The organism is Streptomyces sp. NPDC038707, from assembly GCF_040636485.1.
Taxonomy (GTDB): domain Bacteria; phylum Actinomycetota; class Actinomycetes; order Streptomycetales; family Streptomycetaceae; genus Streptomyces.
Genome location: NZ_JBEZUP010000008.1, coordinates 1 through 57671, shown reverse-complemented (window position 1 = coordinate 57671; position 57671 = coordinate 1). Strand labels below are relative to the sequence as shown.

The 57671-nt window shown below is 73.9% G+C and carries 46 protein-coding genes (1 of these 46 running past the window's edge); 26 read left to right on the top strand and 20 right to left on the bottom strand.

The genetic code is table 11. The features are described from left to right. From AB0E62_RS13405 to AB0E62_RS13395, 3 genes are all read left to right on the top strand, one after another. Positions 1–363, top strand: the 3' portion of a protein-coding gene (locus AB0E62_RS13405) for a PH domain-containing protein (RefSeq protein ID WP_362191885.1). 99 nt of this gene lie to the left of the window's left edge; 363 of the gene's 462 nt are visible here — the last part of the coding sequence; its start codon lies off the left edge, out of view; it ends in the stop codon at positions 361–363. Positions 364–527: 164 nt separating this feature from the next. Continuing rightward, complete coding sequence (locus AB0E62_RS13400) at positions 528–1862, top strand: hemolysin family protein (RefSeq protein ID WP_362191883.1); 1335 nt, start codon at positions 528–530, stop codon at positions 1860–1862. Continuing rightward, entirely contained in the window at positions 1859–2932 is a 1074-nt protein-coding gene (locus tag AB0E62_RS13395; RefSeq protein ID WP_362191881.1) for a hemolysin family protein, read from the top strand. Before AB0E62_RS13400 ends, AB0E62_RS13395 begins: the two co-directional genes overlap by 4 nt. 73 nt (positions 2933–3005) lie before the next feature. Here AB0E62_RS13395 and AB0E62_RS13390 read toward each other — a convergent pair whose 3' ends face one another. Both AB0E62_RS13390 and AB0E62_RS13385 read right to left on the bottom strand, forming a co-directional pair. After that, positions 3006–4874 (bottom strand): AAA family ATPase, encoded by a 1869-nt coding sequence (locus AB0E62_RS13390; protein WP_362191879.1) that lies wholly within the window; start codon positions 4872–4874, stop codon positions 3006–3008. Positions 4875–5303: 429 nt separating this feature from the next. Then, the gene (locus AB0E62_RS13385) at positions 5304–5924 is read right to left on the bottom strand and encodes a hypothetical protein (protein WP_362192251.1); all 621 of its coding nucleotides are present in this window, start codon (positions 5922–5924) and stop codon (positions 5304–5306) included. A gap of 325 nt (positions 5925–6249) precedes the next feature. Here AB0E62_RS13385 and AB0E62_RS13380 point away from each other — a divergent pair, with 325 nt between their 5' ends. The 4 genes from AB0E62_RS13380 (at position 6250) to AB0E62_RS13365 (ending at position 10685) form a co-directional block, all read left to right on the top strand. Then, positions 6250–7206, top strand: coding sequence for a hypothetical protein (locus AB0E62_RS13380; protein ID WP_362191877.1), 957 nt, complete (start codon positions 6250–6252; stop codon positions 7204–7206). A gap of 124 nt (positions 7207–7330) precedes the next feature. Beyond that, positions 7331–8857, top strand: a complete 1527-nt coding sequence (locus tag AB0E62_RS13375; protein WP_362191875.1) for an amino acid permease — start codon at positions 7331–7333, stop codon at positions 8855–8857. A gap of 205 nt (positions 8858–9062) precedes the next feature. Beyond that, complete coding sequence (locus tag AB0E62_RS13370) at positions 9063–10433, top strand: peptidase C39 family protein (RefSeq protein ID WP_362191873.1); 1371 nt, start codon at positions 9063–9065, stop codon at positions 10431–10433. A gap of 111 nt (positions 10434–10544) precedes the next feature. Beyond that, positions 10545–10685 carry an SCO1431 family membrane protein gene (locus AB0E62_RS13365; RefSeq protein ID WP_362191871.1) on the top strand — a complete coding sequence of 47 codons (141 nt, stop codon included), beginning with the start codon at positions 10545–10547 and terminating at the stop codon, positions 10683–10685. Between the two features lie 135 nt (positions 10686–10820). Here the strand turns inward: AB0E62_RS13365 and AB0E62_RS13360 are convergent, their stop codons facing one another. Beyond that, positions 10821–12053 carry a glycoside hydrolase family 18 protein gene (locus AB0E62_RS13360; protein ID WP_362191869.1) on the bottom strand — a complete coding sequence of 411 codons (1233 nt, stop codon included), beginning with the start codon at positions 12051–12053 and terminating at the stop codon, positions 10821–10823. Between the two features lie 325 nt (positions 12054–12378). Here AB0E62_RS13360 and AB0E62_RS13355 point away from each other — a divergent pair, with 325 nt between their 5' ends. Continuing rightward, the gene (locus AB0E62_RS13355) at positions 12379–13551 is read left to right on the top strand and encodes an acyl-CoA dehydrogenase family protein (protein WP_362191867.1); all 1173 of its coding nucleotides are present in this window, start codon (positions 12379–12381) and stop codon (positions 13549–13551) included. Between the two features lie 430 nt (positions 13552–13981). Here the strand turns inward: AB0E62_RS13355 and AB0E62_RS13350 are convergent, their stop codons facing one another. Then, positions 13982–14416 carry a hypothetical protein gene (locus AB0E62_RS13350; protein WP_362191865.1) on the bottom strand — a complete coding sequence of 145 codons (435 nt, stop codon included), beginning with the start codon at positions 14414–14416 and terminating at the stop codon, positions 13982–13984. A gap of 235 nt (positions 14417–14651) precedes the next feature. On the opposite strand from AB0E62_RS13350, the gene AB0E62_RS13345 reads away from it, so the two are divergent. The 4 genes from AB0E62_RS13345 (at position 14652) to fxsA (ending at position 19003) form a co-directional block, all read left to right on the top strand. After that, a complete protein-coding gene (locus AB0E62_RS13345; RefSeq protein WP_362192249.1) occupies positions 14652–15092 on the top strand; it encodes an Lrp/AsnC family transcriptional regulator in 441 nt (146 codons plus the stop codon). A gap of 89 nt (positions 15093–15181) precedes the next feature. After that, entirely contained in the window at positions 15182–16789 is a 1608-nt protein-coding gene (locus tag AB0E62_RS13340; protein WP_362191863.1) for an amidohydrolase, read from the top strand. A gap of 556 nt (positions 16790–17345) precedes the next feature. After that, on the top strand, positions 17346–18137 hold the full coding sequence (locus AB0E62_RS13335) for a polyprenol monophosphomannose synthase (RefSeq protein ID WP_362191861.1): 792 nt from the start codon (positions 17346–17348) through the stop codon (positions 18135–18137). A gap of 308 nt (positions 18138–18445) precedes the next feature. Then, positions 18446–19003: an FxsA family membrane protein gene (gene fxsA, locus AB0E62_RS13330; protein ID WP_362191859.1), complete on the top strand. Its 558-nt coding sequence runs from the start codon at positions 18446–18448 to the stop codon at positions 19001–19003. Between the two features lie 136 nt (positions 19004–19139). On the opposite strand, the gene AB0E62_RS13325 is transcribed toward fxsA, so the two are convergent. The 3 genes from AB0E62_RS13325 to AB0E62_RS13315 all read right to left on the bottom strand — a co-directional run bounded on the left by AB0E62_RS13325 (position 19140) and on the right by AB0E62_RS13315 (position 21305). After that, positions 19140–19514, bottom strand: a complete 375-nt coding sequence (locus AB0E62_RS13325) for an RNA polymerase-binding protein RbpA (RefSeq protein WP_003977404.1) — start codon at positions 19512–19514, stop codon at positions 19140–19142. Positions 19515–19839: 325 nt separating this feature from the next. Continuing rightward, a complete protein-coding gene (locus tag AB0E62_RS13320) occupies positions 19840–20616 on the bottom strand; it encodes a glycerophosphodiester phosphodiesterase (RefSeq protein ID WP_362191857.1) in 777 nt (258 codons plus the stop codon). Beyond that, complete coding sequence (locus tag AB0E62_RS13315) at positions 20613–21305, bottom strand: hypothetical protein (protein WP_362191855.1); 693 nt, start codon at positions 21303–21305, stop codon at positions 20613–20615. Before AB0E62_RS13315 ends, AB0E62_RS13320 begins: the two co-directional genes overlap by 4 nt. A gap of 103 nt (positions 21306–21408) precedes the next feature. Here AB0E62_RS13315 and AB0E62_RS13310 point away from each other — a divergent pair, with 103 nt between their 5' ends. Continuing rightward, positions 21409–22917: a PLP-dependent aminotransferase family protein gene (locus AB0E62_RS13310; RefSeq protein ID WP_362191853.1), complete on the top strand. Its 1509-nt coding sequence runs from the start codon at positions 21409–21411 to the stop codon at positions 22915–22917. A gap of 196 nt (positions 22918–23113) precedes the next feature. On the opposite strand, the gene AB0E62_RS13305 is transcribed toward AB0E62_RS13310, so the two are convergent. Both AB0E62_RS13305 and AB0E62_RS13300 read right to left on the bottom strand, forming a co-directional pair. Next, positions 23114–24724, bottom strand: a complete 1611-nt coding sequence (locus tag AB0E62_RS13305) for a hypothetical protein (RefSeq protein ID WP_362191851.1) — start codon at positions 24722–24724, stop codon at positions 23114–23116. A 40-nt stretch (positions 24725–24764) separates the two neighbouring features. After that, complete coding sequence (locus AB0E62_RS13300; protein WP_362191849.1) at positions 24765–24959, bottom strand: hypothetical protein; 195 nt, start codon at positions 24957–24959, stop codon at positions 24765–24767. 302 nt (positions 24960–25261) lie between these two features. Between AB0E62_RS13300 and AB0E62_RS13295 the strand changes: the two genes are divergently transcribed. Then, positions 25262–25654: an ankyrin repeat domain-containing protein gene (locus AB0E62_RS13295; RefSeq protein WP_362191847.1), complete on the top strand. Its 393-nt coding sequence runs from the start codon at positions 25262–25264 to the stop codon at positions 25652–25654. Positions 25655–25954: 300 nt separating this feature from the next. Further along, positions 25955–27373, top strand: a complete 1419-nt coding sequence (locus AB0E62_RS13290) for a HEAT repeat domain-containing protein (protein ID WP_362191845.1) — start codon at positions 25955–25957, stop codon at positions 27371–27373. 252 nt (positions 27374–27625) lie between these two features. On the opposite strand, the gene AB0E62_RS13285 is transcribed toward AB0E62_RS13290, so the two are convergent. The 5 genes from AB0E62_RS13285 to AB0E62_RS13265 form a co-directional block, all read right to left on the bottom strand. Beyond that, on the bottom strand, positions 27626–27793 hold the full coding sequence (locus AB0E62_RS13285) for a hypothetical protein (protein ID WP_362191843.1): 168 nt from the start codon (positions 27791–27793) through the stop codon (positions 27626–27628). Between the two features lie 101 nt (positions 27794–27894). Further along, a complete protein-coding gene (locus tag AB0E62_RS13280) occupies positions 27895–28764 on the bottom strand; it encodes a biotin-dependent carboxyltransferase family protein (RefSeq protein ID WP_362191841.1) in 870 nt (289 codons plus the stop codon). A 163-nt stretch (positions 28765–28927) separates the two neighbouring features. After that, complete coding sequence (locus AB0E62_RS13275) at positions 28928–29545, bottom strand: allophanate hydrolase subunit 1 (protein ID WP_362191839.1); 618 nt, start codon at positions 29543–29545, stop codon at positions 28928–28930. Continuing rightward, positions 29542–30300 (bottom strand): 5-oxoprolinase subunit PxpA, encoded by a 759-nt coding sequence (locus tag AB0E62_RS13270; RefSeq protein ID WP_362191837.1) that lies wholly within the window; start codon positions 30298–30300, stop codon positions 29542–29544. The genes AB0E62_RS13275 and AB0E62_RS13270 overlap by 4 nt, the downstream gene beginning before the upstream one ends. Before the next feature lie 97 nt (positions 30301–30397). After that, positions 30398–31720 (bottom strand): MFS transporter, encoded by a 1323-nt coding sequence (locus tag AB0E62_RS13265; RefSeq protein WP_362191835.1) that lies wholly within the window; start codon positions 31718–31720, stop codon positions 30398–30400. A 123-nt stretch (positions 31721–31843) separates the two neighbouring features. On the opposite strand from AB0E62_RS13265, the gene AB0E62_RS13260 reads away from it, so the two are divergent. From AB0E62_RS13260 to AB0E62_RS13245, 4 genes are all read left to right on the top strand, one after another. Beyond that, positions 31844–32551 (top strand): GntR family transcriptional regulator, encoded by a 708-nt coding sequence (locus tag AB0E62_RS13260; RefSeq protein ID WP_362191833.1) that lies wholly within the window; start codon positions 31844–31846, stop codon positions 32549–32551. 207 nt (positions 32552–32758) lie between these two features. Continuing rightward, on the top strand, positions 32759–34288 hold the full coding sequence (locus AB0E62_RS13255) for a hypothetical protein (protein WP_362191831.1): 1530 nt from the start codon (positions 32759–32761) through the stop codon (positions 34286–34288). A 31-nt stretch (positions 34289–34319) separates the two neighbouring features. Next, entirely contained in the window at positions 34320–35198 is an 879-nt protein-coding gene (locus tag AB0E62_RS13250; protein WP_362191829.1) for a hypothetical protein, read from the top strand. A gap of 86 nt (positions 35199–35284) precedes the next feature. Beyond that, positions 35285–39925, top strand: coding sequence for a hypothetical protein (locus AB0E62_RS13245; RefSeq protein ID WP_362191827.1), 4641 nt, complete (start codon positions 35285–35287; stop codon positions 39923–39925). 147 nt (positions 39926–40072) lie between these two features. Here AB0E62_RS13245 and AB0E62_RS13240 read toward each other — a convergent pair whose 3' ends face one another. Beyond that, positions 40073–40816 (bottom strand): IclR family transcriptional regulator, encoded by a 744-nt coding sequence (locus AB0E62_RS13240; protein ID WP_362192247.1) that lies wholly within the window; start codon positions 40814–40816, stop codon positions 40073–40075. Between the two features lie 176 nt (positions 40817–40992). Then, entirely contained in the window at positions 40993–41520 is a 528-nt protein-coding gene (locus AB0E62_RS13235; RefSeq protein ID WP_362191825.1) for a hypothetical protein, read from the bottom strand. A gap of 402 nt (positions 41521–41922) precedes the next feature. Between AB0E62_RS13235 and AB0E62_RS13230 the strand changes: the two genes are divergently transcribed. The 4 genes from AB0E62_RS13230 to AB0E62_RS13215 all read left to right on the top strand — a co-directional run bounded on the left by AB0E62_RS13230 (position 41923) and on the right by AB0E62_RS13215 (position 46382). Then, positions 41923–44718 (top strand): nitrate- and nitrite sensing domain-containing protein, encoded by a 2796-nt coding sequence (locus AB0E62_RS13230; protein ID WP_362191823.1) that lies wholly within the window; start codon positions 41923–41925, stop codon positions 44716–44718. Beyond that, complete coding sequence (locus tag AB0E62_RS13225) at positions 44715–45149, top strand: roadblock/LC7 domain-containing protein (protein ID WP_362191821.1); 435 nt, start codon at positions 44715–44717, stop codon at positions 45147–45149. Before AB0E62_RS13230 ends, AB0E62_RS13225 begins: the two co-directional genes overlap by 4 nt. Positions 45150–45158: 9 nt before the next feature. Next, on the top strand, positions 45159–45554 hold the full coding sequence (locus AB0E62_RS13220; RefSeq protein WP_362191819.1) for a DUF742 domain-containing protein: 396 nt from the start codon (positions 45159–45161) through the stop codon (positions 45552–45554). 222 nt (positions 45555–45776) lie between these two features. After that, the gene (locus AB0E62_RS13215) at positions 45777–46382 is read left to right on the top strand and encodes an ATP/GTP-binding protein (protein ID WP_362191817.1); all 606 of its coding nucleotides are present in this window, start codon (positions 45777–45779) and stop codon (positions 46380–46382) included. 312 nt (positions 46383–46694) lie between these two features. On the opposite strand, the gene AB0E62_RS13210 is transcribed toward AB0E62_RS13215, so the two are convergent. Next, complete coding sequence (locus tag AB0E62_RS13210; protein ID WP_362191815.1) at positions 46695–48344, bottom strand: GGDEF domain-containing protein; 1650 nt, start codon at positions 48342–48344, stop codon at positions 46695–46697. A 325-nt stretch (positions 48345–48669) separates the two neighbouring features. Here AB0E62_RS13210 and AB0E62_RS13205 point away from each other — a divergent pair, with 325 nt between their 5' ends. Next, the gene (locus AB0E62_RS13205) at positions 48670–49206 is read left to right on the top strand and encodes an NUDIX domain-containing protein (protein WP_362191814.1); all 537 of its coding nucleotides are present in this window, start codon (positions 48670–48672) and stop codon (positions 49204–49206) included. A gap of 10 nt (positions 49207–49216) precedes the next feature. Here AB0E62_RS13205 and AB0E62_RS13200 read toward each other — a convergent pair whose 3' ends face one another. Continuing rightward, a complete protein-coding gene (locus tag AB0E62_RS13200) occupies positions 49217–51577 on the bottom strand; it encodes a glycoside hydrolase family 31 protein (protein WP_362191813.1) in 2361 nt (786 codons plus the stop codon). A 213-nt stretch (positions 51578–51790) separates the two neighbouring features. Between AB0E62_RS13200 and AB0E62_RS13195 the strand changes: the two genes are divergently transcribed. Both AB0E62_RS13195 and AB0E62_RS13190 read left to right on the top strand, forming a co-directional pair. Further along, positions 51791–53767 carry an acetoacetate--CoA ligase gene (locus AB0E62_RS13195; protein WP_362191812.1) on the top strand — a complete coding sequence of 659 codons (1977 nt, stop codon included), beginning with the start codon at positions 51791–51793 and terminating at the stop codon, positions 53765–53767. A gap of 199 nt (positions 53768–53966) precedes the next feature. After that, the gene (locus AB0E62_RS13190; protein WP_362191810.1) at positions 53967–54860 is read left to right on the top strand and encodes a hypothetical protein; all 894 of its coding nucleotides are present in this window, start codon (positions 53967–53969) and stop codon (positions 54858–54860) included. A gap of 88 nt (positions 54861–54948) precedes the next feature. On the opposite strand, the gene ptsP is transcribed toward AB0E62_RS13190, so the two are convergent. Continuing rightward, positions 54949–56619 carry a phosphoenolpyruvate--protein phosphotransferase gene (ptsP, locus tag AB0E62_RS13185; protein WP_362191808.1) on the bottom strand — a complete coding sequence of 557 codons (1671 nt, stop codon included), beginning with the start codon at positions 56617–56619 and terminating at the stop codon, positions 54949–54951. Between the two features lie 78 nt (positions 56620–56697). Next, positions 56698–57147, bottom strand: a complete 450-nt coding sequence (locus AB0E62_RS13180; RefSeq protein ID WP_362191806.1) for a PTS glucose transporter subunit IIA — start codon at positions 57145–57147, stop codon at positions 56698–56700. Between the last annotated feature and the right edge of the window lie 524 nt (positions 57148–57671).

Below are 57671 nucleotides of genomic sequence, written 5' to 3'. Positions count from 1 at the left end.
ATCGCGCTGCTGCTGGAGAACCTCGGCCCGGGCTCCCGGCTGAGCTTCATCCTCACCGGGGCGCTCTGCCTCTGGGTGCTCGCCCAGCTGGCCCGGGTGAAGGTGGTCGCCGACGACTCCGGCGTCACCGTCGTCAACATCGCGAGCAAGCGGCGCCTGGCCTGGGCGGAGATCCTCCGGGTGAACCTCCGGCCGGGCGACCCCTGGGTGTTCCTCGACCTCAGCGACGGCACCAGCCTGCCCGCGCTCGGCATCCAGCCGGGCATCGCCAAGCGGCAGGCCATCGCCGACGCCCGGACCCTCCGGGAACTCGCCGAGGCACGCTCCGGCTCGCCCGCCCTGCCGCACGAGCCCAGAACTTGATTAATCTGGTGGGCGGAGACCGGACCGCCGCGCCTCCGCCCCTGCGCACCACCCGGTGCACAGGGGTTCCTGCTACCCGAGGAGTGACCCCCTCCGGCGATGGACGGATCGTCCTGTAGTACCCGCGCCACCCCTGCCCGACATAGCGGCGAGGCGGTGGCCGCGTGACCATCCCCCTGTTGCTGCTCGCCGCGGCCTTGCTGCTGATCCTCGCCAACGGATTCTTCGTGGCGGCCGAGTTCGGCCTCGTGACGGTCGAGCGCCCGGACGCCGAGAAGGCCGCCGCCGACGGCGACCCGCGCGCCCGTACGGTCGTGGAGTCGCTGAAGGAGCTGTCTTTCCAGCTCTCCGGCACCCAGCTCGGCATCACCATCACCTCCCTGGTCGTCGGCATGCTCGCCGAACCCGCGCTGGCCGAGCTGCTGCGCGGCCCGTTCACGGCGCTCGGCATCCCCGACGGGGCGGCCGGCGGTGTCGCGGTCGTCGTCGGCATGCTGCTGGCCTCCGCGATCCAGATGGTGATCGGCGAACTCGTGCCCAAGAACTGGGCGGTGTCCCGGCCGTTGCAGGTCGCCCGCTTCGTGGCCGGCCCGCAGCACCGCTTCGCCCTGCTGTTCCGCCCGGTGATCTCCGCGCTGAACACGGTCGCCAACCGGCTGGTCCGCGCCCTCGGTGTGGAACCCGCCGAGGAACTGGCCTCCGCCCGCACCCCCGGCGAACTCGTCTCCCTGGCCCGGCACTCCGCCCTGGCCGGCGCCCTGGAACAGGACACGGCCGACCTGTTCGTGCGCACCCTGTCCCTGGGCGAGCTGACCGCACAGCACGTGATGACCCCGCGGGTGAAGGTCAGCGCGTTGCAGGACTCGGCCACCGCCGAGGACGTCGTCAACCTCACCCGGGCCACCGGCCTGTCCCGCTTCCCCGTCTACCGGGAGAAGATCGACGAGGTCGTGGGCATGGCCCACCTCAAGGACGCGCTGGCCGTCCCGGCCCACGACCGGCTGCGCACCCCGGTGGGCCGCATCGCCCGCAAGGCGCTGCTGGTCCCCGAGACCCTGCCCGTACAGCCCCTGCTGGCCCGGCTGCGCAGCGAGCAGCCCATCGCGGTCGTCGTGGACGAGTACGGCGGCACGGCCGGCGTCGTCACCCTGGAGGACATCGTCGAGGAACTGGTCGGCGAGGTCCGCGACGAGCACGACGCCAAGGACATGCCCGAGCTGGCCCCCGCCCCGCCCGAGGACGGCCGGCCCGCCTGGGACGTGGACGGCGGCTGCCGCGTCGACATCCTGACGCGCATAGGCCTCGAGGTGCCCGAGGGGCCGTACGAGACCGTGGCCGGACTGGTCGCCGATCTGCTCGGCCGGATCCCGGCCCCCGGCGACCGGGCCGAACTGCCCGGCTGGCGGCTCTCGGTCCGCCAGGTCGGCCACTACCGCGCCGAACGGGTCCGCCTGGTCAGGACGGCCCCGGCGACGAGCGCCACGGAGGCCGCCCGATGAGCGCCCTGCAACTGGTGTTCGCCGCGCTGCTCGTGCTCGCCAACGGATTCTTCGTCGGCGCCGAGTTCGCGCTCGTCTCCGTCCGCCGCAGCCAGATCGAGCCGCTCGGCACCGCCCGCGCCCGCCAGGTGCTCCACGGCCTGGAACGGCTGCCGCAGATGATGGCCGCCGCCCAGTTCGGCATCACCGTCTGCTCCCTGACCCTCGGCGCGGTCGCCGAGCCGACGGTGGCACACCTGCTGGAGCCGGTGTTCGAGTGGATCCACCTGCCGCACGGCATGATCCACCCCCTCGGCTATGTCATAGCCCTGGTCGCGGTGGTCTTCTTCCACCTGGTCATCGGCGAGATGGTGCCGAAGAACCTGGCCATGGCGGCGCCCGGGAAGGCGGCGCTCTGGCTCGGCCCCGGCCTGGTCTGGTTCGCCCGCCTGTGCAGGCCGGTCACCGTGGCCCTCGGCGCCTGCGCGCAGGGCATCCTGCGGCTGTTCCGGGTGGAGCCGAAGGACGAGGTGGAGGCGGTCGTCACCACCGAGCAGCTCAACCGCCTGCTGGAGGACTCCGGCGAGGCCGGCCTCCTCGACCCCGAGGAGCGCGAGCGGCTGGAGGACGCCCTGGAACTGGGCTCCCGCCCGGTGACGGACGTCCTGCTGCGCCGGGAGTCCCTGGTCACGGTGGAGCCGTCGGTCACCCCCGGGGACATCGTGGAGCTGACCGCCCGCACGGGTTACTCCCGCTTCCCGGTCGCCGCGGCCGGCAAGGGCCCCTTCATGGGGTACGTGCACGTGAAGGACGTCCTCGACCTGGAGGACTCCGACCGGGCCGTCCCCCAGCAGGTCTGGCGGCCCATGGCCACGCTCCGCGCCGAGCTGCCGCTGGACGACGCCCTGACCGTCATGCGCCGGGCGGCCACGCACCTCGCCCAGGTCGCCGACGCGTCCGGCAAGGTGCTGGGCCTGGTGGCCCTGGAGGACGTACTGGAGATGCTGGTGGGCGAGGTCCGGGACCCGGCGCACCGGGAGATGCCGGACCCCAGGGCGAGCGGGGAGCCGGAGGAGGCACTCGCCGGATAGCCCGGTGACGGCGGGACCGTGCGGCCGGCGCCGGGCCGGCCGCACGGTCCCCGCGTCCCTCCGGGGCGCTCGGCTAGTACGCGGACGGATCGTGCGGTCCCCGCCCCGACAGCACCTCGCCGTACGCCTGCATCAGGTCGGGCAGGCGCAGGGTCGCCAGGTCCTCCCGGGACAGGGAACCCGCGTACGACGACAGCCGCAGGTCCCGGTAGGCGCAGCTCTTCTCGTACAGCGTCCGCAGGAACCGCCCGTTGCCCAGCTCGTCGATCCACCCCTGGTCGACCACGTGCCCGGCGATGGACCGCAGCTCCTCCAGCGCCTCCTCGTCCCACTGGTCGCCGTTCTCCGCCGCGAGCACCTTGCCGATCTCGGTGAGTTCCGGCGGCCGGTAGGAGGGGAAGTCCACCCGGGTCGTGAAGCGGGAGGACAGTCCGGGGTTGGCGGCGAGCAGGCGGTCCATGCCCTCCGGGTAGCCCGCCAGGATCACCACCAGGTGGTCCCGGTTGTCCTCGGCCCGCTTCAGCAGCACCTGGAGCGCCTCGTCGCCGTACGCGTCCCCCTTGCCGTAGCCGGAGTTGGACAGCGCGTACGCCTCGTCCACGAACAGCACCCCGCCGATCGCGGAGTCGATCAGCTCATTGGCCTTCACGGCCGTCTGGCCCAGGTACTCGCCGACCAGGTCGGCGCGCTGGGCCTCCACCAGATGGTCGCCGCCGAGCAGGCCCAGGGCGTAGAACACCCGGCCCAGGATGCGGGCGACCGTGGTCTTGCCCGTGCCGGACGGGCCGGAGAAGACGAAGTGCCGCTTGGGCGGCTGCACCGGCAGACCCTGCCCGGCCCGCAGCCGCGCCATGTTCAGCTGCGCGGACAACGCCTTGACCTGGCGCTTGACCGGCTCCAGGCCCACCATGCGCTCCAGTTCGGCGAGCGCCTGCTCGAGTAACGCGGGGTCGGTCGGCCCGGCCGGGACCGGCGGGGCGGACCCCCCGGGGCCCGTCCTGGTCCGCACCGAGGGGCCGGCCACCGCCGGCGGCGGCCCGGCCGGCGGGTCGGGCTCCGGCAGCCGCAGATCACGGCCCTCCGTGCCGAACAGCGGATCGAACCCGTCCGGGCCGTCCACCGTGTCCTGTCCCGCGCCGGTCAGCGTGATCGCGGCGAGGTCGCCCGTCTCGTCGTACCCGTCGCCCTCGGAGATCGCCGCGAGCCGGGCCGAGGTGTCCATGAAGGCCGGGTCGACCCGGTGCACCGCCCGGTACAGGGGGAGCGCGGCGGCCGACCGTCCCGTGCCCTCGTGCGCCCGCGCCAGCCAGTAGCGCAGCTCCTTGCGCTGCGGCTGCTCGCTGCGGCACCGCATCAGCGCGGCGGACAGCAGCGGCTCCGCCTGGCCGTACATCTCCAGCCGGACCCGCGCCATGCCGCCGAACAGCCCGGCCTCGATGCCGAGCAGGGGATCGTCCAGCAGCGGATCGGTGTGCCGGACCAGCTGGTCCCAGTCCTTGACCAGATAGGCGCGGCAGGCGTGCAGGAAGCGGACCTGCGGGTCGGTGTCGACCGGGGGCAGCCCGGCCAGGGCGCGGTCCAGCTCGGGCACGTGCCGGCCGTCCAGCCAGTGGGAGGCGTGGGCCAGCAGCAGATCACGCGGGCTCTCCAGCACGGGCTGCACCCACCAGCCGAGCCAGTACCAGGAGTTGAGGGAGCGGCGGTGCCGGGCGCGCTGTTCGCCGAAGCGGTCGCGGTGCCGGAACATGCGCAGCAGCGCGGTGGTGGTGTCGATCCGGAGCGCGTGCAGTCCGAGCCAGGCGTCCGCCATGCCCGGGTCCAGCCGCACCGCGGTGCGGAACTCCTCCTCCGCCTGCGGGTAGGCGCCCATCGTGCAGGCGTCCACCCCCCGCAGCCAGGCGAGGTCGGCCGGAGCCTCGGGGCCCTGCGTGCCGAAGTCCATCCGTCCCCCCACAGACCATGCCCCCGTGATTCACCACCGGGCAGTCGCCCGGTGGCCACCGCGGTCGAACCGCCGTACCGCGGACCGGAGTTGCAGGTGCGCGAGGCTGCCGCTCGAAGGTCGCACCGAGGGCATCGTACCCGCGGTGCGGGTACCTGCCGAAGGGTGCCGCACAGGGCGTTCGGCGAGGTGGGGGCGGATGGGGCGCGCGGTGTTTCGTGACCCAGGGTGAGAGAGCCGGTGCGCCGACGCGTGGAAACCGGGCCGCGCGGGCAGAACGAAGCCCCCGGTCACGGGGGAACAACCGGGGGCTTCGTGTCGGCGGGCGGCTCCGAAAGCCGCACATTGAGAACGTAAGTCCTGTACGGGCCCTCGGTCAAGCGCAGTTGAGGCACTCGGAGAACTTGTGCCGCAAGAGTCTTCACAACTTCACCACAATGCGGAGGGGTCGTCACGGAGCGTCACACCGGGCCCGGATCCGGGGGCCGCGGCGGGTCCCGGCAGCACCTCGTATCCCCCTCGTCGCTGGAGCACCAGGAGATCGGCGTGCGGGCGTGAGGGATCGGTGACGAAGTGCGCGCGCTCCGCCGCGACCCACCCGTCCCAGAACTCCCGCTGCTCCACCCCGTCCCGCCGCCGGCCCCGCGCCCAGGAGTCCTCCCGGGGCACCTCCATCCACAGCAGCCGGGCCAGGTGCGGCCGCAGCGCCCGGCGGCCGGCGCCGACGCCCTCGACGAGCACCACGGGCGCGGCCGGCAGCGGACTCGGGGCGCCGAAGGCGCGGGCCCGCCAGTCGTAGGGGGTGACGTACCCGCTCTCGCCGCGGCCCAGCGGCTCGATCACCTGGGTCATCAGCCGGCCGGTCCAGGCGAACAGCCGATCGTGGCTGGCGAAGTCGTCGAGGTGGACCACCGGCGCCCCGCCCAGCGCCCGCGCCAGCCGCCCGGCGAAGGTCGACTTCCCGGACCCGGCGTGCCCGTCGACGCCGATCAGCCGGACCGGCCCCAGGGACGGGGGGAGTCCGCGCAGCCGGGCGGCGAGGTCGTGAATGGCGGTTCCCGAGGTGTGGTGCGGTGCGGGCGGTTTTCCGCGGAACAGTCTAGTGGCGGCGCGCCTGCCGGGGCCGCCGGGAGCCGGGGGCGCCGGGAGCCGGTGGGGGCGCCGCGCCGCCGTCCGGGCCGCCGTACCACCCGGCCGGGCGCGGGGCCGGGAAAAGTCCGGCGTTGAATCATCGGCCGCCGGCCGGCCGAAGGCGTCGATAAACAATCCGAATTCGCTGACCGATATGTCGAATTCGGCGTTCCGGGTGTGCCCCACGCTGAGTAAGGTGCCTCCTGCGCAACGTGATGCGTCGCACGGTGACGGGCAGGGGGACATGGCCGCGGACTTATTCGAAGGGCACTACGTGTGGCATCCGGCGGCCGACGACCGGGTGCTGGCGAGCGTGTGCGTCGACGTGCGCGCCGGCCGGTACCGGTCCGCCGACGAGGCCCTCGCCGAGACCCGTACCGACTTCGGCCTGCGCGCCCACCGCTCGCTCGTGCTCGCCTCCGAGGCGGCCGACACCGATCTGGTGGAGCGCTGGCTGGCCGAGGAGCCGACCCCCGAGGCCGCGCTGATGTGGGCGCGGGTGGCCGTGCAGCGCGCCCTGCGGGCCGCCGACGCGCGCGACGACCGCGCCGAGGCACTGGAGCGGATAGCGCTGGCCGCCTGCGACCGGGCCGCCGAGGCGGCCCCCGCCGACCCCACGCCCTGGGTCGCCCGGCTCGCCATGGCCCGGCTGCACCGGCTGCGCGACCCGGCCCCGAAGGGCCTGCTCACCTCGCCGCCCGGCCCCTGGCGGCTGTTCGCGCACATCCTGTCCCTGGACCCCTGGCACCGCGAGGCCCACCACCGCTTCCTGTCCTGCTTCTTCACCCGGCACGGCGGCTCGGTCACCGCCGCCTGGGACGTGGCCGCCTTCCTCAGCCAGCGGGCACCCGCCGACTCCCCCCTGCGGCTGCTGCCCCTGGTGGCCCTGGTGGAGAGCTACAACCCCACCCAGCTGCTCGCCGACCGGGTCTGGGAACAGCCCCAGTGGCGCTCCACCGCGCTGGCGATCTACCAGAACTGGCTGCCGGCGGTGGCCGGTTACCGCTTCACCCCGGTGCTCGACCTGGCCTACCTCGCGCACGCGCTGGTGATGGGGCAGCGCGAGTTCGAGGCCCGGGCGGTGTTCGCGGCGATGGGCCCGTACGCCTCCCGCATGCCCTGGAGTGCCTTCGGAGACCCCGTCGAGCAGCTCTCCCGGGCCCGGCGTGCCTGCGGCCTGCCCGTCCCGGGGCCGGGCTGACCCCGCTCGTCCTCCGGGGCCGCTCCGTGCCGTACCTCGTCACCTCCTCCGCCCCTCCTGTTCCCCCAGCACCCCTGTCCCCCCTTGTCTCCCTCCAGAGAAAGGCCGATCCGTGTCGGAACGGATGTCGACTTCCCCGGCGCACGCCCGGGCCGCGGACGCCGTCGTGCTCGACGACGACGCCACGCTGCACGCGATGGGTTATCCACGCAAGCTCACCCGGCGCTTCAAAGCGTTCGACAATTTCGCGATCTCGTTCACCATCATCAATATCCTCTCGGGCATTTTCTCGTCCTTCGGATTCGGTATGAACGCGGGCGGACCGCGGATTCTCGTGTTCGGCTGGATCGGCGTCTCGGTGATGGTCCTGCTCATCGGAGCGGCCATGGCGGAGGTCGCCTCCGCCTATCCCACGAGCGGCGCCCTCTATTTCTCCGCCGGTAAACTCGCCAAGCGGCACAAGGGAGCCTGGTCCTGGTTCACGGGCTGGCTGAACTTCGTGGGCCAGATCGGCGGCACCGCCGCCACCGGATACGCCGCGGCCACCTTCATCCAGGTGTTCGTGGAGCTCCAGTGGCCCTCCTACCACCCGACCGCGCACCAGACGGTGCTGATCACGGCCCTGATCATCGTTCTGCAAGGGCTCGCCAACACCTTCACCGTCCAGCTCGTCGCCATACTGAACCGCATTTCCGTGTGGTGGCTGCTGATCGGACTCGTCGTGATCGTCGGCGCGCTGATCGTGATGCCCGACCACCACCAGTCCGCGTCCTTCGTCACGCATTTCGAGAACAACACCGGCTTCACCAGCGGACTTTACGGCGGCATGCTCGGCCTGCTGGTCACCAGCTGGACCTTCACCGGATTCGACGGCAGCTTCCACATGTCGGAGGAAACCGTCCAGGCGACGGTCAGCGCCCCGAAGGGGATCACCCGCGCCATCGGCTGTTCGGCGATCGCCGGCCTCGTCCTGATGCTGGCACTGGTCTACAGCATCGGCGATTACGCCAAGGTGGCCGGCGCGGCGGCCCCGCCCATCCAGATCCTGATCGACGGCCTCGGGCTGCGGACCGCGAAGGTGCTGCTGCTCATCGTCATCGGCGCGATGCTCTTCTGCGGTCTCGCCAACCTCACCAGCAACACCCGGCAGATCTTCGCGTTCTCCCGGGACGGCGCCATGCCCGGCTCCCGCTGGTGGCACTCGGTCTCGCCGCGCACCCGCACGCCCGTGAAGGCGGTGTGGCTCGCGGTCGGCTGCTCGCTGGCGCTGGTGGTGCCCGGCTGGTGGTCGCACACGGCGTTCACCGCGATCGTCAGCGTCAACGTGGTCGGCCTCTTCCTCGCCTACGCCGTGCCGATCTTCCTGCGGCTGCGGCTCGGTGACGCCTTCCAGCCCGGCCCCTGGCACCTGGGCCGCTGGGGCAGGCCCATCGGCTGGCTGGCGGTGGTGTGGATCCTGCTCAGCAGCGTCCTGTTCATGCTCCCGCAGGCCTCCCCGATCACCGTCGACTCGTTCAACTACGCCCCGATCGCGCTCGCCGTCGTCCTGCTGATCGCCACGGTGTGGTGGTTCGCCACGGCCCGCCGCCGCTTCCAGGGGCCGGTGAGCTACGGACGGCCCGACGAGGTCGCCGCGATGGATCTGGTCTGACCGCTCCCGGGCCCGGGCGACCGCCCGCCCGGGCCCGGAGACAGGCGGACATGCGGACATGCGGATCCCCCGGTGCCGCCGCCAGTGGACGGGACCAATGTTCCTGGCGCGGCATGCGCCGAAGTGCTGGCAGCGCGATCCGGCCTGCTCCATAGTTACCGCACCGGACCAGCCCGACTCGGACACCCTGGGGGTCATCGCGCCCATGAGCAGAGCCGAACAGCCCTCCCGCAGAACCGTCCTGGCGGTGGCCGTCGCCACGGCGGTGACCGGCACCGCGGCCCCCGCCGCCGTCGCCGCACCGCGATCCGCCCTCCGCACGCGCGGCCCCGCCCCGGCGCAGGCCCGCCCGGTCGACTACCACGCCTGGACCACGTACCGCGACTGGCGCTCCGGGACGGCCGAGGGCACCCGGGCCGTCGCCGGACACCGGCCCGGCGTGGTGATCGGCACCCCCGCCGGCCGTACCGACTACACCGACCCGCACACCGGGACCACCGCCACCTGGGAGTACGCCACCTGGACCGGGCCGGAGCACCGGCTCACCGTGCCCGCGACCGAGCTGATCGCCTCCTGGAACGCGCACACCCCCGAGGGCACCTGGCTCCAGGCCGAGCTGCGCGGCACGTACTCCGACGGCACCGGCACGCCCTGGTACGTGATGGGCCGCTGGGCGGCCGGCGACCAGGACATCCGGCGGACCTCGGTGGACGGCCAGCGGGACGGCAGGAGCACCGTCTGGACCGACACCCTCGCCCTCGACGATGCGAGCACCGGCCTGCGCCTGACGTCGTACCGGCTGCGCCTGACCCTGTACCGCAGGCCCGGCACGCGGCTCACGCCGACCGTCTGGCGGCTGGGCGCGATGGGCTCCGACGTCCCCGACCGCTTCACCGTCCCGGCCTCCACGCCCGGCCTCGCCCGGGAACTGGCCGTCCCGCGCTACTCGCAGGAGATCCACAAGGGCCAGTACCCCGAGTACGACAACGGCGGCGAGGCCTGGTGCAGCCCGACCTCCTCGCAGATGATCGTCGAGTACTGGGGCGGCCGGCTCACTCCCGAGCAGCTGTCCTGGGTCGACCCGTCCTACGCCGACCCGCAGGTCTGCCACGCGGCCCGCTCCACCTACGACCACCAGTACGAGGGCTGCGGCAACTGGCCCTTCAACGCCGCCTACGCGGCCACCTTCGAGGGCTTGCAGGGCGTGGTCACCCGGCTCGCCTCCCTCACCGACCTGGAGACGCTGATCGCGGCCGGCATCCCGGCCATAACCTCCCAGTCGTTCCTCAAGAGCGAGCTGACCGGGGCCGGTTACGGCACCGCCGGCCACCTGATGACCGTCATCGGCTTCACGGCCGACGGCGACGTGATCGCCAACGACCCGGCCTCACCGAGCGACGAGGCGGTACGGCGCGTCTACAAACGGCGCGAATGGGAGAACGTCTGGCTGCGCACGAAGCGGTACAACGCCTCCGGCAAGGTCGTCTCCGGCACCGGAGGAGTCTGCTACCTGTACTTCCCGGCCCGTCCGACCCCGCGCCAGCGCAGGGCCCTCGCCGCGGTGGGCGTGCGCTGAGCCGCCGCCCTGTGACCAAGCTCATCGCCGCGAACGCCGTCGCGGGTGGCATGGTGGACGTCAGGGGTGGGGGATTCACGCCGTAGACGTCCGATTTCTGTGAGTGACACCATGACCGCACACCCGGCCACCGCCGCCCGCGCCGTCACCGGCGGCCCCCAGGAAGACGGCCCCGACCTGCTCGAGCACGTCATGGGCTGGGTCCTCGTCGCGGTGTTCGCGATGCTCGTGACCCAGCTCGGACTGCTCTGAACCGGCGCTCCTCCGAACCGGCGCTGCGAAGCGCGCGTTCCGGCCTCGGGACCCGGTCGCCGGCCCGGCCGCAGCCGCCGCCCGCCCGCCGGGACGACTGACGGGCGGGCGGGCGGGCGGCCGGGGGTGTCCGGGCTAGTTGATCGCCTTGATCAGCTCACCGTTCGCGGTGTCGCCGCTCAGCTCCCAGAAGAAGGTGCCGCCGAGGCCCTGCTGGTTCTTGTACGTCATCTTGGTGGCGATGGTCGCCGGGGTGTCGTAACTCCACCAGTCGCTGCCGCACTTGGCGTAGGCCGTGCCGGCCACCGTGCCGGTCGCCGGGCACTTGGTCTTGAGCACCTTGTAGTCGTCGATGCCCTGCTCGTACGTGCCGGCCGCCGGCCCCGTGGCCGTGCCGCCGGGCGCCGTCTGGGTGACACCGGTCCAGCCGCGCCCGTAGAAGCCGAGGCCCAGCAGCAGTTTCGAGGCGGGGATGCCGAGGCCCCGGAGCTTGGCGATCGTCGCCGAGGTGTAGTAGTCCGCCTTCGGGATGCCCGAGTAGGAGTTCAGCGGGGAGTGCGGGGCGGTCGGGCCCTTCGCGTCCCAGGCGCCGAAGTAGTCGTACGTCATCGGGTTGTACCAGTCGACGTACGGGGCGGCACCGGCGTAGTCAGCCGCGTCGATCTTGCCGCCGCCGGTGGCGTCCGCGGTGATCGCCGCGGTGACCAGGTTCCCGGAGCCGAACTTCGCGCGGACCGCCGCCATGAGGGTGCGGAACGCGTCCCGGCCGCTGGTGTCGCAGGTGTTGCCGCAGGCGTTCGGGTACTCCCAGTCGATGTCGATGCCGTCGAAGACGCCCGCCCACTTGGAGTTCTTCACCAGGTCGTAGCAGGACTGGGCGAAGGCGGCCGGGTTCTTCGCGGCCTCGCCGAAGCCGCTCGACCAGGTCCAGCCGCCGAAGGACCACAGGACCTTCAGGCCCGGGTGCTTCTTCTTCAGCTTCAGCAGCTGGTTGAAGTTGCCGCGCAGCGGCTGGTCCCAGGTGTCGGCGACGCCGTCCACGGACTCGGCCGCGGTGTAGGCGCGGTCGGTCGCCGCGTAGGAGTCGCCCATGGCGCACTTGCCGCCGGTGACGTTGCCGAAGGCGTAGTTGATGTGGGTCAGCTTGGCCGCGGAGCCCGAGGTCTCGATGTTCTTGACGTAGTACTTGCGGTCGTAGGTGCCCCATTCGGTGAAGTAGCCGACGACCTTGGAGCCGGCCGTGACCTGCGGGGCGCTCGGGGCCGCCGCGGTGGCGGTGCCCGTCCCGGCCAGCAGGCCGGCGCCGAGGGCGGCGGTACACGCCGCCGAGACGAGCGTCCGGACGAGCGAGCGGTGGGGAGTGTGCATCGGTGTGTCTCCTCGTGGGGGAGGGGAACGCGCGCCGATTGGCATGAACGCGGTAAGGCGTGGCCTGCACAGTAGGAGGACTAGACCAGTAGGTCAATGGTTCGAACCAATTCCACCCCCGCGTGAAGCCCGCGCGAGAATCCTGAAGTAAGCGGTCGTTAACTGGTGACGGGAGGTCGGCGATCGGGCATACTCACAGCGCATGCCGCTGGTCAGCACCTTCCGAGACCCGGAAGCGGGCGCCTCGGCACAGCGGAACGATCAGGCGGAGCCGCCCCACCACGGGCCGTGCCGCCGGTGTCCGAACAGGGAGGAGCCCGACGCCATGTCCGACCGCGACCCGCAGCCGGTGGAGCGTCAACTGCCCACGGAAGAGGCGAGGGACCTCCTCGCCCTCGTCCGGGAGATCGCCCAGCGCGAGATCGCGCCGAAGGCCGCGGAGGAGGAGGACGCCGGACGCTTCCCGCGCGAGGTCTTCACCCTGCTCTCCGAGTCCGGCCTGCTGGGCCTGCCGTACCCCGCCGAGTACGGCGGCGGCGACCAGCCGTACGAGGTCTACCTCCAGGTGCTGGAGGAACTGGCCGCGGCCCGGCTCACCGTCGGCATCGGCGTCAGCGTGCACACGCTCGCCTCCTACGCCCTCGCCACCTACGGCAGCAAGCAGCAGCAGGTCGAGCACCTGCCCGCGATGCTGGGCGGCGGCCTCCTCGGCGCCTACTGCCTGTCCGAGCCGTCCTCCGGCTCCGACGCCGCCTCCCTGCGCACCAAGGCCGTCCGCGAAGGCGGCACATGGGTGATCGACGGGACCAAGGCCTGGACCACCCACGGCGGCATCGCCGACTTCTACACCGTGATGGCCCGCACCGGCGAGGACGGCCCGCGCGGGATCACCGCCTTCCTCGTCCCCGCTGACGCGCCCGGCCTGAGCGGCGCGGCACCCGAACGGAAGATGGGCCTGAAGGGCTCGCCCACCGCCCAGGTGCACCTCGACGGCGTCCGGGTCCCGGACAGCCGGCGCATCGGCGAGGAGGGCCAGGGCTTCTCCATCGCCCTGTCGGCGCTCGACTCCGGCCGGCTCGGCATCGCCGCCTGCGCCATCGGCCTCGCCCAGGCCGCCCTGGACGAGGCGGTGCGGTACGCCACCGAGCGCCGCCAGTTCGGCCGGCCCATCGCCGACTTCCAGGGCCTGCGCTTCATGCTCGCCGACATGGCCACCCAGATCGAGGCGGGCCGCGCGCTCTACCTCGCCGCCGCCCGGCTGCGGGACGCGGGCCGGCCGTTCGCCAAGCAGGCCGCCATGGCCAAGCTGCACTGCACCGACACGGCCATGAAGGTCACCACGGACGCGGTGCAGATCCTGGGCGGCTACGGCTACACCGCCGACTTCCCGGCCGAGCGCTACCTGCGCGAGGCCAAGGTCCTGCAGATCGTCGAGGGCACCAACCAGATCCAGCGGATGGTCATCGCCCGTCATGTGGCGGGCCCAGAAGGTCGCTGAACTGGCCCGGGAGGACCGTCGGGGCCGCCAGCCTGGCCCACTCCGGGTCATGACGGCCCGGCAGGGTGCGGCCCCGGTCCGCCCAGGCCCGCAGCAGTTCCCGGTAGATCGGCGGGTCCTGGGCCGGGGGCGGCACGCGCGTGTCCGCCGGCCGGGGGACGAAGGTACGACGCTGACGCCCGGTCGCCGGGTACGTGGGGGTCATACCCGGGCAACGCGCCGACGGCCGGACAGGTCACCCGCCGGCGGAATCGAGCGTCAGTCCACGCGCGTCCGGCCCCACGCCGAGCACGGGCACCCGTCCGGCCGGCCCCCTGGGCATGAACCGTGCGCCGGCGAAGCCGCCGCCCACGGACGCGGGCACGCCGGTCCCGCACCATGACAGCCTGCCGCCATGGCGCGGGGCGGGTACGGGGAAGGGTGAGCCGGCTCAGGCGGCCTGGTCGCGCAGCACCGGCACGCGCATCGGGCGCGAGCCCGGGCCGCCGACGTGCGAGAAGGGCTGGGTCCGCCAGTTCAGACCCTGGGGAAGCGTGAGCAGCAGGGCGGTGTCCTGCTCCTGCGGCGCGGCGGACTCGTCCGCGGGGCGGGCGTCGGCCGCCGGACGGCCCGTACCCGCGCACACCGTGAGCCCGAACGGGTTCCACGGCGAGGCGCACAGCGCGTGCTCCGGCAGGATCTCCTCGTCCGCCAGCAGCGCGATCGGCTGCGCGCAGTCCGGGCAGATCACCCGGTACATCTCGAAGGTGTCGTAGGCGTCCAGCTCGTCGTCGTAGGCGTCGGGTTCGACGCCCTCCGGCTCGGGCTCGGCGACCTGCCGCGGCCGTGCGGACGTAGATCGACCAGGGCGATGGGTACTCTGCATGGGTTTCTCCCCCTAAGGCTGGGCCGTGAAAGGCACTGCGGCCTCGACCACAGCAAGCACTTCCCGTCCGTCGTCTGCGGTAATCACGAGAACATCACGGAGCCCGCCGCAGTCGTGTGGCGTTCGTCACACAGCGTGCGCGGATGCCCGTCCCGGGGCTTTTTCCGGGGTATGGCGCATGACCTGTCGCTCCGAGGTATCCGTGGAGATCAAGCGCACTGTAGGTTTTGGCGGCATGGAGGAGCTGGACCGTCAGATCGTGCAGCTGCTCGTCGAGGACGGGCGGATGAGCTACACAGACCTGGGCAAGGCCACGGGCCTGTCCACGTCGGCCGTGCACCAGCGGGTGCGCCGGCTCGAACAGCGTGGCGTCATCCGCGGCTATGCCGCGGTGGTCGACCCGGAGGCCGTCGGGCTGCCGCTGACCGCGTTCATCTCGGTGAAACCGTTCGACCCCAGCGCCCCCGACGACATCGCGGACCGCCTCGCCGGCGTCCCCGAGATCGAGGCCTGCCACAGCGTCGCCGGCGACGAGAACTACATCCTCAAGGTACGCGTGGCCACCCCGCACGAGCTGGAGGAACTCCTGGCCCGGCTGCGGTCGCTGGCGGGAGTGTCGACCCGTACGACGGTGGTCCTGTCCACCCCGTACGAGGCCCGCCCGCCGAAGATCTGACCCCGCCCGGCCCGGCGGACCGCCACCGGGTGCCGCCCGGACGTGCCCCCGGCGCGGCCCGGCCGCGGCGCCGGGAGAAACTGTCGGCTATGAGCAACCGCACCGCCGAGCCCCCCAAGACCGTCCTGCTCCGCCGTGGCGAGGTGCACAGCCCCGCCGACCCCTTCGCGACGGCGATGGTCGTCGAGGCGGGCCACGTCGCCTGGGTCGGCTCCGAGGGCGCCGCCGACGCCTTCGCCGACGGCGTCGACGAGGTGGTCGACCTCGACGGCGCCCTGGTCACCCCGGCCTTCACCGACGCCCATGTGCACACCACCGCCACCGGTCTCGCCCTGACCGGCCTCGACCTGTCCGGCGTCCCCTCCCTGGAGGCGGCCCTCGCGCGGATCCGCGAGTTCGCCGCCGCCCGCCCCGGCGACCGGGTACTGCTGGGCCACGGCTGGGACGCCGCCCGCTGGCCCGGCGGCCGCCCGCCGGCCCGCGCGGAGCTCGACGAGGCCACCGGCGGACGCCCCCTGTACCTGTCCCGCATCGACGTGCACTCGGCGGTCGTCAGCACCGCCCTGCTGGACCTGCTCCCCGCCGGTGTGTCCCGCGACGACGCCCCGCTGACCGGGGACGCCCATCACGACGTACGCGAGGCCGCGCTCGCCGCCATCACCCCCGCCCAGCGCGAAGAGGCCCAGCGCGCCGCGCTGGCGCACGCCGCCTCGCTCGGCATCGGCACCGTGCACGAGTGCGGGGGCCCGAAGATCTCCTCCGAGGACGACTTCACCGCCCTGCTGCGGCTGGCCGCCGAGCTGCCCGGCCCCCGTGTGGTCGGCTACTGGGCCGAGCAGGACACCGGCAAGGCCCGTGAGCTGGGCGCGGCCGGGGCCGCCGGCGATCTGTTCGCCGACGGCGCCCTCGGCTCGCACACCGCCTGCCTGCACGAGCCGTACGCCGACGCCGGCCACTCCGGTACCGCCTACCTGGACGCCGACGCCGTCGCCGCCCACGTGGTGGCCTGCACCGAGGCGGGCCTCCAGGCCGGCTTCCACGCCATCGGCGACGCCGCCGTCACCGCCGTGGTCGAGGGCGTGCGGGCCGCCGCCGACAAGATCGGTCTGGCCCGGGTCCGCGCCGCCCGGCACCGCGTCGAGCACGCCGAGATGCTCACCCCCGAGACCGTCGCCGGCTTCGCCGAACTGGGCCTGATCGCATCCGTCCAGCCCGCCTTCGACGCGCTGTGGGGCGGGGAGGACGGCATGTACGCCCGGCGGCTGGGCGCCGGGCGGGCCCGCACCCTCAACCCCTTCGCCGCGCTGCTGCGGGCCGGTGTGCCGCTGGCGTTCGGCTCGGACAGCCCGGTCACCCCGCTCGACCCGTGGGGCACCGTCCGGGCCGCCGCCTTCCACCGCACGCCCGAGCACCGGATCTCGGTCCGGGCCGCGTTCACCGCGCACACCCGCGGCGGCTGGCGGGCCGTCGGCCGGGACGACGCGGGCGTCCTGGTCCCCGGCGCCCCCGCCGACTACGCCGTCTGGCGCACGGACCGGCTGGTCGTGCAGGCCCCCGACGACCGGGTGGCCCGCTGGTCCACCGACCCGCGCTCCGGCACCCCCGGCCTGCCCGACCTCACCCCGGGCCGCGACCTGCCGGTCTGCCTGCGCACCGTGGTGGGCGGACGGACGGTGTTCGTACGGCCGGGCGAGTGATCTCCCGGGGCGGCGCGGCGCTCACCGGTCGCCGCGCCACCGCCGCCCCACCTGCGCATCCTCCCCGCCGCCCGCGCAACCGGCCCTGTCGCCCCAGCTCAGAGGCTGTTGACAGGCGGCGGCCGAGGGCCGGTAGGTTCGGCCGCGTCCACCACCGGACGCCCGACCGAGGGCTGTTCGCACGGCTCGTCGCAGCGCCGCTGGGTCAGGGACGGTGCCCCGCACCGGGGCCCCGTCACTGGGATCCAGGCCCAGCGCCCGCGCCGGCGAGGGAACGCCCCGGGCGGTCGGCCGGTGCGACCCGGGTGGGGCCCGGGCGCTCCCTAGACAACGGCTCTCGGTAGATCCGCAGCCAGCGGGTCCCAGGTCGGCCCGAAGGGCGCCGGGCCCCCATCCGCCGTGGCGCGTTCCGGCCGTCGCGCGGCGGGAAGACGCCGAAAATCATCACTTCTACCCCGTTCTCGGGGAATCGACACCACCAGATGCCCGCGCCCTCGCGTCTTCCCAGGCGGCGGCCACTATGGTGGACCCCTGCGTACGACATGAAGGGGCAGCATTGAACGACGGCGACGGGACCCTCGCGGCCAAGGCCCAGGGAAGGCAGTTCGGTCCGCTCGGCACGGCCTTGGTGATCATCCCGACCTACAACGAGGCGGAGAACATCAAGACCATCGTCGGCCGGGTACGCGGAGCCGTTCCCGAGGCGCACGTACTGGTCGCGGACGACAACAGCCCCGACGGCACCGGCAAGCTCGCCGACGAACTGGCCGCCGGCGACGAGCACGTCCACGTGCTGCACCGCAAGGGCAAGGAGGGCCTCGGCGCCGCCTACCTCGCGGGCTTCCGCTGGGGCCTGGAGCGGGACTACGGCGTGCTGGTGGAGATGGACGCCGACGGCTCCCACCAGCCGGAGGAGCTGCCCCGGCTGCTCACCGCCCTCAAGGGTGCCGACCTGGTGCTCGGCTCCCGCTGGGTGCCCGGCGGCCGGGTGGTGAACTGGCCGAAGTCCCGTGAGTTCCTCTCGCGGGGCGGCTCCACCTACTCGCGCCTCATGCTCGACGTGCCGATCCGGGACGTGACGGGCGGCTTCCGGGCCTTCCGCCGCGAGACCCTGGAGGGCCTCGGCCTGGGCGAGGTCGACTCGCAGGGCTACTGCTTCCAGGTCGACCTGGCCCGCCGGGCGGTGAAGGCCGGCTATCACGTCGTAGAGGTCCCGATCACCTTCGTCGAGCGCGAGCTGGGCGATTCCAAGATGAGCCGGGACATCGTGGTCGAGGCGCTGTGGCGGGTCACCTCCTGGGGCCTGGGGGACCGCATCGGCCGGTTCACCGGCAAGGGGCACGCCTAGGCCCTGTCGTCAAACTCCCGCCTGCCGCGCGACGCCATGCACGCTCCCCCCGAGTTCTTCGAGCAGGGGGTGCCCCGACTCGCCGCACCGGGCCCAGACCCAAGTACGCCCAGTACGAGGGTCAGGACCCGGCACGCCCCCAGCCTCCGGCCGGGGGGACCCCCAGAGCACGCACCTGACGCCGCGCGGCCCGCCCTTCGGGCGGACGGCGGGAGCTGACGACAGGACCTGGCACACGACACCGGGCACGGCCGCGCCCGGTCGCTCCCCTTATCCGGTGCTGAGCCTCGACCGGGCACACTGGGAGCATGACGACTGGCGCTCCGACCTCCCCGTATCCCGCCCGCCGCCGGCGCTCACGGCTGCGCAGGTATCTGCCGCTGGGCATCGCCGCCTGGCTGGTGCTGGAGATCTGGCTGCTGACCCTGGTCGCGGGCGCGGCGGGCGGCCTCACGGTGTTCCTGCTGCTCGTCGCGGGCCTCGTGGCCGGTTCCGTGGTCATCAAGCGGGCCGGCCGCCGCGCCTTCGCGAGCCTGAACGAGGCCGTGCGCCAGGGAGGTTCGCCCGCGCGTGGCGGCGGCAACGGCCTGATGATGCTCGGCGGTCTGCTGCTGATGATCCCGGGGCTCGTCTCGGACGCGGCGGGCCTGCTCCTGCTTCTGCCGCCCGTCCAGCGGGCGGTGAGCCGCCTCGCGGAGAACGCCCTGGAGCGGAGCCTGCGCCGGGTCGCCCCGGGCAGCCTGGGGGACGTGTTCCAGCAGGCCCGCATGCACCGGCCCGACGGCAAGGTGGTGCCCGGCGAGGTCATCCGGGACGACGGGCCGCACGGGAACCCGCAGGGGCCCCGCCCGCCGCTGACCCGCTGAGGCGGCTCCTGCCGCGGGGCGCTCGTCCCGCACAAGGACCGCGCGCACCTATGACGGCGGGCGCCGTACATGGAGACCATGTACGGCGCCCGCCGTCATATATGTCGTGCTGTGTACCGGCCGAGCCCCGCGGGGACTAGGCGCTCTTGCGGCTGTCCCGGGGGTGCACCGCGATGTTCATCGCGCCCGAACGCAGCACCGCCAGACGCTCCTCGAGGACCTCTTCGAGTTCCTCGCGGGTGCGCCGCTCCATCAGCATGTCCCAATGGGTGCGCGCGGGCTTGGCCTTCTTCTCCTCGGGGCCGTCACCGTCCACCAGGAGTGCCTGGGCACCGCAGACCTTGCACTCCCACTCCGGCGGGATCTCCGCCTCCACAGAGAAGGGCATCTCGAAGCGGTGCCCCTTCTCACATGCGTACTCCACGGCCTGGCGCGGGGCCAGGTCGATGCCGCGGTCCGTCTCGTAGCTGGTCACCACGAGGCGCGTACCGCGAAGAGCTCGCTCACTCATGAATCGTGCCTCCCGGGCTTGTCGCCCACAGGACAGGTGTCGCTGTCGTCGTCATCCGGTCAACGTCCGGTCGGCGGTAAAGATTCCCGTTCCGGGTCATGCGTCGCCGTCGTAGCCGCCCCTTGTTCTACCCACAGGCGCCCGGTTTGTCACATCTGCAAGCAGATGTCACCCAGCGTTTCGGCATCTTTGACGCGCAGTAACGGTACGCCTGGCAGGCCAAACGCGTACACTACCGCCCTTTCACGCCGAGTGTGAAATCGCTTCCGGGGCCACCGGGCACCGGCTCCCGTCGCGAAGGCCCGGACGGAGGCGTTCCGGGCGGTCAGACCCAGACGCCGCGCTCCTCCAGGACCTCGCGCAAGGTGCCGATGTGATCCGTCATGATGCCATCGACGCCGAGGTCCAGGAGCCGGTGCATCCGCTCCGGCTCGTTGACGGTCCACACATGCACCTGGAGTCCGCGCGCATGGGCGGCGCGGACGAAGCGGTGGTCGGCCACGGGCACGCCCGACTGGACCTCGGGCACCTGTGCGGCCACCGCCGACCGGCGCACCGCGGCCGGCAGCCCCCAGGAGCGCAGCCGCAGGTTCAGCACCCCGCGCGTGCCCAGCGAGGTGGCGAGCCGGGGCCCGGCCAGCCGCCGCGCGCGCAGCACCCGCGCCTCGGAGAAGGAGCCCACGCAGACCCGGTCCCAGGCGTCGGCGCGCCCGACCAGCTCCAGCAGGGGACGCAGCGCCGGCTCCGCCTTGACGTCGACGTTCCAGCGCACCCCGGGAAACGTCTCCAGCAGCTCCTCGAACAGCGGCACCGGTTCCCGGCCCGCCACGCGCGCGTGCCGCACCTCCGCCCACGGCAGCTCGGCGATCCGGCCCGCGCCGTCGGTGACCCGGTCCAGCGTCGCGTCGTGGAAGGCGACCAGCCGGCCGTCCGCCGTGGCGTGCACATCGGTCTCGATGTACCGGTAGCCCAGTTCCACCGCCCGCCGGAACTGCGCCGCGGTGTTCTCCAGCCCGTCGGCCGCGCCGCCCCGGTGGGCGAAGGCGATCGGCCCCGGGTGGTCCAGATACGGGTGGCACGGGGCCGGCGGGGTCAAAGTCACGGACGCAGTATCACCCGCTCGGGTGTCCCACCGGCAACGATCCCGCTGCCCGCCGGTGCCGACGGGACGGCGAACATCCGCAGGAACACCTGCGCCAGCGGGCCGATGGACGCGGCGTAGAGCACGGTGCCCACCCCGATGGTGCCGCCCAGGGCGAACCCGGTCACCACCACCGCCACCTCCACCGCCGTCCGCATCAGCCGGATCGACCGGCCGGTACGCCGGTGCAGCCCGGTCATCAGCCCGTCGCGCGGGCCCGGACCGAAGCGCGCCGCGATGTACAGACCGGTCGCCATGCCGTTGAGCACGATGCCGGCCAGGAGCAGGGGCACCCGCAGGGCGAGGGGGCGGACGTCCGGGAGCAGTGCGAGGGTGCCGTCCATCGCCAGGCCGACCACGAAGACGTTGGAGACCGTGCCGAGCCCGGGCCGCTGCCGCAGCGGGACCCACAGCAGCAGCACCGCCGCGCCCACGATGATCGACAGGACGCCGATGCTCAGCCCGGTCAGCTCGGCCAGCCCCTGGTGGAGCACGTTCCACGGCTCCAGGCCCAGCCCGGCCGCCACCAGCAGCGCGGAACTGGCGCCGTAGAGCGCGAGCCCCGCGTACAGCTGGACCAGCCGGCGGCCGAGCCGCCGGCCGGGCGCCGAGGTGGTGCGAGTGGACACCGAAGTGACGCCAGTGGACATGGAAATACCCCCCTGGGTGGTGGCAGTGGCCTGACGCATGCCACTCTGTGGCTTGTCGGCAATCGCCATCCATGGCCAATCTGGGGAAGGTGGACTGATCTTCATGGCGCAGTGGACCTCGGCGGTGGGGGCGGCGCAGCTCGCCCGGCTCCTCACCTCCCAGCAGGACCGTCCGGCCGGCCCCGGCACCCGCCGTCCCCCCGCCTACCGCGCCCTCGCCGACGGCATCCGGCTCCTGGTCCTGGAGGGCCGCGTCCCGGTGGCCGCGCGCCTGCCCGCCGAACGCGAGCTGGCCCTCGCCCTCGCCGTCAGCCGCACCACCGTCGCGGCGGCCTACGAGGCACTGCGCGGCGAGGGCTTCCTGGAGTCCCGGCGCGGCGCGGGCAGCTGGACCGCCGTACCGGCCGGCAACCCGATCCCGGCGCGCGGCCTGGAGCCGCTGCCCCCGGAGGCCCTCGGCTCGATGATCGACCTGGGCTGCGCCTCGCTCCCGGCGCCCGAGCCGTGGCTCACCCGGGCCGTGCGGGGAGCCCTGGAGGAACTGCCGCCGTACGCCCACACGCACGGCGACTACCCGGCCGGGCTGCCCGCGCTGCGGTCGATGATCGCCGAGCGCTACACCGCGCGCGGGATCCCCACCATGCCGGAGCAGATCATGGTGACGACCGGCGCGATGGGCGCCATCGACGCCATCTGTCATCTCTTCGGCGGCCGTGGCGAGCGCATCGCCGTCGAGTCGCCGTCCTACGCCAACATCCTCCAGCTGATGCGCGAGGCGGGCGCCCGGCTGGTCCCGGTCGCGATGGCCGAGGGGCTGTCCGGCTGGGACCTGGACCGCTGGCGGCAGGTCCTGCGGGAGGCCGCGCCGCGCATCGCCTACGTGGTCGCCGACTTCCACAACCCCACCGGGGCGCTCGCCGACGAGGACCAGCGGCGCCGGCTGGTGGACGCGGCCCGCTCGGCCGGCACGGTGCTCGTCGCCGACGAGACGATGAGCGAGCTGTGGCTCGACGAGGAGGTGCGGGACGGCGGCATGCCCCGGCCGGTGTGCGGCTTCGACCCGGCCGGTTCCACGGTGATCACGGTCGGCTCGGCCAGCAAGGCGTTCTGGGCGGGGATGCGCATCGGCTGGGTCCGCGCGGCGCCGGACGTCGTCCGTAGCCTGGTCGCCGCCCGGGCGTACGCCGACCTGGGCACGCCCGTGCTGGAGCAGCTGGCCGTGAACTGGCTGTTCAGCACCGGCGGCTGGGAACAGGCGGTCGAGCTGCGCCGGGCGCAGGCCCGGGAGAACCGGGACGCCCTGGTGGCGGCGGTGCGCCGGGAGCTGCCCGCCTGGGAGTTCGAGGTGCCGCGCGGCGGGCTGACCCTCTGGGTCCGGGCCGGCGGCCTGTCCGGCTCCCGCCTCGCGGAGGCGGGCGAGCGGACGGGTGTCCGGGTGCCGTCCGGTCCGCGCTTCGGCGTCGACGGCGCCTTCGAGGGCTATCTGCGGCTTCCGTTCACCGTCGGGGGAGCGGTGGCGGACGAGGCGGCGTCCCGGCTGGCCGCGGCGGCCCGCCTGGTCGAGTCGGGCGCGACGGGAGGGACGGAGTCGCCGCGCACGTTCGTGGCGTAGGCCGGCTGGAAGGCTCGGACCTCGGGCGCGGGCACGTGTCCGTGGGCGGGTGAAGGTCCGCGGGACACCTGGCGCGCCGGGTGGTGGCTCGCGCGGTTCCCCGGGCATCTGCGGGGCGCGGGCGCACGGCGTGCGGTGCCTGGTGAGGGCTCCTTGGGGGGTGCCCCCGCGCCTCCCCGGGGCGCCGGGGACCGGGTCAGGACTCCGCTGCCGCCGTCTTCGCCGGTACCGGTGTCCTGGCCGGCGCCGGCTTCGACAGGTCCGCCGGGCCGGGCCCCGCGGCGGCGGACCGGGTGGGCAGCAGCGCCAGTACCGCGTGCCGGTCGGCGTCGCTCGTGGCGTCGTCGTAGGGGTCGGGCGTACGCGGCACCTGGAGCCGGTGCACCGGGCCGGAGCCCAGCCGGGCGTACCCCCGCCCGGGCGGCACCCGGGTCGGCGGTGTGGTGGGCGGCGCCGCCCCGAGCACCGCCTCCACCTGCTGGGGCGCCGTGGCCCCCAGCACGACGCGCGCGCGTGTGTGCTGCCGTACCGCGTCGCCGAGCGTCTCCGCGTTGTCGAACTGCTCCGCCACGACCACCGTCACGTTCGCCGCGCGGCCGTGCCGCAGCGGCACCTGGAGCAGTGCCTGCGGGTCCTCGCGTCCGTCGGCCGCCGCGAGGTGGGTGAAGACGGCGGGCCGGTCCAGCAGGAGCCACAGCGGGCGCCGGGTGTCCTCCGGCGGCGGGTCGCCCGCCTGCCGGGCCAGGTTGATCGCGATGAGCCGCCGCTCGGTCTCCCGCGCGGCCCACTCCAGACTGGCCAGCGCCCCGGCCGGCGCGCACTCCACGGCGAGTACGCCGTCCCGGCCGGTCAGACAGGCGTACTCGCCGGTGCCGCCGCCGTCCACGATCAGCACATCGCCGTGGCGCACGGCTTGCAGGGCGATGGACCGCAGCAGGGTGGACGTGCCGCTGCCGGGATGGCCGACGGCCAGCAGGTGCGGCTCGGTGGAGCGGATGCCGGTGCGCCAGACGACCGGCGGGACGTCGATCCGTTCCTCGCCGTAGGAGAGGGGAAGCGTGCGCTGGACCTCGCTGGGGTCGGTGTAGCCGAGGACGGTCTCGCCGGCCGCGGTGACGAAGGGCTGGGCGGGGATGTCGGCGGGCAGCGGGGCGAGGGCGGTGACGGTGAGCCGGTTGCCCTCCTCGTCCCAGTCGAAGTGGTACTCGCGGCTCCGCCCGGCCTTGGCGGTGAGCAACTGCTCGACCCGCGTGCGGGCCCCGGCCTCGCCGTCCGGGAAGTAGGCGGGGTAGCGGATCACCAGGTGCCCGACGCGTCCGGCGTCGTCGAAGCCGTAGGCGGCGAAGGCCTTCTCCCACTCTCCGCCGTGCGCGTACAGCGGCGCCGGGTCCTCGGGGGCCGAGAAGTGCGGCACCAGGGCGTCGTAGAGCGCCTTGAGGCGTTCGGCCTGGGAGGCGTCGGGCCCCGCGGAGGCCGACGGGGTGCGGTCGCGGCCCTGCCAGGCCGCCGCCGCCATCACGGTGACGACGGCGAGCAGCGGCCCGTACGGCATCAGGGCCACGACCATGACCGCGGAGGCCGCGAGGAACAGCAGCGGCCCGCGTCTGTCCTTGGGCGTGTCCGCCCACCTGCGGCGGCCGGCCGAGGCCAGCACGCGCAGCCCGCGCGTGACCGTGATCAGCGGATGGAGGACATCGGTGGCGCTGTCGGCCGCCGTCCGGGCCAGTTCCCTGCTCCGGGCGAGCTGCGTCCGGGCGATCTGGGCGCTGTCCTTGCTCAGGATGCGGGGGAGAGGGCGCCGGGCCACTGCTGACTCCTGATCGTGCGTGCGGGCGGTACGGGCGGGGTCAGAACTTGATGCCGCCGAGGAGGCTGGCCAGGCTCTCTCCCCCGGCCTTGATGCTCGGGGCGATGCCGGTGGTCGACAGGTAGAAGCCGAACAGGGCCGACACCGTGGCGTGCGAGCCCTTCAGCCCGCCCTTGCGGAAGAACAGGAAGACGACGATGCCCAGCAGCAGCACGCCGGAAAGGGAGAGGATCATTGGGGGCCTCCTGGTGTCGAAGGTGGGGGACAGTCACCATGAGTTCTTCCAGGATCACAGGATGTATCCATACGATTAAAGGTGCAACTGGGTGAAAAGCGGTGGATTTCCCCCACCCGGAGGAAGCGGTCACGGCCCGGACGACCTGTGCTGTTGCCCCCCGCGGGTCCCGTCGGTGATCTTTACCTCGGGCACATCCGGTCATGTGCCCCGAGAGCCAGTACGCTGGCGATTCACTCGTACGAAGCAGTCCCCGCATCAGCGAAGCGGTTCCCCCATCAGCATGGAGAGGCGGTCCGGCCATGAGTGAAGCCCCCGACCCCGAGGTCGTGGAGCTGGCGACCAAGATCTTCGATCTGGCCCGGCAGGGGCAGACCGAGGCGCTCGTGGCGTACGTCGACGCGGGCGTCCCCGCCAGCCTCACCAACGACCGCGGCGACTCCCTGGTGATGCTCGCCGCCTACCACGGCCACGCCGACGCGGTCCGCGCGCTGCTCGCCCGCGGCGCCGCCGCCGACCAGATCAACGACCGGGGCCAGACCCCGCTCGCGGGCGCCGTGTTCAAGGGCGAGACGGACGTGATCAAGGCCCTGCTGGAGGGCGGGGCCGACCCCGCCAAGGGCACGCCGTCGGCCGTCGACACGGCCCGCATGTTCGGCAAGACGGAACTGCTGGAACTGTTCGGCGCGCGCTGAGACGAGTATTCCGACCAGCAACGACACGGAAAACGGGGGAGGCGGTACAGGGCCGCCGGAAATACGGTCGCGGCAGCACACGGCGCGGGTCATCATGACGACGTGATTCACGGACGCGATGGCTGGGCAGGTGTTGCCGCACCGCGCGGGCCGTGATGCGGCCCGCATGGGCCACCGACGAGAGGCAGAGAGAGATGGTCTACAGCAAGCAAGAGACGGCGGGCGCTCCGACGTTGTGTCGCGCGGCCAGGTAACGCGTGTTCACCGGTTGCGTCGACGCTTGATGTGAGGCTGTTTCCCATGTTCGATCCGGTCATAGCGCCCAGCGGTACCCTGCTCGGGCTGCTCCAGCGCGGCCGCGGCGACGGCACGCTGCACGCGCTGACGGCCCCGCGCGCCGAAGCGCTCGCGGCCCTGAACCACTGTGTGCTGCGCGACCCCCGCCACGACTGGCAGGTGGAGAACCGCTCCCTCTACTACGCCCGGCTCTACCTCGACCTGAACGGCGGACTCGACGCCGTCGAGGCGCACCTCTTCGGCCCCGAGGACGTTCTCGACACCGACGAGTGCCGCACCGGTCTGGCCCTGGCCGTCCTCGGCCACCTCGCCTCCTACGGCAGGAGGGACGCCCTCGACCTGTTGCGCAGGTACGCCGCCCACGGCTCCAACTGGGCCTGGGCCCTTGACGAGCTGGCCCTGCGGGACGACGACGCGGGCCTGCGCGCCCTCGCCGCCCCCGTCCTGGCCCGCTTCTCCACCGACCCCGAGGGCGAGGCCGAGCTGGCCGCCGCCGTGCGCGACGCCTTCGAACCACGGCCCTGGCGGCTGTGGGCCGAGGATGCCCGCCCGACGATCGGCGCCCGCGTCCGTGCCGCACAGGAAGCCGGCTGTTTCGACCGCTGGCAGCGGCAGATGCGCCCCACCGGCCCCCGGCCCGGCTGGAGCGTGCGCGCCGTCTTCGAGTGGGCCCAGCAGGGCATGGAACGCGGTGCCGCCCTCCATGTGCCCGCCGCCCGCTGCCTGGTCGCCGTGGCCGGTCCCGAGGACCGGCCCGAGATCCTCCGGGCCGCGAGGAACGGCGACGACGGAGCCCGCTGCACCGCCCTGCGCTACCTCGCCGACAGCGACGACCCCGACGCGCTCGACCTGATCGAGGCCGCCGTCGCCGACGGGACCACGCCCGTCGTGGAGGCCGCCGTCGACGCCTTCGAACGGATGCGCGGCGTCACCGCCGTGGACCGCGCGCGCGGCTGGGCCCGGCGTTCCGACCCGCTCGGCGCCGCCGCCGGCCGCATCCTCGCCTGCCGGGGCGGCACCGGCGACCGCGACCTCGTCCTCGCCGCACTGCGCGAGGCCGTACGCGGCGAGGGACCCGACGCCCCCACGCTGTGGACCCTCGTCGACGGCGCCGGACGCCTCGGCATCGTCTGCGCGGCCCCCGTCCTGCGGCACGTCTACCGCGAGACGGCCTCCTCCCACCTGCGGGGCCGCGCCGCCCGCGCGCTGGCTGCCACCGACCCCTCCTTCGCCGCCGGCTTCGCCGTCGAGTGCCTGTGGGACTGCGAGGAGACCACCCGCGAACTCGCCGCCCGGCACGCCGAGACCGGCGACACCCGGGTCGTGGAGCGCCTGCGCCGCCTGGCCGCCGATCCGGCCGAGGAGGACGAGGTGCAGACCGCCGTACGCAGCCGCTTCGGGCCCGACGCCGCCCTCGGCTGACCCCGCCCGCACCTCCCGGCCGGGGCGGACGACCGTCCGGCGGGTGAACTCCGGGCGACCCGCGGACCAGACCGCCGTGACGGCCGGACGACCTGGGGGTGCGGGTCTCCCGGGAGGGCGGGGCGGTCCGGAGGGGCGGGTCCGGGGGAGGGCCGGTGTGCCGGTCGGCGGGAGGGCCGGGTGGCCTGGGGGTGGGCCGCCGTGACGGCCTGCTGGGCTGCGGGGCGGGTCGGTTTGCCGGCGCCGCCTGTCTCACGCGTGGCGAGCCGCGGTCGGGGCGGCGAGGTGCCGGGCGGTCTGGAGCGCGCAGTGGGCCACGCCGTTTCCGGGGTCGGTGAAGTGCCCGGAGCACGGGGCGTGGTCGTGGGCCACGGACCCAGCCGGGCGCAGCTTGCCGACGTCCTGCCCAGGGCCGGTCATCACCCTGTCCGGCCCGCCGCTGCCCGGCACCGGTGGTCATCGGACCCCAGGGCGCCGTTCCGGTGGTCGGGCCGAAGTCCGGCCCACCGGTGCGCTCAGGATCAGCGGCGCCGTACCGACACGAATCTGACCGGAGTACCCGGCGGGGCCTGTGCGGCGGCCGGCAGGTCGGCGGCGCGCACCACCGCGATCACCGGGTAGCCGCCGGTGGTCGGATGGTCGGCGAGGAACACCACCGGACGCCCGTCCGGCGGCACCTGGACCGCCCCGAGCACCATCCCCTCGCTGGGCAGCTCCCCGGGCCGGGCCCGCTCCAGGGCGGGCCCCTCGGTGCGCAGACCGATGCGGTTGCTCGCCGAGGAGACCCGGTACGCGCGCGCGGTGAGGTCCCGGACCGCGCCCGCCGTGAACCAGTCGTCGCGCGGGCCCAGGGTCACCCGGAGCACCAGCTCGGCGGGCGGACCCGGCTGCGGGGCGCCGTCCACGCGCGCGGGAGGGCCGGCCGGGACGCCCAGCGGCAGGACCGTCCCGTCCACGAGCGGGGCCGGGCCCAGGCCGGACAGCAGATCGGTGGCGCGGCTGCCGAGGACCGGCTCCACGGCGATGCCGCCGGAGACGGCCACATAGCCGCGTACCCCCGCCGTGGCCGTGCCCACCTCCAGCAGCTCGCCCGCCGGCACGGCGACCGGGGCGCCCCACGCGGCCGGACGACCGCCCACCGTCACCGGACTCGGCGCGCCGCCGACCGCGACCGTGACCGGAGTACGCGCGCGCAGCGCACAGCCGTTGAGCGTGGTCTCCAGGACGGCGGCGTCCGGCGGATTGCCGACGAGCCGGTTCACCAGTGCCGCCGCGGGCGGGTCGAGTGCCCCGGAGCGCCCCACGCCGAGATGCGCGTACCCCGGCCGCCCCCGGTCCTGCACGGTCGTCAACGCACCGGCGCGCACCACGACGAGCACCCGGTCGCTCACGCGCCCACCTCCCCGGACGGGACCGCCGGGCCGCCCGCGGCCCTAGCCGGCAGGCCGGCGGCGCGGGTCCGCGTCGTGGTGGCGCGCGCCGGTGCGTCCTGCCGCTCGCCGGTGTCCAGGCGTGCGTGGGCGATGGCTGTCCAGAGCCCCTGTCTCTTCCCCGTCACGTGTCCTCCCGGGGGACGAAGCGCACGCGCGCCCCGGGGGCCAGCAGTGCGGCCGGTACGCGCGTGTGGTCCCACAGCACCGCGTCCGTCGTGCCGATCAGCTGCCAGCCGCCGGGGGAGGAGCGCGGGTACACCCCCGTGTACGGCCCGGCGAGCGCTACGGCGCCCGCTGGGACCGCGGTGCGCGGGGTGGCGCGGCGCGGGACGGCGTAGCGGTCCGGGAGCCCGGTGAGATAGCCGAAGCCCGGGGCGAATCCGCAGAAGGCCACCGTGAACTCGGTACCGGCGTGGATGCGGGCCGCCTCCCGCTCGGTCACCCCCCAGTACCCGGCGACCACCGCGAGGTCCGGGCCGTCGTAGCGCACGGGCAGTTCGATCAGCTCGCGCGCGCGGGGAGGCACTTCCGGTGTCCGCGCGGTGGTCAGCTCCGCCGCCCAGCGGTCCGGGTCGGCCAGCCCGTCGAGCAGGACGGTACGGGCCGCGGGGACGATCTCGCGCACGGTGAGCGTGCCCTCCTCGCGGCGGCGCAGCAGCGACGCGTGCAGGGCCTGCGCCTCCTCGCCGGAGGACACCTCCACGAGCAGCGCGTCGTCGCCGACGGGAAGCACCCTCACGCGAACGCCTCCAGGCGCACGCCCGCCGCCACCAGCCGCTCGCGCACCCGGCGGGCCAGATCCACCGCTCCGGGCGTGTCGCCGTGCAGGCACAGCGACCGGGCGCGCACCGGGATCCGCGCGCCGGAGTGCGCGACGACCGTGCAGGAGCGGGCGAGGCTCAGCGAGCGCTCCACGACCGTGTCCGGGTCGGTCACCACGGCGCCCTCCCGGCCGCGCGGCACCAGTGTGCCCTCGTCGGTGTACGCGCGGTCCGCGAAGGCCTCCGGAACCGCCGGCAGCCCCGCCTCGGCGGCCGCCTCCAGCAGCCGTGAGCCGGGCAGGCCCAGCACCGGCAGCGCGGCGTCCGCGAGCCGTACGCCGTCGATCACCGCGCGGGCCTGCTCCGCGTCACGCACCACCCGGTTGTAGAGCGCGCCGTGCGGCTTGACGTACGCCACGCGCGCCCCCGCCGCCCGCGCGAACACCTCCAGGGCGCCGATCTGGTAGGCCACCTCGGCCGCCAGCTCGGCGGGCGGCACGTCCATCGCGCGCCGCCCGAAACCGGCCAGGTCCCGGTAGGAGACCTGCGCGCCGATCGTCACGCCGCGCTCGGCCGCCAGCTCGCACACCCGGCGCATGGTGGCCGCGTCCCCCGCGTGGAAGCCGCAGGCCACGTTGGCGCTGGTGACGACGGACAGCAGCTGTTCGTCATCGGTCAGCCGCCAGCGCCCGAAGCCCTCGCCGAGGTCGGCGTTCAGATCGATCACGGTCATGGTGTCCTCGTGTCTCCGGTTTCTCCAGGGGAACCGGCTTCTCGAGTGGGCCGGTTTCCAGTGTGAGCCGGTTTCCCGTCCGGCCGCTCCGTGTGCCTCAGGCCAGTTCCCTTCCGCGGGTCTCCGGCAGCCCCAGCAGGGCCAGCGCGGCGATGCCGTAGCCGATCGCGCCGAAGACCAGCGCGCCGCCGACGCCCCAGCTGTCCGCGAGGAAGCCGACCAGGGTCGGGAACACCGCGCCCACCGCGCGGCCCGTGTTGTACGTGAAGCCCTGCCCGGTGCCGCGCACCGCCGTCGGGTACAGCTCGCTCAGGTAGGAGCCGAAGCCGCTGAAGATGGCCGACATGCAGAAGCCGAGCGGGAAGCCGAGCACCAGCAACAGGGTGTCGGCGCCGTGCGGGATGTTCGCGTACGCCAGGATGCACAGCGCCGACAGCAGCGCGAACAGCCAGATGTTGTTCCGCCGGCCCAGCCGGTCGGTCAGCACCCCGCCGGTCAGATAGCCGAGGAAGGCGCCGGTGATCAGGAACGCCAGATAGCCGCCGGTGTTCACCACCGACAGGCCCCGTTCGGACTTCAGGTACGTCGGCACCCAGGTCGCCAGTGTGTAGTAGCCGCCCTGGACGCCCGTCGACAGCAGGCTCGCGAGGAGTGTGGTGCGCAGCAGGCCCGGCGCGCCGTCGCGTCCGGGGCGGAAGACGGCCGCGAACGACCCGCGCGCCGGGTCCTGTTCGCGGGCCGCCGTCGCGGTGGGGGCGTCGTGCACCCGGCGGCGCAGCCACACCACGAGCAGCGCCGGCAGCGCTCCGGTCCAGAACATCACCCGCCAGGCCAGGTCCTCGCCGGCGAAGGAGAACACCAGCGTGTAGACCACCGCCGCCAGACCCCAGCCGGCCGCCCAGGCGCTCTGGACCGCGCCGAGCGTACGGCCCCGGTGGCGCGCGCCCGCGTACTCGGCGACCAGGATCGCGCCGACCGCCCACTCGCCGCCGAAGCCGAGGCCCTGGAGGGCGCGGAAGACCAGCAGCGTCTCGTAGGTGGGCGCGAAGCCGCAGGCGACGGTGAACACGGCGTACGTGGTCACCGTGATCATCAGGGCCCGGACCCGGCCGACCCGGTCCGCGACCACGCCGGCGACGGCGCCGCCGACCGCCGAGACCACGAGCGTCACCGTGGTGAGCAGGCCGGTCTGGCCGCTGTCCAGGCCGAAGTACGCCGCGAGCGCCACCATGCTCAGCGGCAGGGTGAAGTAGTCGTAGGAATCGAGGGCATAGCCGCCGAAAGCTCCGGCGAACGCGCGCCGGCCGCGCGGGCCGAGGGCGCGCAGCCAGCCGAACGCGCCGTCCCCGGCGGCCCGTCCGCCTCGCGCCGGCCGTACACCGGCGGAGGACCCGGACCGGGGCGGTGGGGTCGTGCTCATGGGCACCTCGCAGATGGGGGAGGGTGCTGGAAAGTGAGCCGTGCCGAGCACCGTAGAGGATCGTTCAACGATCCTTCAATACCCATGTTGTCTCGTCGTGGCATCCACGGTTGAATTCCGGGCATGGCAGAGCAGCTGGCGGGACTGGCCGACGACCGTGTCCTCCTCGGACGCACCAGCACCGCGGAACGGGTCGCCGACATCCTCAGGAGCCGTATATCCGAGGGCTACTTCCCGCCCGGCACCCGGCTGTCGGAGGACAGCATCGGCGGGGCCCTGGGGGTCTCCCGCAACACCCTGCGCGAGGCCTTCCGGCTGCTCACCCACGAACGCCTGCTGGTACACGAACTCAACCGCGGCGTGTTCGTACGGGTCCTGACCGTCGAGGACGTGGAGGACATCTACCGCACGCGCACGCTCGTGGAGTGCGCCGTCGTCCGCGGCCTCGGCGCGCCGCCGTACCGGCTCGGCGGGCTGGTCTCGGCGGTCGACGACGGGCACACGGCCGCCGCGAAGAACGACTGGAAAGGCCTGGGCACGGCCAACATCCACTTCCACCGCGAACTGGTCGCCCTCGCCGGCAGCGAACGCACCGACGAACTGATGCGCAGCGTCTTCGCCGAGCTGCGCCTGGCCTTCCACGTGGTGGACGACCCGCGCCGGCTGCACGAGCCCTACCTCGCCCGCAACGACCGTATCCTGCGGGCCCTCCAGGCCGGGGACACCCGAGGCGCGGAACGGCTCCTGGAGACGTACCTCGCCGACTCCCTGGAACGGGTCGTCGAGGTGTACCGGCGGCGCGTGGGCGAGGACCCGGCCGACGCCTCCTGAACCGACGCGGCCGGCCGTGCCGGACCGGTGTGCCGGGCCTGTTCCGGCCGATGGGCGGGGCCTGTTCGGACCGGTGTGCCGGGCCTGTTCGGACCGGCCCGCCCGGCCTGCTCCGGCCGGTGCGGCCGGTCGTCTTCCGCTTCTGTGACGGCCGTCGCTTCTGAGCCGTTTGGGCCGATGTCAGACCCAGGACCTAGTCTGTGCACCGTGACTTCGCCTGCATCGACGGACCGTGTTCCGCCCCAGCTCAGCGCGGGGCCGCGCCCGGCGCAGGGCCCGGCCGCCGACGAGGGGCTGGCGCGCCGGCTGCGCGCGCTCGCCTGCACCGCGCCGCTGCACGACCTGGACGCGCGCAAGGCCAACCTGGCCGGCGAGTACTCGGTGTACGGCATGGCCGAGGTGGCGCTCGCCGCCATCGACCTGGTCACGCTGAACATGGACTTCGACACGGGCGCCGACCACGAGCAGGTCGTGGCCCGGCTGGTCCCGCGCATCGCCGCCCAGGCCCCGCACCGGTCCGCCGCCGAACACGAGCGCGTGGCGCGCTGGGTCCTGGAGAACCTGATCAACGTCGGCAGCGTCGACCGCGGCTTCCGCGCGGTCTACGGCACCTTCGCGCCGGACGGCACGTACGTCCGCCGGGACTACGATTTCAAGCTGATCGAGGAGGTCCCCGGCCCCGGCGGCACGGTCTACCTGCGCACCACGGACGAGGCGGTCAACGTCCTGGTCGGCGCCCTCGACACGGACGTCACCAGCGCCCAGATCGCCGCCGAGGTCAAGCTGGAGGTGCTGATCAGCCGAGGCCGGCTCGCCGACGCCCAGCTCGCCGCCGAACAGGCCCGCTACCGCACGGTGCAGTACTCGGAGACCCTGCGGCGCGCCCTGGAGGCCACCCGGCGCAACGTCCGAGCGGTGGACTGGCTCAACACGGTCCCCGACATGATCGCCGAGGCCCTGGACCACGTGGCCGAGCGCTACCGCCACGAGAACGCCATCCTCACCAACATCCGCAAGGCCCGCGACGAGACCGAGGAGCCCGAGCACAAGCGCCGCGCCGCCGAACTCGTCGACATCGTCAAGGACTGCATCCGGCGCCACACCCAGCTCCAGTCGCGCCTGCTGGAGGCCGGCCCGCTGTTCCGCGCCGAACAGGACCGGCAGGCCTTCGCCACCCCGGCGGCGGCGTCCGGGACAGACCTGTACGGCCATCTCCTGGCCCCCGTACTGCCGTTGCCGCTCCAGCAGGCGATCCGGGTCACCGACGCGTTCTTCGCGCGCGGCACCGGACCGCGCACCCCGGTGTCCGTCCGGGTCGGCGACCTCGTCGACATCCTGCTGACCCCGCCGGTGGAACGGGAGCACCTGGGCGCGGAGATGCCCGAGCCCGACCTGATCGCCACGCCCGACGACAGCCGGTTCAGCGAGGAACAGCTCGCCGAGGCGACGCGGCTGCTGGACCTGCCGCCGGACGCGCCCAGAAGACTGTCCGGACTGCTCGCCGAGGCCCGCCGCACCGGCGACCCCGACCTCGCCTACCTGGTGGCGCTGCTCGCCGTCCACGCGGCCAGCCCCGCCGTCGGCACCGCCTACCGGCAGGGCGAGGAGAAGCTGCTCTTCGCCGTGGACGACGGGACCGAGTTGGACGATCCCGAATTCGGCGGGGCCGACCTCATCGTGGGCACGGCCCTGCTGGACGCCGCCGGGATGGCGGCCGACCGGACGGAAGCAGCATGACCGAGCACCACCGCGACAAGGAGCCCAGCCCGTGACCGAGCACGTCGAGTGGAGCGAGGCGGAGCCACCCGCCCCGCCGGCGTCCACCGCCGTCACCCCCGCCGACGCCGCCGACGCGGCGCGGCTCGTGGCCTTCGGCCTCCAGCCCAAGCTGGCGCCCGCCCGCGACCAGGAGTACACCGACCTGCTGCGCCGCTACCGCGAGGAACCGGCCTTCGCCCGGCTCGCCGACGCCGTCGCCGCCGGACTGGGACTCGTCGTGCTCGAGGTGTCCCCGCGCGCGGGCATGGCCGTCACCGCCGCCGAGGACTCGGTCTTCGCCGTCCGCATGGGCGACTACGCGCGTCGCACCGCTGCCGACTCCGGCGACCGCTTCCTGCACGGACTCGCCCATCTCGCCATCGCCGCGCTGGCGTTCCCGCGCCCCGAGGACCTCGCCGACGACTCCTACATCGGACGGGTCACCGTCAACGGCGTCGACGCCTTCGTCCGGCAGGCCTGCCGCCGGCTGGAGGAGCGCGCCGAGGAGCGCGGCGAGAACACCGACCCGGCGACCGACGCGCCCGGCCTGGAGGCCGCCTGGCGGATCTGGGCGCGGCGCAGCGCCACTGGTGCCACCAAGGACGCGCGCCGCCCCGCCGCCTCCACCACCGGCATCGTCGCCAAGGCCCTGGCCTTCCTCACCGACTCCGGCTTCCTGCAGCGCACCGGCGACGACAGCGGCGGCACCTACCGCACCACCGCCCGCTACCAGCTCCAGGTCCGCGACATGGCCGGCAACGCCGCCCTGGCCGAACTGTCCGAGCTGGGCGTCGTCCCGGTCACCGACGGCACGGCCACCCTGCTGCCCGCCGAGGACACCGACGACCTGGACCTGGTGGCCGACGCCGGGCTGCCGTTCCACTCCTGAACCCCTCCGGCGCAAGCACCCCCGAACCCCGCCACCGCAAGAATCCCGAACCCCCTCCACCGCAAGAACACTGACGAGAGTCCGCCATGTACGAGCTGTCCCGGGTCCGCCTCTACTCCATCGGTCCCGCCGGTGCGCGCTACGCCGACACCGTGCTTGACCTGCGGGGCGTCGGCGAGCCCGTGCCCGACCCGGCGCCCACGCAGGCGGAGTTCTTCGAGGAGGAGCCGTCCGGCCCGCCCCGCCGGCCCGCGCCCGCGGGCGTGCTGTTCCTGGAGAACGGCGGCGGCAAGTCCGTCCTGCTCAAGCTGATCTTCTCGGTGATGCTCCCGGGCCACCGCAACACCCTCGGCGGCGCCAGCTCCGGCGTGCTGCGCAAGTTCCTGCTCGCCGACGACTGCGGCCATGTGGCCCTGGAGTGGCAGCACGTACTGACCGGCGAGTGCGTGGTCGTCGGCAAGGTCAGCGAATGGCGCGGACGGCAGGTCTCCAACGACCCGCGCAAGTTCGCCGAGGCCTGGTACTCCTTCCGCCCCGGACCCGGCCTCAGCCTGGACAACCTGCCCGTCGCCGAGGCCACCGCCGTACGGCCGCCCGCCGAGGGCACCTCCGGCGCGCACGGCCGCCGCCGCACCATGAAGGGCTTCCGCGACGCCCTCATGGAGGCAGGCAAGACCTACCCGCACCTGGAGGTGCACTGGGAGGAGATCCACGAGCGCTGGACCGAGCACCTCGGCGACCTCGGCCTGGACCCCGAACTCTTCCGCTACCAGCGCGAGATGAACGCCGACGAGGGCGAGGCGGCCGGCCTCTTCGCGGTCAAGAAAGACTCCGACTTCACCGACTTGCTGCTGCGCGCCGTCACCGACACCCGCGACACCGACGGCCTCGCCGACCTGGTCAGCGGCTTCGGCAACAAGCTCGGCCGGCGCGCCGAACTGATCGCCGAACGCGACTTCACCGCCGGCTCGGTCGACCTGCTCGGCAGGATCGTCGAGGCGGCCGACGCGCGGGCACGCGCGCGTGACGTCCACGCGGGCGCCGAACGCCGTACCCGCACGCTGGCCAGGCGGCTGTCCGCCAGGGCCGTACGCGAGCGGGTCCGGGCCGCCGACCTCGCCCAGCGGGTCACGGCCGCCGCCTACGCCGTCACCCACTCCGAGGGCGCCCGCGAGCGCAGCTCCCTCATCGCCGCCGAACTCGCCTACCGGCACGCCTCGCTGGCGCTGGCCGCCGCCGAGAAGTCCGCCGCCGCGCAGAAACGCGAGCTGGCCGACGCCCGCACCCTGCACTCCGCCTGGCAGGCCGCCGAGGCCGTGCTGCGCCACCGGGCCGCCGCCGACCGCGTCGCGCGCGTCTCCGCGGCCATCCAGGAGGCCGAACGGGACGCGGCCCCCGCGCTCGCCGCCCGCGCCAAGGCCGCCGTGGACCTCGTACGGGCCCTGCACGCCGCCGCCGAGAGCGCCGAGGCCCTCGCCAACGAGGAGGAGGAGCGGTCCGCCGCCCTCCAGGAGGAGGGCGACTCGGCCTACCGCGGCTCCACCACCGCCGCCACCGAGGCGCAGCGCGCCCGCAGCGAGGCCGGGCACCTGCGCCAGCGGCTCGCCGAGGTCGAGCAGGAGACCACCGAGGCCGTCCGCGCCGGCTGGCTGGACGACAGCGCCCCGGACGCCGACCCGGCGCGGGCCGCGCTCGCCGCCAGCGATGCCGAGAAGACCGCCGTGGCCGCCTGGGACGCGGCCCGCGAGGCCGCCCGCAAGGCCACCGAGCACGCGCGCGAGGCAGCCGCCGCCGAGTCCCGCGCCGAGCTGACCGCGGCCCGCGCGGCCGGCGCCGCGACCGCCGCCGAGCGGGCGTACGACGCCGAACGGCGCCTCGCCGAGTCGCTGGCCGCCGAGCAGCGGCTGGCGGAACTGCTCAGCCTGCCCGGGGCACCGGGCACCGTCCGCGTGCCCGGCCCGCGCACCGGAGCGGACGACGCCGTCCCGGCCCCCCGCACCGCGGGGGAGGGCGCGCTCACGCCCGAGGACCTCGACCGCTTCGCCGACGAACTGCGCGAACTCCTCGACGGCGCCGTGTCCACCGCCGAACGGCACCTGTTCGACCTGCGCACCGCCGCCGCCGACGACGCCCGGATCCTCGGCGCCCTCGGTGACGGCGGACTGCTGCCGCCCGGCCCGGACGTCCTGGCCACCGTCGAGTTCCTCGGCGAACACGGCATCCCGGCGCTCCCCGGCTGGCGCTACCTCGCCCAGGCCGTCGACCCGGCCGACCACGCGCGCGTGCTCGCCGCCCGCCCCGAACTGGTCGACGGTGTGATCATCACCGACCCGGACACGCACGCGCGCGCCCGCGAGGTCCTCGGCGACGCCGCCCTGCTGCCCCGCTCCGCCGTGGCCGTCGGCACCGCGGCCGCCCTGCTCGCCCCGCCGCCCCCCGCCGACACCACCCCCGGTGACGTGTTCCTGGTGCCGCCGAACCCGGCCATGCACGACGAACACGCCGCCGACGAGGAACGGCAGGCCCTGCGCGCCCGGGCCACCGCACGCGACGAGGAGATCCGCGTCCTCGCCGCCCGCCTCGGCAAGGACCGCGAACTGGCCGCCCGGCTCGCCTCCTGGCGCACCGGCTGCCCCGCCGGACGCCTCACCGAGCTGGCCGGGGCCGCCGAGGAGGCCCGCGCGTTCGCCGAGGAGACCGAGGCCGAACTCACCGAGGCCCGCACCGTCCGCGCGGAGGCGGAGGAGACCGCGGCCGAGGCCGTGCGGGTCCGCGACGAGCGGCAGGAGGCCGCGCAGAAGGCCCGGCGCGCCGCCGACGCCCTCGCCGGTCTCGCCCACCGGCTGCGCGAGCGCGCCGGCTGGCAGGCGAAACTGCGCGAACTCGCCGACGAGGCGGCCGAGTCCGAGGCCCGCGCCCAGGCCTGCCTGGAGCGCGCCCGCGCCGCCGACGAGGACCGCCGGGCCGCGCAGCGCGCCGCCGACGACGCCCGCCGCACCGCGCGCGCCCTGCGCGCCGAGCGCGCCGAGATCGCCGGCGCCCCCGACGACGTACCCGCCGCGGACACGGACGCCCCGAAGGCGTCCCTGCCCGCCCTCCGCGAGGCATACCGGGCCGCCTCCCAGGTGTACGAGAAGGTCGGCGTCGGCGCCGACCTGCGCGCCGAACAGGCCCGCGCGGAGAGCGACGAGAGCGCCGCCCGCGCCGAACTGGACCGGCTCAGCAACAAGGTCCGCACCCGCGCCGAGCAGCTGCTCCAGTCGCCCGACGGCTCCGACGGGCCGTCCCGGCAGGCCGCCGCCGCGCGCGCGGAGGAGCTGGTGCAGCTCCTGGAGACCCGTATGTCGACCGCGAGCGAGCAGCTCGGCCGGCTGCGCGGCGAGGCCGAGCGCCTCGCCCCCGAGGACGGCGAGGCGCACACCGAGCTGCCCGGGGAACTGATCCCGCGCGACGCCGAGCACGCCCAGGCCCTGCTGCGCACCGCCACGGCCGAACTCGCCGCCCGGACCGGGGCGCTGGCCGAGGCCAGGGAGGCGCACGCGGAGCTGCTGGCGGCCCACCGCGCCGCCGAGGACGCGGCCGGCGGCTTCGACGAGATCGCCGCCATGCTCCGCGACCTGCTGCGCGAGCAGGCGCCCGAGGAGGAGCAGGAGGAGCCCGAGCCGTACCCCGGCACCCTTGAGGAGGCCCGGCACTCCGCCGCCGAGGCCCGCCGCTCGCTGCGGGGCTGTGCCGCCGACCTGTCCGCCGCCGAGGCGGCCGTGCGCGAGGCGAGCGACGTCCTCGTCCGGCACGCCAACTCCACCCGCTACGAGCAGGTCCGCACCCCCGCCCGGCAGCAGATCCGGGAACTGCCCGCCTCCGCGCTGCCCGAGCACGCCCAGAAGTGGGCGGACGCGTTCGCGCCCCGGCTGCGCGTGCTGACCGACGAGCTGGCCCAGCTGGAACGCAACCGCGACTCCATCGTGGACCGGCTGCGCGGTCTCGTGGAGTCGGCCCTCGCCACCCTGCGCTCGGCCCAGCGGCTCTCCCGGCTGCCCGAGGGCCTCGGCGAGTGGTCCGGGCAGGAGTTCCTGCGCATCCGCTTCGAGGAACCCGACCAGGCCACGCTCACCGAGCGGCTCGGCGAGGTCATCGACGAGGCCACCCGCGCGGCCGTGAAGAAGAACTCCGACCTGCGCCGCGACGGCATGTCCCTGCTGCTGCGGGGCGTCGCGGCGGCCCTCCAGCCCAAGGGCGTGGCCGTCGAGATCCTCAAGCCCGACGCCGTACTGCGCGCCGAACGCGTCCCCGTCGGCCAGATGGGCGACGTGTTCTCCGGCGGTCAGCTGCTCACCGCCGCCATCGCCCTGTACTGCACGATGGCCGCGCTCCGCTCGAACGACCGGGGCCGCGACAAGCACCGGCACGCGGGCACCCTGTTCCTGGACAACCCGATCGGCCGCGCCAACGCCACCTACCTGCTGGAGCTCCAGCGGGCCGTGTCCGACGCGCTGGGCGTCCAGCTGCTGTACACCACCGGCCTGTTCGACACCACCGCCCTCGCCGAGTTCCCGCTGGTCATCCGGCTGCGCAACGACGCCGACCTGCGCGCGGGCCTGAAGTACATCAGCGTGGAGGAACACCTCCGGCCCGGCCTGCCCCAGCCGCCCAGCGCCGGGGAGGCGGTGCACAGCGAGATCACGGCGACCCGGATGTTCAAGAAGCCGGCGCCGGCCGCTCCCTGACGGCACCGCTCGCGTCGCCCCGCTGTTCCGCATCACGCGACGCGCCGTGCGATGCGGAACAGCACGGACGGGGTGGCGGCACGGGTGGCGGCACGGAACGTGCCGGGCCGGGCGGGGCCGCGCCGTTCGGCGCCGACGCCGGGGCCGTCAGAAGCCGTACCCCATCCGCCGGGACAGCTCGGCGCCCGCCGCGGCCGTACGCCTGGCCACCTGCGACAACCGGTCCGCGTCGAGCCGGTACACCGGACCCGAGACGCTGATCGCCGCGATCACCTCGCCGTCGTGCGCGCGCACCGGTGCCGCGACGGCCGCGAGCCCGGGTTCCAGTTCCTCGACCGTGACGGCGTACCCCTGCCGGGCCACGGCCTCCAGCTCGGCACGCAACACCGCCGCACCGGTGACCGTACGGTCCGTGAACCGGGTCAACGGCCGCGCCAGCAGTCCCTCGCGCAGGGTCGGCGACAGGTGCGCGAGCAGCACCTTGCCGCTGGAGGTGGCGTGCAGCGGGGTGCGCCGCCCCAGCCAGTTCTGCGCGGTGACGGCCGCGGTGCCGCGGGCCTGCATGATGTTGACCGCCGCGTCGTCGTCCCGGACGGCGATGTTGACCGTCTCACCCAGCTCGTCGGCGACCTCCCGGCACACCGGGACGCCCTCCTGGGAAATATCGAGACGCACCGCCGCCGCCCCGGCCAGGCGCAGCACGCCGGCCCCCAGGCAGTACTTCCCGCGGTCCTTGGCCTGGGCCACCAGGCCCCGGTTCTCCAGGACACCGAGCAGCCGGAACGCCGTGGACTTGTGGACGTCGAGCTCTCCGGCGATCTCGGTGACGCCCGCCTCGCCGTGCCGGGCGAGGATCTCCAGCACGCTCACGGCGCGGTCCACCGACTGCACCGCACCGGCCGTCCCGCGGCCGCCCTGCCTCCCCGGCTCCGGGCGAGTCTGCTCGCCGCCGTCGGGCTGCTGCTGGGTGCGGGGCATGGCTGGGCTCTCAATGACCTGGGCGGCGTTCGTCGCGCACAGCGCGTCGTCGTGCGCCATACGAAACCCGATGCTATCGAAGCGCCCGGTCAGGGGTGCGACAGCTGTCCCGCCCCACCCCTGCGCCGTATCCGTTCCTGTTCCCGCAGGGCCGCACGCTCCTGGCGGCGACGTGCCCGCCGCTCCCGGCGGAGGGCCCGGGCCGTGCTGCTCGGCTCCGAGATCACGCCGTGCCGCTGGTTCCACACCTGGCGGGTCACCCATACGTCGACCGCGGCCCACGTGGCCACCACCGTGCCGGCCACGCTGCTCATCACCATCGGGAACGCCAGCCAGGAGCCGGCCAGCGTGCACAGGAACGCCACCATCGCCTGGATCAGCGTCACCGCGATGACGAGGACGGCCCGCACCGCCGCCGCACGCACCGGATCGGGCACCGGGTGCCGGCGCGCGGGCTCCTCGACCCACAACGGCCGGGAGCCGTACCGCAGTCCACCGCCGGGCCCCTCACCGCCATGCGGTGCCGTGCGGCCCCCCTGCGACCGCCGGCGTCCCGCCTCGCTCTCCTCGGGCGCCTCGCGCCATTCCGCCGTGCCCGTCACCGTGTCACTCCCCACCGCCGGCAGACCGCTCGCCCCCGGAGCCGCAAGACCCCGACTCCCCAGTGGCTGCCCGGCTTGCGCTGCTTTACGCCGCCGGAGCGCAAGACGCGGCCGCTGTGGCCGATTCCGCCCCCAATTCCCATGGAGAAGGACGAACGAGACCGCCCGAAGATTCCCGCGCGGCGAAAAAAACCGGCCAACCGTCCGCCTAACTTGCCGCCGTCGACCGGACGCAACGCGCCGGATCGCGGTGGCAATCTCCCCTCATGCCCGGACAACTCGCCATGTCTCGCCGGGGGTGCGGAAGTTCACCCGCCGGACATGCCTTCGAGTTACCTCTGGGGCGGTAGTAGGCTCGCGCCGTTTGCTGACGGACATGAACACCCCCGGCCGGCGGGGGTCGAGCTGGGGGAGGCCATGCGCTTTCGCGGGAAGTCGATCCGCCGGAAGATCGTGGCGCTGCTTCTCGTGCCGCTGGTGTCCCTGACCGGCGTCTGGGCGTTCGCCACGGTGTTCGCCGGCCGGGAAGTGGCCCAATTGTTCCGCGTGTCCGACGTCATCGAGGACGTCGGCTATCCCGCCGAGGACACCGTCCGCGTCCTCCAGCAGGAACGCCGCCAGGCCCTCGTCTACCTCGCCGACCCGCGGGCCTCCGCGGCCCTGTCCGCGCTGCAGCGCACCCGCACCGCCACCGACCGGGCGATCACCACGCTCCGCCGGAACGCCGCGGACCGGGACACCAGGTCCGACCTGGAGGCCGACGACCGCGAACACCTGGCCGCCGTCCTGGACTCCCTGGACGGCCTCGACTCCCTGCGCCACAGCGTCGAGGAACGCTCCGTCACCCGGGCCCAGGCGTTCGGCCTGTACAACCGCCTGGTCGACCCCTGCTACGCGCTGCTCGCCTCCCTCGTCGGCATCGACGACGTCGAGGTCGAGAAGCAGGCCCGCGCCCTGGTCAACATCACCCGCGCCCGTGAACTGCTCGCCCGCGAGGACGCCCTGCTCGGCTCGTCCCTCGTCGTCGGCCGGCTCACCCGGGACGAGACCCGCCAGATCTCCGGCCTCGTCGCCCAGCGCACCCTCCTGTACGACATCAGCCTCCCGCTGCTGCCCGCCGCCGAACGCGCACGGTACGAACGCTTCTGGAAGAACGCCACCACGGCACCCCTGCGCGGAGCCGAACACACCGTCGTCGCCATGGACTCCGGCACCCCCCGGGGCGTCACCGCCAGGACCTGGGACTCCGCCGCGGCCACCGTCCTGGACGAACTCGGCTCCCTGGACGACCAGGCGAGCGCCCGGTACCAGGACCGCATGCGCCCCGTGGCCGTCGGCGTCATCGCGAAGGCGGCCGTCGTGGGCCTCCTCGGCCTGATCGCCCTCCTCGTCTCCGTCGTCCTGTCCATCCGGGTCGGCCGCGCCCTCATCCGCGACCTGCGCCAGCTGCGCCTCGAGGCCCACGAGGCGTCCGGTGTCCGGCTGCCCAGCGTGATGCGCCGGCTGTCCGCCGGTGAACAGGTCGACGTCGAGACCGAGGTGCCGCGCCTGGAGTACGACAAGAACGAGATCGGCGAGGTCGGGCAGGCCCTCAACACCCTCCAGCGGGCCGCCGTGGAGGCCGCCGTCAAACAGGCCGAACTGCGCGCCGGCGTCTCCGAGGTCTTCGTCAACCTCGCCCGCCGCAGCCAGGTGCTGCTGCACAAACAGCTCACCCTGCTCGACAGCATGGAGCGCCGCACCGAGGACACCGACGAACTCGCCGACCTGTTCCGGCTGGACCACCTCACCACCCGTATGCGTCGGCACGCCGAGGGCCTGGTGATCCTCTCCGGTGCCGCGCCCTCGCGGCAGTGGCGCCGGCCCGTGCAGCTGATGGACGTCGTGCGCGCCGCCGTCGCCGAGGTCGAGGACTACGAGCGCATCGAGGTCCGGCGCCTGCCACGGGTCGCCGTCACCGGGCCCGCCGTCGCCGACCTCACCCATCTGGTGGCCGAACTCCTGGAGAACGCCACGGTGTTCTCGCCGCCGCACACGGCCGTCCAGGTCGTCGGCGAGCGGGTCGCCAACGGCTTCACCCTGGAGATCCACGACCGGGGGCTCGGCATGACGGCGGAGGCACTCCTCGACGCCAATCTGCGCCTCGCGGAGACACCCGAGTTCGAACTCTCCGACACCGACCGGCTGGGCCTGTTCGTCGTCAGCCGGCTCGCCCAGCGCCAGAACGTCCGGGTCTCCCTCCAGCCGTCGCCGTACGGCGGGACCACCGCCGTGGTGTTCATCCCCGACGCGCTGCTCACCGAGGACGACCCGGACACCAACGGCGTCGGCTTCCGGCTCGACCGGGACCGCCCGGCAGGCGGCACCGAGCGGACGCCCGGCCGCGGCGGCCGGTCCCCGGAACCGCTGCGGCTGCCCGGGCCGCCGACCTCCGTGCTGGACGGCCCGGTCGAGCTGGAGGCGCCCGTCGACCTCGACGCGCTGGACGACTTCCCCGGCGCCCTCCCGGACGAGGACAGCGAACGCGGGGGCCTGTTCCGGCCCCGCCGGGCCCGCCCGGACGGCGACGAGCAGCACACCGGCCGGCCGGGGCACCGCGACACCGGCGACCTGGGGGCCGTACCGCTGCCCCGGCGGCAGACGCCCAAGCTGGTCAGCTCGCACGGCAAGCCCGTCACCGACCAGCGGCCCCGCCGCGGCGAACCGGCCCCGCAGCCCACCGCCGGCCCGCAGGACTCCGGCCCGGGCACACTGGCCCCGCTGCCCTCGCGCCGTCGCGGTACGGCCTCCCGGCGCTCCCTCACCGACCCGGCGGGGGACCCGGCCGCGCCCGGGGCGGGCGGCGACGAGACGCCCGGAGCCCCGGCACTGCCCCGGCGCGCCCGGCCCGGCACGCCCGCCACCGGCGGCCCCGCCGGCCCGGTCCCGCCCCCCGGCGGCGGCCCCGTGCCCGCCGGCGACGCGTCCCCGGAGCCGGGCGCCGCGCCGCTGCCCCGGCGCGTGCGTCAGGCCAGCCTGGCGCCGCAGCTCAAGCAGGACACCGAACGGCGCGCCGCCCGCACGGCACAGCCCGCCGACCGCGACGCCGACGAGGTCCGCAGCCGGATGGCCTCGCTCCAGCGCGGCTGGCAGCGCGGCCGGGAGGAGAACGCCGCGGGCGACGGGGCCCACAACGGCACAGCACAAGGAACGACCAAGGGAGACGGTCGATGACCGCACCGAAGGCCACCGGCCGCACGGCGACGAACAAGGGGGAGCTGAACTGGCTCCTGGACGACCTGGTCGACCGGGTCGCCAGCATCCGCAAGGCCCTCATCCTGTCCGGCGACGGACTGCCCACGGGGGTGTCCAAGGACCTGACCAGGGAGGACAGCGAGCACCTGGCCGCCGTCGCGTCCGGCTTCCACAGCCTCGCCAAGGGGGTCGGCCGTCACTTCGACGCGGGCGGCGTCCGGCAGACCATCGTCGAACTGGACGGCGCCTTCCTCTTCGTCACCGCCGCCGGTGACGGCAGCTGCCTCGCCGTCCTCTCGGACGCCGACTCCGACGTCGGTCAGGTCGCCTACGAGATGACGCTGCTGGTCAAGCGGGTCGGTGTGCATCTGGGGACCGCTCCGCGCACCGATCTGCCCGCAGGCGGGTAGTGGGATGGCATGAGCGGAGACGACCAGGGAAGAAACCACTGGTTCGACGACGAGGCCGGGCCCGTCGTCCGGCCGTACGCCATGACGCGCGGCCGCACCACGAGTGAGGGCCAGCACCGCCTCGACCTGATCGCCGTGGTCGTCACCGAGCCCGACGCCGGCGACCCGGAAGCGGACCCGACGCTGTCCCCGGAGCACGTGGACATCGTCGGGCTCTGCCGGGACGCGCCCCAGTCGGTCGCCGAACTGGCCGCGGAACTCGACCTGCCCATCGGCGTGGTCCGGGTGCTCATCGGCGATCTGGTGCACACCGGTCTCGTCCATGTGACCCGTCCGGTGCCGCCGGCGGAGCTGCCGGACGAGAGTATTCTGCGCGACGTGATCAACGGCCTCCGGGCGCTGTGACCGGCGCGAGAGCGGGGGATGACGTGACTGGCCGGCAGTTCCCGGCCGACCCGGGCGGCAGCTCCGCGGACAGCGGAGCGCGGCGCCCGTGCGGACGGCTTCGACCGGCGGGCCCCGGCCCCGGCCGATGCCGGCCACGGAGACGTACTCGTCATCGAACCCCTGGTGACGGCGGCTGCGGCCGACCGTCGCCCGACCCCCAGCAAGCAGGAGAAGAGATCGATGATCTTCGGGCGTTCTGAGCGCGGCAAGCCCCCGGTCGAGCCCGTCACGCTCAAGATCCTGGTGGCCGGCGGCTTCGGCGTGGGCAAGACGACCCTCGTCGGCGCGGTCAGTGAGATCAGACCGCTGCGCACCGAGGAACTGCTCACCGAGGCCGGGCGGCCGGTCGACGACATCAGCGGTGTGGAGGGCAAGCACACCACCACGGTGGCCATGGACTTCGGCCGGATCACCCTGCGCGAGGACCTGGTGCTCTACCTCTTCGGCACGCCCGGGCAGGAACGGTTCTGGTTCATGTGGGACGAGCTGTCCGAGGGTGCGCTCGGTGCCGTCGTCCTCGCCGACACCCGTCGCCTGGAGGACTGCTTCGCCGCCGTCGACTACTTCGAGCGGCGTTCCATACCCTTCCTCGTCGGCGTCAACTGCTTCGAGGGCGCCTCCCGTTACCCCGCCGAATCCGTCCGCCAGGCGCTGGACCTGGACGACAACGTGCCCCTCCTGCTGTGCGACGCCCGGGACCGCGAGTCGGTCAAGCAGGTGCTCATCGGTCTCGTCCGGCACGCGATGGCGTACACGGCCGGACGCCGCCGGGCCGTCATCGGCTGACCGCCCGGGCGACGGCGTCCCCGCGCCACCGGCCGCGGACACGGCCCGTACCCCCGCCGACCGGGGTACGGGCCGTGCGACAGGGCGGACTTGTGCCGTGGTGCCGGACAACACCGAAAATGTACGGCGATGTCGGCTGCTGACACCGGGAAAGTGTTCACCGGCCCCGCAGGGGCGTCAAGGCTGTGGACGGCGACGGCGACGGCGACGGCGACGGCGACGGGGACGGGGACGGGGACGGCGACGGTGCACCGGCCCGTCCGCCGCCGCGCGGTCCCGGGCGCGCCGCACGGCCGTACCGGGGCGGGCCGCTCACCGCTGCGGCTCGGCCGCCGACAGTCCGGCCTCCGCGGGGGCCGGTCCGGGGCCGCCGCGCCGGACCTCGTGGCCGGGGAGCCCGGCCCGGCCGAGCACCCAGCTCCCGCCGCGCAGCGCCTTGGCCGCCTTCTTCAGCGGGGCGAGCCGGGCGGCGGCCTGGTGGTGGTCGCCGACGCTGCCCGGAGCGCAGACGACGGTGGCCAGGGACAGCGTGACCGGCCGCCCGCCCGCCGCCCAGGACGCGTCCAGGACGCCCGGCACCAGCCGTTCGAGCGCCTCCTCGTCGGCCAGCACCAGGAAGTCGTCCCCGCCGATGTGCCCCACCCGCGCCTGCCCCGCCGCCCGCTGGAGCGCGCCGCCGACCGCGCGGATCAGCTCGTCGCCCGCCGCGAACCCGGCCCCGTCGTTGACCTGCTTGAAGTGGTCGATGTCCAGCCAGCTGAGGGTGAACGCCCGCCCCTCGGAGATCCGCCGGTCCACGTCGCCCATGAGCGCGTCCGAACCGGGCAGCCGGGTCAGCGGATTGAGCCCGGCCGCCTCCTCCACCCGGCTCTCGGCCAGTGCCCGCACCAGGTCCGCCAGCCGTACGACCCCCACGCACCGGCCCCGCGCGTCCACCACCGCCACATCGTCCGAGGTCCGGTCCCGGCCGCCGACCGCCACCACGTCCAGCACCTCCCAGGCGGTGGCGTCCACCCCGACCGTGCGGGGCGTGTCGCCCAGTTTGAACGCCGGCCGGCCGGCATACAGGGCATGCCCGTAGCGGGTGGACATCGCGAGCAGGAAGCGCGAGCGGTGCACCGACCGCACGGGCCGCCCGTACGGGTCCACCAGCAGCACCCCGGAGACTTCCGGGAAGCCGGTCAGCAGGGCCCGCACCCGCTCCGCCGAGGCCGACAGCGGCAGCACGGCGGCGGGCCGTACGAACTCCCGCACCGACGGCCCGGAACGGGGCACTGTCACGGCGCCGGGCGTGAGGGACGGAACGTAGACGTCCACCGTGGGAATCCGGGCCGGCGGCGCGAACAGCTCGCCCTGGGCCAGTTGCGCACCGGCCGCCACGGCCGCCGCGCACTGGTGCTCGGTCTCCACGCCCTCCACCACGAGCAGGGCGCCCAGTTCCTCGCACAGCGTCCGCATCGCCCGGACCGCGGCCGGCCGCGCCAGCAGGGAGGCGTCGAGCTTGACCAGGCCGGGGGAGAGGTCGGTGAGCAGCCTGAGCGGCACGTCGCCGTCCCCGATGCCGTCCGCGCTGATCCGGAAGCCCTGCTCGCGCAGCGCGGCCACCGCCTCCAGCAGGGCCCGGTGCGGCACGTGCGTGTAGGGCGGCACGATGTCGAGCGTCACCTCCCAGGGCATGCGCCCGGCGCCGCGCACGGCGTCGTGCAGCGGGGTGAGGCCGCCGAGGTCGGCGAGCGTGGCCGCGAACACGTTCAGATGCAGTGGCAGCAGCGTCTCCTTGCGCGCCGCCGCGCGGAACGCCAGCACGGCCAGCCTGCCGTCCAGTTCGGGATCCCGGCGGGCCTCGGCCAGGATGTCGCCGGTTTCCGGGCGGGCGAGTGTCTCCAGTGCGGTGACCGCGCCCGTCCTCAGGTTGACCACCGGCTGGAAGGCGAAGCGGAGAGTGTCCGTCCAGGAGTGCACGGGAGCATGATGGCGCCGCCCGCGCACGCCCACGCGCAGTTCATGAGACGTTCACGCAGGATTCCGGGGCGATCACACAGCGTGCCGGGACCGGGGGTGCGGCGGACGTCGCTGCCGTGACCCGCCCGGGACGGGGAGACCTGTCACGGGGCAGCCGGAAACGGGCGGGCCATGGCGGTGAACCGAAGGCCCCCGCACGGCGTCGTGTTACAGGAGGGGCGGTCGGGACCGACGGGGGTGATTCCGGCCGCCTCCTCCCGATGCGCCCGTTCCTGACGGCTCACTGCCGGAACATGTGCCTCCAGTGATCGGATACAGTCCGCGCGTGTCCGAAACTCAACAACCATCTGCCAACTCCGTGCCGGACTCCCACTGTTCGAGCTGCGGAGCGCCCTTCGGAGAGGGCATCTCGGGCTGGCCGCGCACCTGCCCGTCCTGCGGGACCGTCGCCTACCGCAACCCGCTCCCGGTCGCGATCGCGCTCCAGCCCGTGTACGACACCAAGGGCACGGCCCTGGTCGTCATCACCCGCACCGTCGCCCCCGCGCGCGGAGGCACGGCCCTGCCCGGCGGCTACGTCGACGACCGCGAGGACTGGAAACAGGCCGTCGTCCGCGAACTCGCGGAAGAGACCGGCATCGACGCGGCGGCCCGCGACGTACGGCTCGTGGACGCCATGAGCGCACCCGACGGGCACCTGCTGCTGTTCGGTCTGCTCCCCGAACGCCCCGCCGACGGACTGCCGCCCTCCGGCCCCACCGACGAGACCGAGGGCTGGCACCTGCTGCGCAGGCCCGAGGAACTCGCCTTCCCGCTGCACACCGTGGCCGTCAAAGCCTGGTTCGAGGGCCGCTACGTGTGAACCGGGCGGTTCAGCCCAGCCCGCGCACCCGCACCGGACGGAGCGGCTCGGCCGCGCCGTCCTCCCGCTCCCGGGTGACCACCACCCGCCCGCCCTGCCGGCGGACGGCATAGCGCTCGATCTCCGGCTCCTCCCACCCGTCGCCCGCGTCCGGCACCACCAGACCGCCCCCGGTCCGCCCGTGCGCGGGCGCCCACACCTCCAGCTCCAGCCCGCCGTCGGCACCCCGCACCGGCAGCACCGCCCCCGCGCGCGCGAAGACCGGCACCCGGGACAGCGGCGCGTCCACGACGACCCGCGCCGGCCCCTCGTAGACCTCCTCCGTCGCCGTGTCGTACCAGCGGCCCCGCGGCAGCCGCACCGCCCGCCGCTCGGTACCGGGCTCCAGCACCGGCGCCACCAGAAGGGCGTCGCCCAGCATGAACGCGTCCTCGCAGTCGCGCAGCGCCCGGTCCTCCGGCGCCCCCCACCACAGCGGCCGCACATAGGGCGCCCCGGTCCGCCGGGCCAGATGCGCCAGCGTCACGAAGTACGGCAGCAGCCGCCGCCGTTCGAGCAGCGCCCCGCGCGCGTGCTCCAGCACCCGCGCACCGAACTCCCACGGCTCCCCGCGCCCCGCCCGCACCCCCGCGTGGGTGCGGAACAACGGCAGATACGCGCCCAGCTGGAACCAGCGCAGATACAGCTCCGGCGACAAACTCCCGTCGAAACCGCCCACGTCCGGACCCGAGTACGGCACCCCGCACAGCCCCAGCCCCAGCACCAGCGACAGCGACGCCCGCAGCCCCGGCCAGCCCGTCGCCACCGCCCCCGACCAGGTGCCCCCGTACCGCTGCGACCCCGCCCAGCCCGAACGGGAGACCAGGAAGGGCCGCTCCTCGGGCACCAGCGCGCGCAGCCCCTCGTAGGCCGCCCGGGCCATGCACAGCGCGTACACGTTGTGCGCCTCTTGGTGGTCACCGCCACGCCCCTCCAGGGCATGCCGGGCCGACCGCGGCAGCGTCGGCTCCCCGAAGGCACCGAACGACGTCGGCTCGTTCATGTCGTGCCAGAACCCCGCGAAGCCCTGCTCCAGCCGCTCTCCGTAGAGCCCGCCCCACCACGCGCGCACGCGCGGGTGCGTGAAGTCCGGGAAGACCGACTCCCCGGCCCACCCCAAGCCCTCCACCGTCCGGCCCCGGGCGTCCCGCACGAACGCGTCCACGGCGCCGCCGCCGTCGTACACGGCGTCCCCCGGTCGCGCCCGCACCGCCGGATCCACCACCGACACCAGCCGGATCCCGTCCCGGCGCAACTCCTCCGCCAGCACCGGCAGCTTGGGAAAACGCTCCTCGTCGACGGTGAACGCCCGATGGCCGTCACCGTGGTCGGTGCCGAGGTGCACGGCGTCCAGCGGCAGCCCCCGCTCCTGGTAGCCGGCGACGATCCGGCGCACCTCCTGCTCACCGCCGGAACCCCACCCCGCGTGCTGGTGCCCCAGGGCCCACGCGGGCGGCAGCGCGGGCGCCCCGGTCAGCGAGGCCCACGTGTACAGCACGCGCGCGGGCGTGCCCACCACCACCCAGCAGCGCAGCGGGCCACCGTCCATGTGCACCTCGCAGCGCCCCGCCCGGTCGTGCCCGGACCCGGCACCCTCCGTGCCCTCCCGCAGGACCACCGAACCGTCCCAGGTGGTGTCGTGGAACACCAGGTGCGTACCCGCGTCCGCCACCACCAGCTGCACCGGCATGGTCAGGTACAGCGGGTCGTCAGCGGGCCCGAACGCCCGTCCGGGATCGGTGTTCCACAGCCGGTACCTGCCGTCCCGCAGCCGCGGACCGGACGCCCGCCCGCCCAGCCCGAAGAACCGGGCGTCCGCCGCCACCTCCGACCGCTGCATCCACCGCGCCGCACCCCCGCCGACCGGCTCCCACCAGCGCGGCGGCAGCTCCCGCCGCAGCACCACCCCGCCCGGCGTGCACACCTGGACCGCGCCGTACCGCGACACGACCACCGTCACCCGCTCGGCCACCACCCGCCAGCCGCCGTCCTTGTCCGGCTCCAGCACCGCCCGCGGGTCCGGCTCCGGACCACTGCCCGCCAGCGCGTACGACGGCAGCGCCGCCGCCCCGTCCCACCCCCAGAACACCGCTCCGTTCGCCGCCACGACGATCCGCAGCTCGGAACGGCCGAACCGGATCAGACCGCCGCCCGCACCCGGCTCCACCTCCCGCACCTGCCCCGGCACCCGGGCCCGCTCCGGGCCCCGCGGCGCCAGCCCCGCCGCGTCGGCACGCCTCCTGCGCCACGCGGCCCGCACGGTGCGCAACCCCCGAGCCGCCCTCCCCGAACCGACCACACTCACCGAACGCACCAGGTCACGACCGTCCATGCTGCTCACCCTGCCATCGAGCGCCCCACGCGCGCGTGCCGTTCAACTGCCGTTCACCCGTGCCCTGGCCACATCTTCACGACGCCGACTATGTGGGGCACACCCTGGTGCGGAAGTCGATCACATGGCATCGTCCGTGTCAGCCGCGTCACGCGCACACCCCAGCCCGTGCGCGGACCGACGCACACGACGCGCACAGCCCGGGAGCCTCCCATGTCGACCGCGAACCCCCAGCCGCTCTGGCAGCCCGATCCCGAGCGGATCGCCCAGGCCCGCATCACCCGGTTCCAGGCCTGGGCCGCCGAGCACCACGGCGCCCCCGCCGAGGGCGGCTACCCGGCCCTGCACCAGTGGTCCGTCGACCAGCTCGGCACCTTCTGGAAAGCCGTCACCGAATGGTTCGACGTACGCTTCTCCACCCCGTACACGCGCGTGCTCGGCGACCGCGCCATGCCCGGCGCCCGCTGGTTCCCCGGCGCCACCCTCAACTACGCCGAACACGCCCTGCGCGCCGCCGCCGACCGCGCCGCCGAACCGGCCCTGCTGTGCGTGGACGAGACCCACGAACCCCGCCCGGTGACCTGGTCCGAGCTGCGCCGCCAGGTGGGCTCCCTCGCCGCCGAACTCCGCGCGCTCGGCGTACGCCCCGGCGACCGCGTCAGCGGCTACCTCCCCAACATCCCGCAAGCCGTCGTCGCCCTCCTCGCCACGGCCGCCGTCGGCGCCGTCTGGACCTCCTGCGCCCCCGACTTCGGCGCCCGCAGCGTCCTCGACCGCTTCCAGCAGGTCGAACCCGTCGTCCTGTTCGCGGTCGACGGCTACCGCTACGGCGGCAAGGAGCACGACCGCCGCGAGATCGTCGCCGAACTCCGCCGCGAGCTGCCCACCCTGCGCGCCGTCGTCCACATCCCGCTGCTCGGCACCGACACCCCCGAAGGCGCCCTCGCCTGGTCGGCGCTGACGGCGGGGGACACCGAGCCGGTCTACGAACAGGTCCCCTTCGACCACCCGCTGTGGGTGCTGTACTCCTCCGGCACGACCGGCCTGCCCAAGGCCATCGTCCAGTCACAGGGCGGCATCCTGGTCGAACACCTCAAACAGCTCGGCCTGCACTGCGACCTCGGCCCCGAAGACCGCTTCTTCTGGTACACCTCGACCGGCTGGATGATGTGGAACTTCCTCGTCTCCGGCCTCCTCACGGGCACCACGATCGTCCTGTACGACGGCAGCCCCGGCTACCCGGACACCGGCGCCCAGTGGCGGGTCGCCGAACGCACCCGGGCCACCCTCTACGGCACCTCCGCCGCCTACGTCATGGCCTGCCGCAAGGCCGGCGTCCACCCCGCCCGCGACTACGACCTGTCCACGGTCGAGTGCGTCGCCACCACCGGCTCCCCACTGCCGCCCGACGGCTTCCGCTGGCTGCACGACGAGTTCGCCGAGAGCGGGGCCGGCCTGTGGATCGCCTCCGTCAGCGGCGGCACGGACGTCTGCTCCTGCTTCGCCGGCGCCGTACCCACCCTGCCCGTCCACACCGGCGAACTCCAGGCCCCCGGCCTCGGCACCGACCTGCGCTCCTGGGACCCCAGCGGCAAACCCCTCGTCGACGAGGTCGGCGAACTGGTCGTCACCCAGCCCATGCCGTCCATGCCGATCCACTTCTGGAACGACCCCGACGGCAGCCGCTACCACGACAGCTACTTCGACACCTACCCCGGCGTCTGGCGCCACGGCGACTGGATCACCCTCACCTCCCGGGGCTCCGTGATCATCCACGGCCGCTCCGACTCCACCCTCAACCGGCAGGGCGTCCGCATGGGCTCCGCCGACATCTACGAGGTCGTGGAACGCCTGCCCGAGATCAGGGAATCGCTCGTCATCGGCGTCGAACAGCCCGACGGCGGCTACTGGATGCCCCTGTTCGTGCACCTCGCACCGGGCGCCGTCCTGGACGAGGCGCTCCGCGACCGCGTCCGGCAGGCCATCCGCGAACAGCTATCGCCCCGGCACGTCCCCGACGAGATCATCGAGGTTCCCGGCATCCCGCACACCCTCACCGGCAAGCGCATCGAGGTCCCCGTCAAACGCCTCCTCCAGGGCACCCCCCTGGACAAGGCGGTCAACCCCGGCTCCATCGACGACCTCGCCCTGCTCGGCTTCTACGAGGAACTGGCCCGCCGACGCGCCTGACCCACCGGAAGACCACCCTCCGCACAGGTCCCGGACCCGCCCCAGCAGACCGCGGCGTCCGGGACCCGGCTCCGCGGCCACCGGCCATGACCTGGAAAGAGATCCCCCTCAGCCCGCTTCACGACCGCCGGCGGACGGCCGTTGTCAGTGCCGCCGGTTACGGTGAGTGAGCACTGATCGACCGCGCATTGGGGGAATCATGGCGCACACCGACCACCAGACCCTGCGACGCGTCCTGCGCCGCGAGATCGCCGGCACCATCGGCGTCCTCACCGACGACCACGACTTCCGCGCCATGCGGCGCTACCGCAGCTTCACCTTCGACGACCACACGACCTACCTCCGCCAGCTCGAGAGGGTCCTGAAGACCCGCGCCGCCCAGGGCAGCCACACCGCACTCGCCCTGTTCGACCCCGAGGACTACGCCGCGTACTGCGCGGACACCGGCCTCGACCCGGACACCGCGGCCAGCCGCACCCGGTTCACCGCACACCTCGCGGCCACCGGCCCCACCGTCCCCTACGACGGCCGCCCGCTCGCCGACCTCCTGCCCCAACTCGTGGACGAGGCCGTCCGCCAGGCCACCTGGGAGTACGCCACCACCCTCCTCACCCGCCTGGGCCCCTGCCCGACCTGCGGAGAGGACATCGGCAGGGCCGCCTTCACCCGCGCCTCCGAACTCGTGGTCCGCATCCTGGACACCGCACCACCCGGTGACAGGCACCTCGTCTGCACCGTCTCCGGCCCACCGGACACCCTCGTCTCCGTCCTGCACGGCGACCAGGACGGCACCGGCGCCACCCGCCTGGACGAGGCCGAGGCCCTGGAATTCACCAGCGTCCTCGCCCTCGGACTCGCCACCCGCAGCCCCGGCGGACTCGTCATCCGCACCAGCGCCGCGGGCACCGCCGACCGCGTCTACGGCTGGCGCCTGCGCGGCGGCGCCCTCGAACCCCTGACGGCAGCGGAGGTCTTCGACGCCTACTGCACCGACGTCGAATCCGGCGACCTCATCGCCCCCGAGTCCGGCGTCGACTACGGCGCACCCCCCGACCTCGGCGACGACGGCACGGCAGCCGGCCACCGCCACTGACCTGTCCGCCCCCACCGGAACACACCGAGGGGCGCCCCGCCCGAAGGCAGGACGCCCCTGATCCCGGCACCCGACGGCACCGGTACGGCTACTCGCCGGACAGCACCGCCTGAGCAGCGGCGCGCGCTTCCTCGGCACTGTCCGCCGCACGCGCCGCCGCCGCGGCCCGCTCGCACTGCGCCAGCGTGTACTTCGCCAGCGTGGCGCGGACATACGGAATCGACGCCGACCCCATGGACAGGGAGGTGACACCCAGACCGGTCAGCACACAGGCCAGCAGCGGATCGGACGCGGCCTCGCCGCACACCCCGCAGCTCTTGCCCTCCGCCTTCGCCGCCTCGGCCGACAGCGCCACCAGGTCGAGCAGCGCCGGCTGCCACGGGTCCTGGAGCCGCGACACCGCACCCACCTGCCGGTCCGCCGCGAACGTGTACTGCGCGAGGTCGTTGGTCCCCAGCGACAGGAACTCGACCTCCCGCAGGATCGAGCGCGCCCGCAGCGCGGCCGACGGGATCTCGACCATCGCGCCGAACTTCGCCTGGAGGCCCGCCTCCCGGCAGGCGTCCGCGAACGCCTTGGCGTCCTTGCGGTCCGCCACCATCGGCGCCATCACCTCGAGGTGCACGGGCAGCCCCTCGGCGGCCTTCGCCAGTGCCGTCAGCTGGGTGCGCAGCACCTCCGGGTGGTCGAGCAGCGTCCGCAGGCCCCGCACGCCCAGCGCCGGGTTCGGCTCGTCCGCCGGCGTCAGGAACTCCAGCGGCTTGTCCGCCCCGGCGTCCAGCACCCGCACGACCACACGACCCTCGGGGAACGCCTCCAGCACCTGCCGGTAGGCCTCCACCTGCTTCTCCTCGGAAGGAGCCTTCTTGCTGTCGTCGAGGAAGAGGAACTCGGTCCGGAACAGACCGACGCCCTCGGCGCCCGCCTCGACCGCCGCCGGCACATCCGCCGGCCCGCCCACGTTGGCCAGCAGCGGAACCTTGTGCCCGTCCGCGGTCACACCGGGACCCGTCGAGGCGGCCAGCGCCGCCTTGCGCTCGGCAGCCGCGGCGGAAAGCCGCGCCTTCTTCTCCTCGCTCGGGTTGACGAAGACATCGCCCGTGCTGCCGTCCACGGCGACCACGGTGCCCTCGGCCAGTTCACCGGCACCCGGCAGCGCCACGACGGCCGGCACCCCCAGCGCCCGCGCCAGAATCGCGCTGTGGCTGGTCGGACCACCCTCCTCGGTCACGAAACCGAGCACCAGCGACGGGTCCAGCAGCGCCGTGTCGGCCGGAGCCAGGTCACGCGCCACCAGTACATACGGCTGGTCGCTGTCCGGGACACCCGGCATCGGCACGCCCAGCAGGCGCGCGACGATACGGTTCCGCACGTCGTCCAGGTCGGCCACCCGCCCCGCGAGGTACTCACCGGCACCGGCCAGCAGCTCCCGGTACGCCGCGAACGCGTCGTACACCGCGCGCTCCGCGGTGCTGCCGACGGCGATCCGCCGGTCCACGTCCGCCATCAGCTCGGGGTCCTGGGCCATCATGGCCTGCGCTTCCAGCACGGCCTGGGCCTCGCCCCCCGCCAGATTGCCGCGCGCCGTCAGGTCGGCGGCCACGGCGTCCACGGCCTGCCGGGCGCGCCCCTGCTCCCGCTCGGCGTCCTCGGCGGGGATCTGCTTGGCCGGCGGCTCCAGGACCGCCGTACCCATGTGCCGAACCTCGCCGATCGCCACACCGTGGCTCACGCCGACGCCTCGCAGCGTTGTCTCCATCTCACCCGTCTCCGGTAGTGCGGCGGGTCCCGCCGCCGCGGTGGTTGTCCAGTGCGCCGCCCTGCGACGGCAGGGCCGTCAGTTCCAGGAGAAGAGGCTGTCGCCGGTCTTCACGTCGCCGCTGTCACGCAGCTCGGAGAGGGCCTCGGCAGTGGCCTCCAGCGCGACGACCGGGCACACCGGGGACTTTCCGGCGGCTTCGACGGCGGCCGGGTTCCAGCGGACGACGGCCTGGCCGCGGGCGACGGTGTCCCCCTTGTTCACGAGCAGCTCGAAGCCCTCGCCGTTGAGCTGGACCGTGTCGATGCCGAGGTGGGTGAGCACCCCGTGGCCGCTCTCGTCGACGACGACGAACGCGTGCGGGTGCAGGGAGACGATGACGCCGCCCACGGGTGCCACCGCCTCGGAGGCCTCGCGCACGGGATCGATCGCGGTACCCGGGCCGACCATGGCCCCGGAGAAGACCGGGTCCGGCACTGCGGCCAGTCCGATGGCCCGTCCAGCGAGAGGGGACGTCACGGTGGTCATGGGAAGCCTCCCAAGGAGTGGAGCTGCTCGCGGGCTGAGCAGCAGCGTATGTCAAATGAACTGACGGTTCCGGATAGAAGCTACCAGCTAGTGGTCTAGACCACCAACCAAGGCGATTTGCACGGCCTTCCGGGCCCCATGTACAGTCGTAACCCTGCTCAGGGCAGAGAGGTACGAAACAGTGCCCAGCCCCAGGCGGCAACCAAACTCATCAGATCCTGATCTCTGGATCTTCTTCTGCGTGCTCGCAGGAGGGTGGTCAGAGAGACGGAAAAACCCTGGTAGAGTTTGAAACACCGAAGGGAAGCGCCCGGAGGAAAGCCCGAGAGGGTGAGTACAAAGGAAGCGACCGTTCCTTGAGAACTCAACAGCGTGCCAAAAGTCAACGCCAGATATGTTGATACCCCGTCTACCGGATCAATCCGGTGGCGAGGTTCCTTTGAAAAAACACAGCGAGGACGCTGTGTGCGAGAGGACTCTTCCTCCTCTCGCACCGCTCTCGTGATGTGTCATCCCGATTACGG

Bases quoted from the DNA above. Each gene is read 5' to 3' on its own strand.
- AB0E62_RS13395 (WP_362191881.1), top strand. From the start codon at position 1,859: ATGAGCGCCCTGCAACTGGTGTTCGCCGCGCTGCTCGTGCTCGCCAAC.
- AB0E62_RS13390 (WP_362191879.1), bottom strand. From the start codon at position 4,874: ATGGACTTCGGCACGCAGGGCCCCGAGGCTCCGGCCGACCTCGCCTGG.
- AB0E62_RS13380 (WP_362191877.1), top strand. From the start codon at position 6,250: ATGGCCGCGGACTTATTCGAAGGGCACTACGTGTGGCATCCGGCGGCC.
- AB0E62_RS13375 (WP_362191875.1), top strand. From the start codon at position 7,331: ATGTCGACTTCCCCGGCGCACGCCCGGGCCGCGGACGCCGTCGTGCTC.
- AB0E62_RS13370 (WP_362191873.1), top strand. From the start codon at position 9,063: ATGAGCAGAGCCGAACAGCCCTCCCGCAGAACCGTCCTGGCGGTGGCC.
- AB0E62_RS13365 (WP_362191871.1), top strand. From the start codon at position 10,545: ATGACCGCACACCCGGCCACCGCCGCCCGCGCCGTCACCGGCGGCCCC.
- AB0E62_RS13360 (WP_362191869.1), bottom strand. From the start codon at position 12,053: ATGCACACTCCCCACCGCTCGCTCGTCCGGACGCTCGTCTCGGCGGCG.
- AB0E62_RS13355 (WP_362191867.1), top strand. From the start codon at position 12,379: ATGTCCGACCGCGACCCGCAGCCGGTGGAGCGTCAACTGCCCACGGAA.
- AB0E62_RS13350 (WP_362191865.1), bottom strand. From the start codon at position 14,416: ATGCAGAGTACCCATCGCCCTGGTCGATCTACGTCCGCACGGCCGCGG.
- AB0E62_RS13345 (WP_362192249.1), top strand. From the start codon at position 14,652: ATGGAGGAGCTGGACCGTCAGATCGTGCAGCTGCTCGTCGAGGACGGG.
- AB0E62_RS13340 (WP_362191863.1), top strand. From the start codon at position 15,182: ATGAGCAACCGCACCGCCGAGCCCCCCAAGACCGTCCTGCTCCGCCGT.
- fxsA (WP_362191859.1), top strand. From the start codon at position 18,446: ATGACGACTGGCGCTCCGACCTCCCCGTATCCCGCCCGCCGCCGGCGC.
- AB0E62_RS13325 (WP_003977404.1), bottom strand. From the start codon at position 19,514: ATGAGTGAGCGAGCTCTTCGCGGTACGCGCCTCGTGGTGACCAGCTAC.
- AB0E62_RS13315 (WP_362191855.1), bottom strand. From the start codon at position 21,305: ATGTCCACTGGCGTCACTTCGGTGTCCACTCGCACCACCTCGGCGCCC.
- AB0E62_RS13310 (WP_362191853.1), top strand. From the start codon at position 21,409: ATGGCGCAGTGGACCTCGGCGGTGGGGGCGGCGCAGCTCGCCCGGCTC.
- AB0E62_RS13300 (WP_362191849.1), bottom strand. From the start codon at position 24,959: ATGATCCTCTCCCTTTCCGGCGTGCTGCTGCTGGGCATCGTCGTCTTC.
- AB0E62_RS13295 (WP_362191847.1), top strand. From the start codon at position 25,262: ATGAGTGAAGCCCCCGACCCCGAGGTCGTGGAGCTGGCGACCAAGATC.
- AB0E62_RS13290 (WP_362191845.1), top strand. From the start codon at position 25,955: ATGTTCGATCCGGTCATAGCGCCCAGCGGTACCCTGCTCGGGCTGCTC.
- AB0E62_RS13285 (WP_362191843.1), bottom strand. From the start codon at position 27,793: ATGACCGGCCCTGGGCAGGACGTCGGCAAGCTGCGCCCGGCTGGGTCC.
- AB0E62_RS13270 (WP_362191837.1), bottom strand. From the start codon at position 30,300: ATGACCGTGATCGATCTGAACGCCGACCTCGGCGAGGGCTTCGGGCGC.
- AB0E62_RS13265 (WP_362191835.1), bottom strand. From the start codon at position 31,720: ATGAGCACGACCCCACCGCCCCGGTCCGGGTCCTCCGCCGGTGTACGG.
- AB0E62_RS13260 (WP_362191833.1), top strand. From the start codon at position 31,844: ATGGCAGAGCAGCTGGCGGGACTGGCCGACGACCGTGTCCTCCTCGGA.
- AB0E62_RS13245 (WP_362191827.1), top strand. From the start codon at position 35,285: ATGTACGAGCTGTCCCGGGTCCGCCTCTACTCCATCGGTCCCGCCGGT.
- AB0E62_RS13230 (WP_362191823.1), top strand. From the start codon at position 41,923: ATGCGCTTTCGCGGGAAGTCGATCCGCCGGAAGATCGTGGCGCTGCTT.
- AB0E62_RS13225 (WP_362191821.1), top strand. From the start codon at position 44,715: ATGACCGCACCGAAGGCCACCGGCCGCACGGCGACGAACAAGGGGGAG.
- AB0E62_RS13220 (WP_362191819.1), top strand. From the start codon at position 45,159: ATGAGCGGAGACGACCAGGGAAGAAACCACTGGTTCGACGACGAGGCC.
- AB0E62_RS13215 (WP_362191817.1), top strand. From the start codon at position 45,777: ATGATCTTCGGGCGTTCTGAGCGCGGCAAGCCCCCGGTCGAGCCCGTC.
- AB0E62_RS13200 (WP_362191813.1), bottom strand. From the start codon at position 51,577: ATGGACGGTCGTGACCTGGTGCGTTCGGTGAGTGTGGTCGGTTCGGGG.
- AB0E62_RS13195 (WP_362191812.1), top strand. From the start codon at position 51,791: ATGTCGACCGCGAACCCCCAGCCGCTCTGGCAGCCCGATCCCGAGCGG.
- AB0E62_RS13190 (WP_362191810.1), top strand. From the start codon at position 53,967: ATGGCGCACACCGACCACCAGACCCTGCGACGCGTCCTGCGCCGCGAG.
- ptsP (WP_362191808.1), bottom strand. From the start codon at position 56,619: ATGGAGACAACGCTGCGAGGCGTCGGCGTGAGCCACGGTGTGGCGATC.
- AB0E62_RS13180 (WP_362191806.1), bottom strand. From the start codon at position 57,147: ATGACCACCGTGACGTCCCCTCTCGCTGGACGGGCCATCGGACTGGCC.